The sequence below is a fragment of the Paenibacillus sp. J22R98 genome, assembly GCF_059383835.1.
Genome location: NZ_JBXENW010000009.1, coordinates 288,357 through 346,027 on the forward strand (window position 1 = coordinate 288,357; position 57,671 = coordinate 346,027).

46 protein-coding genes, 1 tRNA gene and 1 riboswitch (2 of these 48 cut by a window edge) are annotated in these 57,671 nt (G+C 52.5%); of the genes, 12 read left to right on the plus strand and 35 right to left on the minus strand.

Annotated features, from left to right (window positions below; all coding sequences use genetic code 11):
• The 3 genes from AC50Y3_RS23750 to AC50Y3_RS23760 form a co-directional block, all read right to left on the minus strand.
• Positions 1-263, minus strand: the 5' portion of a protein-coding gene (locus AC50Y3_RS23750; protein ID WP_494821197.1) for a hypothetical protein. The gene continues 154 nt to the left of window position 1, outside the view; 263 of the gene's 417 nt are visible here — the first part of the coding sequence; it begins with the start codon at positions 261-263; its stop codon lies beyond the left edge, outside the window.
• A 337-nt stretch (positions 264-600) separates the two neighbouring features.
• A tRNA-Thr gene (locus tag AC50Y3_RS23755) sits at positions 601-675 on the minus strand.
• 185 nt (positions 676-860) lie between these two features.
• Positions 861-2,375: a sensor histidine kinase gene (locus tag AC50Y3_RS23760; protein WP_494821198.1), complete on the minus strand. Its 1,515-nt coding sequence runs from the start codon at positions 2,373-2,375 to the stop codon at positions 861-863.
• Between the two features lie 245 nt (positions 2,376-2,620).
• On the opposite strand from AC50Y3_RS23760, the gene AC50Y3_RS23765 reads away from it, so the two are divergent.
• Positions 2,621-2,839 carry a hypothetical protein gene (locus AC50Y3_RS23765; RefSeq protein WP_091224188.1) on the plus strand — a complete coding sequence of 73 codons (219 nt, stop codon included), beginning with the start codon at positions 2,621-2,623 and terminating at the stop codon, positions 2,837-2,839.
• Between the two features lie 125 nt (positions 2,840-2,964).
• Here the strand turns inward: AC50Y3_RS23765 and AC50Y3_RS23770 are convergent, their stop codons facing one another.
• From AC50Y3_RS23770 to AC50Y3_RS23780, 3 genes are all read right to left on the minus strand, one after another.
• Complete coding sequence (locus AC50Y3_RS23770) at positions 2,965-4,323, minus strand: putative bifunctional diguanylate cyclase/phosphodiesterase (protein WP_494821199.1); 1,359 nt, start codon at positions 4,321-4,323, stop codon at positions 2,965-2,967.
• Between the two features lie 311 nt (positions 4,324-4,634).
• Positions 4,635-5,360, minus strand: a complete 726-nt coding sequence (locus AC50Y3_RS23775; RefSeq protein WP_494821200.1) for a response regulator transcription factor — start codon at positions 5,358-5,360, stop codon at positions 4,635-4,637.
• Between the two features lie 97 nt (positions 5,361-5,457).
• Positions 5,458-9,333, minus strand: coding sequence for a response regulator (locus AC50Y3_RS23780; protein WP_494821201.1), 3,876 nt, complete (start codon positions 9,331-9,333; stop codon positions 5,458-5,460).
• Between the two features lie 671 nt (positions 9,334-10,004).
• Between AC50Y3_RS23780 and AC50Y3_RS23785 the strand changes: the two genes are divergently transcribed.
• Positions 10,005-10,886 (plus strand): helix-turn-helix domain-containing protein, encoded by an 882-nt coding sequence (locus AC50Y3_RS23785; protein WP_494821202.1) that lies wholly within the window; start codon positions 10,005-10,007, stop codon positions 10,884-10,886.
• A 91-nt stretch (positions 10,887-10,977) separates the two neighbouring features.
• Here AC50Y3_RS23785 and AC50Y3_RS23790 read toward each other — a convergent pair whose 3' ends face one another.
• The 5 genes from AC50Y3_RS23790 to AC50Y3_RS23810 form a co-directional block, all read right to left on the minus strand.
• Positions 10,978-12,426, minus strand: coding sequence for an HD-GYP domain-containing protein (locus AC50Y3_RS23790; protein WP_494821203.1), 1,449 nt, complete (start codon positions 12,424-12,426; stop codon positions 10,978-10,980).
• 46 nt (positions 12,427-12,472) lie between these two features.
• Positions 12,473-13,363, minus strand: a complete 891-nt coding sequence (locus AC50Y3_RS23795) for a multicopper oxidase family protein (protein WP_494821204.1) — start codon at positions 13,361-13,363, stop codon at positions 12,473-12,475.
• 189 nt (positions 13,364-13,552) lie between these two features.
• Positions 13,553-14,506 carry a DUF4097 family beta strand repeat-containing protein gene (locus AC50Y3_RS23800; RefSeq protein ID WP_494821205.1) on the minus strand — a complete coding sequence of 318 codons (954 nt, stop codon included), beginning with the start codon at positions 14,504-14,506 and terminating at the stop codon, positions 13,553-13,555.
• On the minus strand, positions 14,503-15,060 hold the full coding sequence (locus AC50Y3_RS23805) for an HAAS signaling domain-containing protein (protein ID WP_494821206.1): 558 nt from the start codon (positions 15,058-15,060) through the stop codon (positions 14,503-14,505). The genes AC50Y3_RS23800 and AC50Y3_RS23805 overlap by 4 nt, the downstream gene beginning before the upstream one ends.
• Complete coding sequence (locus AC50Y3_RS23810) at positions 15,057-15,377, minus strand: PadR family transcriptional regulator (protein WP_091224208.1); 321 nt, start codon at positions 15,375-15,377, stop codon at positions 15,057-15,059. Before AC50Y3_RS23810 ends, AC50Y3_RS23805 begins: the two co-directional genes overlap by 4 nt.
• Positions 15,378-15,596: 219 nt before the next feature.
• Between AC50Y3_RS23810 and AC50Y3_RS23815 the strand changes: the two genes are divergently transcribed.
• Both AC50Y3_RS23815 and AC50Y3_RS23820 read left to right on the plus strand, forming a co-directional pair.
• Complete coding sequence (locus AC50Y3_RS23815; protein WP_494821207.1) at positions 15,597-16,475, plus strand: aldose epimerase family protein; 879 nt, start codon at positions 15,597-15,599, stop codon at positions 16,473-16,475.
• Between the two features lie 26 nt (positions 16,476-16,501).
• Complete coding sequence (locus tag AC50Y3_RS23820) at positions 16,502-17,482, plus strand: aldo/keto reductase (protein WP_494821208.1); 981 nt, start codon at positions 16,502-16,504, stop codon at positions 17,480-17,482.
• A gap of 832 nt (positions 17,483-18,314) precedes the next feature.
• On the opposite strand, the gene AC50Y3_RS23825 is transcribed toward AC50Y3_RS23820, so the two are convergent.
• Entirely contained in the window at positions 18,315-19,346 is a 1,032-nt protein-coding gene (locus AC50Y3_RS23825; protein ID WP_494821209.1) for a TRM11 family SAM-dependent methyltransferase, read from the minus strand.
• A 34-nt stretch (positions 19,347-19,380) separates the two neighbouring features.
• Entirely contained in the window at positions 19,381-20,292 is a 912-nt protein-coding gene (locus AC50Y3_RS23830; protein ID WP_494821210.1) for an ArsR/SmtB family transcription factor, read from the minus strand.
• Between the two features lie 179 nt (positions 20,293-20,471).
• Between AC50Y3_RS23830 and arfA the strand changes: the two genes are divergently transcribed.
• A complete protein-coding gene (arfA, locus tag AC50Y3_RS23835; protein WP_494821211.1) occupies positions 20,472-21,980 on the plus strand; it encodes an arabinosylfuranosidase ArfA in 1,509 nt (502 codons plus the stop codon).
• A 92-nt stretch (positions 21,981-22,072) separates the two neighbouring features.
• On the opposite strand, the gene AC50Y3_RS23840 is transcribed toward arfA, so the two are convergent.
• Complete coding sequence (locus AC50Y3_RS23840) at positions 22,073-23,197, minus strand: alpha/beta hydrolase family protein (protein WP_494821212.1); 1,125 nt, start codon at positions 23,195-23,197, stop codon at positions 22,073-22,075.
• A gap of 98 nt (positions 23,198-23,295) precedes the next feature.
• Here AC50Y3_RS23840 and AC50Y3_RS23845 point away from each other — a divergent pair, with 98 nt between their 5' ends.
• Genes AC50Y3_RS23845 through AC50Y3_RS23855 form a run of 3 tightly spaced genes read left to right on the plus strand, consistent with a single transcriptional unit; the run spans position 23,296 to position 26,791 of the window.
• Positions 23,296-24,636 (plus strand): spore germination protein, encoded by a 1,341-nt coding sequence (locus AC50Y3_RS23845; RefSeq protein WP_494821213.1) that lies wholly within the window; start codon positions 23,296-23,298, stop codon positions 24,634-24,636.
• Positions 24,636-25,727 carry a GerAB/ArcD/ProY family transporter gene (locus AC50Y3_RS23850; RefSeq protein WP_494821253.1) on the plus strand — a complete coding sequence of 364 codons (1,092 nt, stop codon included), beginning with the start codon at positions 24,636-24,638 and terminating at the stop codon, positions 25,725-25,727. Before AC50Y3_RS23845 ends, AC50Y3_RS23850 begins: the two co-directional genes overlap by 1 nt.
• A complete protein-coding gene (locus tag AC50Y3_RS23855) occupies positions 25,727-26,791 on the plus strand; it encodes a Ger(x)C family spore germination protein (protein ID WP_494821254.1) in 1,065 nt (354 codons plus the stop codon). Before AC50Y3_RS23850 ends, AC50Y3_RS23855 begins: the two co-directional genes overlap by 1 nt.
• A gap of 159 nt (positions 26,792-26,950) precedes the next feature.
• On the opposite strand, the gene glpK is transcribed toward AC50Y3_RS23855, so the two are convergent.
• The 7 genes from glpK to AC50Y3_RS23890 all read right to left on the minus strand — a co-directional run bounded on the left by glpK (position 26,951) and on the right by AC50Y3_RS23890 (position 37,240).
• Positions 26,951-28,453 (minus strand): glycerol kinase GlpK, encoded by a 1,503-nt coding sequence (gene glpK, locus AC50Y3_RS23860; protein ID WP_494821214.1) that lies wholly within the window; start codon positions 28,451-28,453, stop codon positions 26,951-26,953.
• 36 nt (positions 28,454-28,489) lie between these two features.
• Entirely contained in the window at positions 28,490-30,388 is a 1,899-nt protein-coding gene (locus AC50Y3_RS23865; protein WP_494821215.1) for a glycerol-3-phosphate dehydrogenase/oxidase, read from the minus strand.
• Between the two features lie 41 nt (positions 30,389-30,429).
• Positions 30,430-31,263: a carbohydrate ABC transporter permease gene (locus AC50Y3_RS23870; protein WP_494821216.1), complete on the minus strand. Its 834-nt coding sequence runs from the start codon at positions 31,261-31,263 to the stop codon at positions 30,430-30,432.
• Between the two features lie 16 nt (positions 31,264-31,279).
• Positions 31,280-32,161 carry a carbohydrate ABC transporter permease gene (locus AC50Y3_RS23875; RefSeq protein WP_494821217.1) on the minus strand — a complete coding sequence of 294 codons (882 nt, stop codon included), beginning with the start codon at positions 32,159-32,161 and terminating at the stop codon, positions 31,280-31,282.
• Between the two features lie 129 nt (positions 32,162-32,290).
• Entirely contained in the window at positions 32,291-33,628 is a 1,338-nt protein-coding gene (locus AC50Y3_RS23880) for an ABC transporter substrate-binding protein (protein WP_494821218.1), read from the minus strand.
• A gap of 98 nt (positions 33,629-33,726) precedes the next feature.
• Positions 33,727-35,382, minus strand: a complete 1,656-nt coding sequence (locus AC50Y3_RS23885) for a response regulator (protein WP_494821219.1) — start codon at positions 35,380-35,382, stop codon at positions 33,727-33,729.
• Positions 35,357-37,240, minus strand: coding sequence for a cache domain-containing sensor histidine kinase (locus tag AC50Y3_RS23890; protein ID WP_494821220.1), 1,884 nt, complete (start codon positions 37,238-37,240; stop codon positions 35,357-35,359). The genes AC50Y3_RS23885 and AC50Y3_RS23890 overlap by 26 nt, the downstream gene beginning before the upstream one ends.
• 96 nt (positions 37,241-37,336) lie before the next feature.
• A riboswitch (ZMP/ZTP riboswitch) is annotated at positions 37,337-37,422 on the plus strand.
• Between the two features lie 95 nt (positions 37,423-37,517).
• On the opposite strand from AC50Y3_RS23890, the gene AC50Y3_RS23895 reads away from it, so the two are divergent.
• Entirely contained in the window at positions 37,518-38,390 is an 873-nt protein-coding gene (locus tag AC50Y3_RS23895; protein WP_494821221.1) for a bifunctional 5,10-methylenetetrahydrofolate dehydrogenase/5,10-methenyltetrahydrofolate cyclohydrolase, read from the plus strand.
• Entirely contained in the window at positions 38,387-39,016 is a 630-nt protein-coding gene (locus AC50Y3_RS23900; RefSeq protein WP_494821222.1) for a cyclodeaminase/cyclohydrolase family protein, read from the plus strand. Before AC50Y3_RS23895 ends, AC50Y3_RS23900 begins: the two co-directional genes overlap by 4 nt.
• A 27-nt stretch (positions 39,017-39,043) precedes the next feature.
• Here AC50Y3_RS23900 and AC50Y3_RS23905 read toward each other — a convergent pair whose 3' ends face one another.
• The 9 genes from AC50Y3_RS23905 to AC50Y3_RS23945 all read right to left on the minus strand — a co-directional run bounded on the left by AC50Y3_RS23905 (position 39,044) and on the right by AC50Y3_RS23945 (position 50,078).
• Positions 39,044-40,567: a sensor histidine kinase gene (locus AC50Y3_RS23905; RefSeq protein WP_494821223.1), complete on the minus strand. Its 1,524-nt coding sequence runs from the start codon at positions 40,565-40,567 to the stop codon at positions 39,044-39,046.
• Positions 40,564-41,247: a response regulator transcription factor gene (locus AC50Y3_RS23910; RefSeq protein WP_494821255.1), complete on the minus strand. Its 684-nt coding sequence runs from the start codon at positions 41,245-41,247 to the stop codon at positions 40,564-40,566. The genes AC50Y3_RS23905 and AC50Y3_RS23910 overlap by 4 nt, the downstream gene beginning before the upstream one ends.
• A 181-nt stretch (positions 41,248-41,428) precedes the next feature.
• Positions 41,429-41,719 carry a small, acid-soluble spore protein, alpha/beta type gene (locus AC50Y3_RS23915; RefSeq protein ID WP_494821224.1) on the minus strand — a complete coding sequence of 97 codons (291 nt, stop codon included), beginning with the start codon at positions 41,717-41,719 and terminating at the stop codon, positions 41,429-41,431.
• A 60-nt stretch (positions 41,720-41,779) separates the two neighbouring features.
• The gene (gene corA, locus AC50Y3_RS23920; RefSeq protein ID WP_494821225.1) at positions 41,780-42,730 is read right to left on the minus strand and encodes a magnesium/cobalt transporter CorA; all 951 of its coding nucleotides are present in this window, start codon (positions 42,728-42,730) and stop codon (positions 41,780-41,782) included.
• A 42-nt stretch (positions 42,731-42,772) separates the two neighbouring features.
• A complete protein-coding gene (locus AC50Y3_RS23925) occupies positions 42,773-44,209 on the minus strand; it encodes an S-layer homology domain-containing protein (RefSeq protein ID WP_494821226.1) in 1,437 nt (478 codons plus the stop codon).
• Positions 44,210-45,696: 1,487 nt separating this feature from the next.
• Positions 45,697-47,109: an ABC transporter substrate-binding protein gene (locus tag AC50Y3_RS23930; RefSeq protein WP_494821227.1), complete on the minus strand. Its 1,413-nt coding sequence runs from the start codon at positions 47,107-47,109 to the stop codon at positions 45,697-45,699.
• 27 nt (positions 47,110-47,136) lie between these two features.
• Positions 47,137-48,273: an efflux RND transporter periplasmic adaptor subunit gene (locus AC50Y3_RS23935; RefSeq protein WP_494821228.1), complete on the minus strand. Its 1,137-nt coding sequence runs from the start codon at positions 48,271-48,273 to the stop codon at positions 47,137-47,139.
• A gap of 42 nt (positions 48,274-48,315) precedes the next feature.
• Positions 48,316-49,209, minus strand: coding sequence for a carbohydrate ABC transporter permease (locus tag AC50Y3_RS23940; RefSeq protein WP_494821229.1), 894 nt, complete (start codon positions 49,207-49,209; stop codon positions 48,316-48,318).
• Positions 49,206-50,078 (minus strand): carbohydrate ABC transporter permease, encoded by an 873-nt coding sequence (locus tag AC50Y3_RS23945; protein ID WP_494821230.1) that lies wholly within the window; start codon positions 50,076-50,078, stop codon positions 49,206-49,208. The genes AC50Y3_RS23940 and AC50Y3_RS23945 overlap by 4 nt, the downstream gene beginning before the upstream one ends.
• 178 nt (positions 50,079-50,256) lie before the next feature.
• Between AC50Y3_RS23945 and AC50Y3_RS23950 the strand changes: the two genes are divergently transcribed.
• Together AC50Y3_RS23950 and AC50Y3_RS23955 are read left to right on the plus strand one after the other, a co-directional pair.
• On the plus strand, positions 50,257-50,964 hold the full coding sequence (locus AC50Y3_RS23950) for a response regulator transcription factor (protein WP_494821231.1): 708 nt from the start codon (positions 50,257-50,259) through the stop codon (positions 50,962-50,964).
• Complete coding sequence (locus tag AC50Y3_RS23955; protein WP_494821232.1) at positions 50,961-52,766, plus strand: sensor histidine kinase; 1,806 nt, start codon at positions 50,961-50,963, stop codon at positions 52,764-52,766. Before AC50Y3_RS23950 ends, AC50Y3_RS23955 begins: the two co-directional genes overlap by 4 nt.
• A gap of 182 nt (positions 52,767-52,948) precedes the next feature.
• Here AC50Y3_RS23955 and AC50Y3_RS23960 read toward each other — a convergent pair whose 3' ends face one another.
• The 5 genes from AC50Y3_RS23960 to AC50Y3_RS23980 form a co-directional block, all read right to left on the minus strand.
• Positions 52,949-53,548 (minus strand): response regulator transcription factor, encoded by a 600-nt coding sequence (locus AC50Y3_RS23960; protein WP_494821233.1) that lies wholly within the window; start codon positions 53,546-53,548, stop codon positions 52,949-52,951.
• A gap of 3 nt (positions 53,549-53,551) precedes the next feature.
• Complete coding sequence (locus AC50Y3_RS23965) at positions 53,552-54,718, minus strand: ATP-binding protein (protein WP_494821234.1); 1,167 nt, start codon at positions 54,716-54,718, stop codon at positions 53,552-53,554.
• A gap of 4 nt (positions 54,719-54,722) precedes the next feature.
• Complete coding sequence (locus AC50Y3_RS23970) at positions 54,723-55,478, minus strand: ABC transporter permease (RefSeq protein WP_494821235.1); 756 nt, start codon at positions 55,476-55,478, stop codon at positions 54,723-54,725.
• 40 nt (positions 55,479-55,518) lie between these two features.
• Positions 55,519-56,421, minus strand: coding sequence for an ABC transporter ATP-binding protein (locus AC50Y3_RS23975; RefSeq protein WP_494821236.1), 903 nt, complete (start codon positions 56,419-56,421; stop codon positions 55,519-55,521).
• A 547-nt stretch (positions 56,422-56,968) separates the two neighbouring features.
• Positions 56,969-57,671, minus strand: the 3' portion of a protein-coding gene (locus tag AC50Y3_RS23980; RefSeq protein WP_494821237.1) for a DMT family transporter. It continues 212 nt past the right edge of the window; only the last 703 of its 915 coding nucleotides appear in the window; its start codon lies beyond the right edge, outside the window; the stop codon is at positions 56,969-56,971.

Sequence of the window (57,671 nt, forward strand, 5' to 3'; positions counted from 1 at the left end):
ATGACTTTACGGTTTCTGCAGCGAATGGCACGAACGAGCTTAGCTGCTACCTCCGGCGAACGAAGCTGACAGAACAATTCGGATAGATCATTTCCTGCCTCTTGGATACCTTCTACAGCGCCATCGCGTTGTTTACAACAATGGCTGCTGCTTCTGTGTCCCATGTTTCCCATCATCTGGTCATTGGAAACTTTTGCGCTGCGGGATTTCCGGGATCTGGTTGCCACCTTTTGAACACTCTTCACTTTCAATTTAATTGACACCTTATTTCCTCCTTTCGAGCGAACTACAATACACTATGAAAGGAGAGGTGTTCTAGTATAAGACAAGATTCCCGCGGCAACCGCATATCCTGTAAGCCGCTGTTTCTGCGTAGTCGATCGCCTTCCCCTCTATCAGCCTGCTTCTAATAGCCGATTTAGTGTCATGACGGTACAACAGCCGCTATTTTGCAATCTGATCGAGATTCAATCTGTCCAACACCTCATAGTTGCCAATAGGGTTATTCTTGAACTTCACCCCCTTCAGCTAAGACAGCGTGAACAGCAAAAAAACGCCGCTCCCGAACTCTCGGAAACGGCGCCTCTAGTTGAAATATGATGGTGCTGGTGAAGGGAATTGAACCCCCGGCCTACGCATTACGAGTGCGTTGCTCTGCCCCTGAGCTACACCAGCATGAGTCTGCTATTGCTGCATAGCACTGTAACTTTTTTTAATATACTGCAACCATTTCTCATCGTCAATCCTCTTTCTGGCATTCATCCTGCACCGCTGCGAGCCCCCTATTGAGCAAGAATCCCCCGTGATTCATCACGGGGGATTCGCCTAGATCTTCTTTACTGTAATGAACCATAGAACGTCTACTCCGACGCTACCGTCGGTACGCCATACGGCGCAACCGGAAGCCGCAGCGTAAACTTGCTCCCCTCGCCCTTGCGGCTCTCGAGCGACAACGTTCCGCCCAGCAGCCTGGCAAGCTGCAAACTGATCGACAGGCCAAGCCCGGTCCCGCCATAGTTGCGATTAATGGAGCCATCCTCCTGCTGGAACGCCTCGAAGATCAGCTGCTGCTTCTCTGCCTCAATACCGATGCCTGAATCGATGATGGAGAACAAAATTCGCTGAGGCGGCACCACTCGCACGGCCGGGCGGCCCCACGACACCGGATTCCAATTCCGCAGCGTCCGCTTCTTCAGCGCAGACGGCTCGATCGGCACGCCTCCCTCAACTTTGACAACGAGCTTAACCGAGCCTGTTTCCGTAAATTTGAACGCGTTCACCAGCAGATTTCGCAATATCTGATTGACCCGCAGCGCATCGGATTGCATAGCTTCCGGCACAGCCGGAGAAATTTCCGTTTCGAAGAGCAGCTTCTTCTGTCCTGCGACGGGCAGAAACTGCTGATGCAGCGTTTGGACAAGCTCTTCGATCGACAGCGGCTCGAAGTTGATGTCCATCTTCCCGGCTTCCACCTTGGAGAGATCGAGAATGTCATTGATCAGCTGCAGCAGATCGTTCCCTGCCCCATTTATCAGCTCCGCATAACGGACATCCTCGGCGCTATACCGATCCGTATCCTCTTCCTGCATGAGCTGAGACAGCAAAATAATGCTGTTTAGCGGTGTCTTCAGCTCATGCGACATGTTCGCCAGAAACTCGGATTTGTATTTACTCGCCAACATCAGTTCGCGAGCCTTTTCTTCGACCTCTCGCTTAGCCTCTCGAAGCTCACGCGTCTGTCTGCGAAGAAGCATATTCATGGTTCGAAGCTCGTCAACCCGCTGCTGCTCCTTCTGGAAATCGCGAATGATGAAGATCAGCAGCGCACATAACAAAAGCCGCAGCGGCAGCGCGTAAATGCCAAACTCCAGCCAATACGAACGAACATTCATGAGATCCAGATGAAGCAGTGTCAGGGTCACAATTAAGGCATACACTACATTTACTACAAGTAAGGTGGCTGTACTTTTCCAGACGAAACGCCATGGTTTCCATTTTAACCAATTGCTCAGCCAAGCGCTTACGAGACCGACGATGACCATGTTGAGGAACCCTGCAATTGCCGCATCATCGAAGTCGAGGAACAGCCGTCCGAAGCCGATTCCAACGCCGATCAGCGCGATAACGAATGGGGATGGAAAGACGAGCACCGCAATGATAAGCGGCGCAATGCGCAGATCGAGCAAGTGCAAATCACCCATTTGGGGGCCAAATGCCATCGCGAACCAACCGCCGATAATGAACATCGCTATAGTCAGACCATATTTGACACGATTCGATGCATATTGAAACAGGTATCTGTAGCCCAAATCAAACAAATACGCGAGGGCGATAAGCAAACTGATATTGGCGAACAATGCTTTTGCATTAGTCAAAACGTGATCCCCCTGCCTTCCGATTGTTGGTTATTACCCTATATTTGGTGGAATGACACACAGGTGGATTAATATTGTGCCTCTTCGCAAATAATACCATTACCCCCTGCACGAATTGCCGAAATTTGTTTGAATTTGTTAGAAAAGGTTAAGTAAATCAAACAAAAGTCTCATTTCGATTTTATAAGCGACTAAAAGATTTTGTTTACAATGAGGTTATTAAAGTAAACGGAGGCGCATTCCCAATGACAAAGGTCATTACCTTCAAAAATCGTTCCGTTCCAGTCCACTACCCATCCGAGCAACTGTCCTATATGGAACTCCTGCATAATAAATTGTTGGAAATGGAATATAACTTTGATTTCCGTAAGAAGTGGAAACGAATTAAGTCGGTCGAAATGATTCGTGACGTGGCTATTTTACAATACAGCGACGGTACAAAGCTATATCTGGAAGTGTGCTAACGACTCCCCCTCCGCAGCATACACCGTAACAAGAAGGGCAGTCCGCATGTTTGCGTACATTCGATCATGCATTCGAATGTGCGCTCGCGCAGACTGCCCTTTTATTTTCATCTATAGTGATCGCCTTACACCGGCTGCAGCTGCAGCAGATGTGCGCCGATAGCTTCTTCCTGCATCGGCACGCCGAGCAGATATCCTTGATAGAAGTCGCAGCCCCACTGCTTCAACAGATTCAACTGTCCCTCGTACTCCACGCCTTCCGCTACAACTTCAAGGCCCAGCTCATGCATAAGTGCTATCAACGCCTTTACGATTGCAGCATCGGCATGTTCTTCGCATATATGCCTGATATAAGAGGTTTCCAGCTTCAACGTATGCAGTGGCAGTGTCCGTAAATAAGTCAAAGAAGCATAACCGATCCCGAAATCATCCAGCGCAATGCGGATGCCCAAATCTCGCAGCTGCTTCAGAACCCCGCAGGCCCGTTCGCCGCTGTCGATCATGCTTCTCTCGGTAATTTCAATTTCCAAGCCTTCCGTCGACGTTGCTGTTTCCTCCAGAATACGCTGCAACGACTGAACGAAATCTGGCAAAACAAGCTGATTAGGGGATAGATTAACCGAGACAATTAGGTTCGTTAACCCTCTGGCTTTAGTCCTGTTCAGCATCCCGCAAGCTTCGCGGATGACCCACTCGCCGATCTCCACAATCTGGCCGCTCTGCTCAGCAAGCGGAACAAACTCATTAGGCAATAGAAGGCCGAGCTGTGGATGCTGCCAGCGCAGCAGCGCTTCAAAGCCTCTCAAACGCCCTTGCGCTTCGTATAGCGGTTGATAATAGAGCGACAGCTCATTGTTCTGCAGAACGCTGCGCAGCGCGATTCTGATCGCTTCCACGCGAAGCATCTGCGCGGCATCGTCCTCGGCATAGATGACAACCTGGTTGCCGCCTGCTGCCTTCGCTTGCTGAAGCGCAGTTTCAGCATGGCGCACAAGCCGCTCTGCCGTCTCACCGTCTGCAGGGTAGCTGCTTACGCCGATGCTGCAGAAAGGCTGCAGATTCTGACCCCGGACCTGCAGCCACTCCTCTGTCGTCTTCTTCAGCTCTTCGATGAGCTTGTCCGATTCTACAGGCGCATCGTCGATCTTGACGATCCGGAATAAGAGAAATGTATTGCCGCTGAACCGGAACACCGAGCCCGACCAATGGGTAAGCTCGCACAAGCGATTGGCCATCTGACGAAGCGCCTCGTCGCCGAATGCAGTCCCTCTGGTTTCATTGATGAGATAAAAGCGATCCATATCTACAAGCGCCGTAAGCACGCCTCTATTGCAGCTTCTTGCCAAGGAAACCGCTCTTGCGAGCATCGCAAATGCGGCCTTACGCCCCGGTAAGCCTGTTAGTGAATCATATACTTGATCAGCTGGCACATTCCCACGGCGCTGCTGACCAGCCCGCTGAGAGAATGGATCCCTGACTTCCATCGCAAATCACCCACCCTTCCGACCTATCTCCAACATTACTATACTAGGTAAATTATCACATAAATTCAGTAGGAATAAAGTAGGTATGTAAGGTTGCTGCATTAATTTTACCTAAAAATAAGCGTAAAAAAGCGCTCTGCCGCACGAGTTTCGTGCCCCGGCACAGAGCTTCTGTTATTTATGTCATAAATTGGTTGGATTCATAGAAAAAGCAGCGCGTTGTTGATGCGCTGCTTTTAATAGTAAATATTGCGATTGTGGCTTGGTTAACACAAATTGATTGGCATATACACGCAACTCAACATGAGTTGTTAATGAACCGATTCCACCTCGGTCACATACTTATACCCGACTCCCCATACGGTGCGGATATAGTGCGGTTCCTTCGGATTCTTCTCTACTTTGCGTCGTAGATTCACGATATGTACATCGATTGCTCGATCCGTAACAAAGGAGTCAAACCCTCGAATCGCATTAATTAAGTCTTCTCGGCTGAATACTTTACCCGGATGTGTAAGAAAGAGCTTCATCAGTTCAAACTCCGAGAAGGTCGTTTCGACAAGCGTACCGCGCACAAGCAGCAGCCGCCGCTCCGAATCCAGCCTGATCGTCGTCTCCGATTTCTCATTGTCCTCTCCCGCTTGAATGGCACCTTCAGCGACCGCCGTTTGCATCAGCTTCGCCCTGCGAATAAGCGCTTCTACGCGGGCACTCAGCTCGTGCATGGAGAAAGGTTTGCATAAGTAATCGTCTGCTCCTGCACGCAGTGCTTGGACGCGCTCCGACACTTCTGATTTCATAGAAACAATCATGATGGGAACCGAGGAATGCTGGCGTATTTGGAGGCACAGCTCTGTACCATCCCAGTCGGGAAGCATGAGATCCAATAAAACGACATCCGGCGCGAACTGTTCCAGCAGCATCAATCCTTGCCCGCCGGTAGCGGCCTGTTTAATTTCATAGCCCTCTTCAGACATGTACATGGACAGCATATCGCTCATCATCACATCATCTTCGATAACCAGTATTTTGTACATGCTTCTCACCTCATGAAGGGATTCATGAATCGACTAATCTTCTTACTACTAATATACAATAGGAAGATCAACCCAACAATAGATTGTTAGAAAATTGTTAGGATATATTGTCGAATTCTGTCAATTCTGACAAGTGAGCTACTAGCTCTTTTAGAATCTCATTCACTTCTGATGCGGTCTTGTACACGGTATCAATTTCCAGTAATTCTTCCGATACTTTGAGCAGCTGCTCCAGCTCCTGCGCGGCTTTAGCCAGCTTGACTGCCGACAAATTGCCGGCTACTCCTTTGAGCGTATGCGCCATCCTGCGGGCAAGCGTGAAATCTCCATTCGTCAATGCTTCGTGCAGCCGTTCATCAAAACTTACGTAATCCTTCACAAACAGCTTTAACATATGATTCAAAATATCCCGCTTCCCGTTTACCCGCTGCAGCGCTTCTTCCAGCTGCAGGCCGGGTATCCCCTTATGAAGCAATTCGTCATCAAGCGATTGCACCGGTACATAAACAGCACCTACGGCATCACGATCTCTGGACTTCGTCTTGGCCGGCTCGATGCGAAACTCCCCACCATATCGAATCCATTTCGATATGATCTGCAGCAGCGCATCCGGAGGAATCGGTTTCGTCAGTACATCGTTCATGCCCTGCTGCATATACCGGTCATGATCCTCCTGCATAATATTCGCAGTAAGCGCGACGATCGGCAGCCGATCATACTTCGAGTCAAGGCGAATAATACGCGCCGCCTCATCGCCGTCCATTTCCGGCATATGGATGTCCATCAGAATGAGGTCATAGCGTCTTGTGGTCAGCTTCCGAAGCACTTCGGTTCCGGTCTCCGCCACATCAACCGTAAAGCCCCATTCCTTCAGTTGTTCCACCGCAACCAGCTGATTGATATCGTTATCCTCAGCGAGCAGAATCGCTCCGCTCGGCCGTTTCGGCTTCTCTACGGCGGCAACTGCCACCTCGGCATTGGCCGCCATTACAGCCCGCTCTGTATGCTCAAACAACGTCAATAGCGATTGATAGAGACTCACTCGCGTAGCCGGCTTCACAAGAATCGTATCCGGACGTTTCTCCTCCGGCAGCTTGAGAAGCTCCTCACGTCCGTATGCCGTCGTCAGCGCAATCGTCTTCACTCCGGCATCCCTCGCCGTTTCGTGCATGTTATGCCATGTCTCTTCGCCATACATGTCTGGCATTTCAAAATCGAGCAGCAGCGCAAACGGCCGCACGCCTATACCTGAACGAAGCAGCCTCTCCTGGGCTGTTTTCCATGAAGTCAGCGCAATTGGCGTCAAGCCGCAATCTTCGAGACCCACGCAAAGCCGCTGGCTCAGCAGCTCGTAGTCCTCGACGACCCAGACGGAATATTCCTCGCCTTGCCCGAGCACGAATCGGCCCTGCTGCCGCTCCTCCGCTATAGGAAGCTCAATCATAAAGGTAAACTGACTGCCTTTGCCGATCTCGCTCTTTACCTGAATCGTGCCGCCCATCAGTTCAACCAAGCGCTTCACTATGACAAGGCCAAGGCCCGTACCGCCATATTTGCGATTCGTGGCAGCGTCCGCTTGGACAAACGGCTTAAACAGCTTGGAGAGCTGCTCTTCCGTCATGCCGATCCCGGTATCCTCCACGAGGAAGGCAAGTTTTACATTCTTCTCAAAGCGTCCGCGCGGAAGCAATTGGACCTGCAGCTTGACATGTCCGTGCTCCGTAAACTTGATCGCATTCACACATAAATTGAGCAGTACCTGCTCAATTCGCAGCCAATCCCCGATCAACTGCTCCGGTAAGTCATTAGGTGTATCAATAATAAATTGGAACCGTTCCTTGCCGCCTACAAACATGCTCAGCAGCTCCGTCAGCTTATGAATCATACTGTACGGGTCAAACGGCATCTCATTTAGCTCTATTTTGCCGGCCTCGACTTTAGCGAAGTCCAAAATATCATTAATAATCGAAAGCAGCGCTTCGGAGGAATCTCTTGTTTTATGAAGGTAATCCAGCTGCAGGGAAGTTAACTCCGTCTTCTGCAGCAGTCCGGTTAGCCCAATAATACCAGCCAGCGGCGTTCTGATCTCATGGCTGATTTGCGCTAAGAAGTGGCTCTTCGCCAGATTGGCGCTCTCCGCCTCGCGTCTTGCGTGCTCCAGCTCGAATTGCACCCGTTTATGCTCCGAGATGTCGCGTGCGATACAAGAATAGAAAGTTTCGCCGGTCTCATCGTCACGATGAACGACAAGGATCTTGGAAACCGGAATGAATTCGCCTTGAACCGTCCGCAGCAGCACCTCATCCTCTTGGTAGCCATAAGCTTGCGCGTCCTCAATTCCTTGCAGCAGCTCGCCTATGGTCCGCATCGGCATTTCATCATTGTCATTATAAAATTTATGTATGCCAAGGAGCGTGCGCCCCGCTGCATTAATATAGAGCAAACGGCCTTGATCATCGAACATCGCGATCAGGTCCTTCGCGGCCCCCATGACCTTGAACTGCCGATTCCGAGCCTTCTCTGCCTGCTTCTGCATCGTAATATCGCGGGCAATCGCGGCCACGCCGATAAATCGCCCTTCTCTGTCCCTCATCCCATTAGAGCTGTGGGCAACCGGGAAGCTGGTACCGTCTTTACGAAGATAGTTCCATTCCCGTTCATAGGAGAACCGCTCCGATCGAAGCATTTCGAAAACCGTTATATCAGCAGGGACCGGATAGCCATGCCGTATGGAAAGCCGCTCAGCCTCCCGCTCGATATCCGCCGGATCAATAAACAATAGACCCGTCGCTTTATTGATGACCTCTTCTGCCTTATAACCCAACATTAACTCTGCCGCCTTGCTGAAATAGGTAACCCGGTATTGATCATCCAGCACGATAAAGGCAAATTGATTCTGGTTAATCATGGCATCCATGCGTCCGAACATGCCGCTCAGCTGCACTTTCATTTCATTGACCGAATGCGACAGCTGCGAGATCTCATCGCCGCTGTCATCAAGCACGTTGTTCACGTCAAACCTGCCGGCAGCAGCCGCTTCCGTTACATTGATAATGCGTTTGATACGCCTGATAATATGATCCGAGAATAAGAAGAAGAGAATCGTCAGCATAGCCTCTGCAATGGCGATCGATAAGACAGAACGCCACTTAATCGCTTCCAGCGGCTGTTGAATCTCAGACAGGGATACGTTCAATCCAATATGCCAAGACGTCCCCTTCACAGCGGAGAAGAAAAGAATCGAGGAGCCGGATTGCCCATCCAGCTCAAAATAACCCTTATCATTCACGAGCATATCCAGCGCAGCCGGCTGGAAGGGCAGCTCTTCGGACAGAATCGATTTCGAAGACAAGTCCGGCAACCCGCTCTCCGTCGGTGCTTCAATGATTTCTGCCTTATCGTTATACATGAATAACCGATCCGTAGTCCCAACCCGAATATTTAAATGTTCGCTGTACATACGCTCTGCGAGCAAGGAGGCATAGATAATGCCAATAACCTCGTTGGTCGTGCCGTATACCGGAACTTGAATGACTATGATTTTGGCTTTCGTGCTGCCGTTTGTCATTGGATCTGTCACGACGACACGACCGCTCATGGCAATAGGGAAGGAGGCGTCATTAGCTAATTCGATTATTCTACCGTCGCTTAGCAGCGCTTTACCGCTTGGATCGGCGAACCCGATCGTCTCAAACGGTGAACCTGTTCTGCGCGTTTCATTCCAGAAGTAAGCTTCTCGCTCAAAATTAGCACCGAAGCGAACCTGATCCGTCCGGCTCATCACTTCTACCTCTGCCCGGCGGGTATCAATCCAAGAAGACAAATTGTTTGCTGTATTTTGAACCTTCGTATTCGCCTTCTCGATAAGCGCTTCCATAATGGTGTGCTGGGCTGCTGAGTAATTGCCATAACCGACAATTGTCAGAGCGCCAGAGGTCACAACGAGGATAAGGACAAGAACTTTGGTTCGCAATGAGAAACTTCCCAATCTAAGCCCTCCAGTAAGGAACAATGGTAGTAATTCCCCTATTATACCTTGAGTGGAAATAGCTTCATAGATCTATTGAAGGAGTTTCATGTTCGCTATGTACTAGGAATTTGTTTGCATTTGCAAAAGCTGCATACGATGAATGTAGTAATGTTTGGAGCAATACCCCTTACTAATCGACGATTTCTGGCACTTCACCCACTTGCACAGGGTTGGCTCTGCGGATTGACGGACCTTGGTGACGACCGGATCACCGTGTCTGCGCCAGCGCTGATGGTGCATGGAGCACATGTTCTTCGCCTTCACCGGTTTGTCACATTCATTAATGGTACAATTCTGCATACAAATTCGCCCTCTCGATGTAAATACAAAGATGCAACTCTATGTATTATTATGAGTGAAAATGCTTCATTTGGAAAGTTCGCAAAAATAGCAAATTTGCTGGTAAATGTAGCATTGTACGAACCACATGGATTATATTAGAAAGACCGAATAATAAAAATATTCATAAATAATCATAATTACTTATAAATAATCAGTTGATAATTCAGTTTTCCACTCTTATACTGTTCTATAAACGACAACTGGATTGCGCTTACAGCCATCAGATTGTATACGCACTCAACAGCCAAAGCCGATTGCGAGGGATAGCCAAAGTGACACTATTGACCGCTATATTTCATACCATACGAACGCCATTAGCTGTTGTTGTAGGACGGGGTGACGACATACGGTTTAACAGAGCAAACAAGGCCTTCTCCAATCTTGTAGGCTGCTCTGAAGCAGAACTGGCGGGCTTGCCGCCAAGCAGGTTATTCTCAGCCTGGAACAATAACAATCTGCTCAACTCTATTAGCTCCGAGACGGTCCTATTAGATCGGCCGAAACCCGAAGAGCCGCAGCGGCTGCTCCTCACCTGGGAAGCTGTCAGGGATACGGAAGAACCGGCTTACCTGATTACAGCCGAAGATATTACAGCCAAGACCTGGATCGACACGATAAGCAGCTCGAAGAAGGTGCTGTTCTCCGGCATTTTGAGCGATTCCTATGTCATTGAGCGATACTATCAGCATGATTCCGCACCGTTGTTCGACCGACTCTTTCGAATCGAGCGAGAGTCTCTCCATATGTTCTTCAATAACACTGACCGCGAACGTCTGGTCTATGCACTTGAGCAAGCAGCGCTTCACAATCGGATGGACCGTATCGTCGTTCAAACTAAGCTGGCAGCCAACACCGCCCAGCTGGAGCTGCATATCACCTTCCGTCCGTTCTATAGCGGCGATGGTGTCCTGAAGCATTTTGGTTTTATCGTGACAGATGTCCAGACGATTTCGGAGGCCGTGGACCCTTCGGTGACGTTAAAAGTGTTGATGGCGCGCAGTTATATGTCGGCTCAGCAGCTGTCTATTGAAACCGGCATATCGCTTCAGACGATTTCGAAGCTTCGCAACGGTAAGATCGGGAAGCCGCAGCGGCAGACTGCGATGCTCATTGCATCCAAACTGAATGTGACGCCTCAAGATATTTGGCCTTAAACAAGGTGAACCGGCTGCCCCCGTCCTCTTGGTGGCAGTCGCAACGTATGAACACAAAAAGCGGAGATCCTAGGATCTCCGCTTTTTTGTATTATTGCGCTGCTTTATGTATGAGCTTCAAGCTGCGGCTGTTCGCCGCAATCTCTTCGAAAAACTTCGCATCAGCAGCGGCCAAGCGCCGCCATGCTTTCACGCAAGCCGGGTCGAAGTGGGCTCCGCTGCCTTGAATGATAATGTTCATCGCTTCCTCATGCGACATCGCCTGACGGTAGGATCGCGATGAGGTCAGTGCATCGTATACGTCCGCGATGGCCGTAATCCGTGCCAGCAGCGGAATGCTCTCGCCGCTCAGCCGATCCGGATACCCCGTTCCATCCCATTTCTCATGATGGGAGCGGATCACCGACAGCTCGTCCTTCAGGAACCCGAGCCGCTTGCACATGTCATAACCGGAAACCGGATGCCGCTCGATGACAAGCCGTTCCTCCGGCGAAAGCTTCCCTGCCTTGTTCAAGATCGCATCAGGGACTCTCAGCTTCCCAACGTCGTGCACAACGCCGCCCTGCGCTATAGCTCGCAGCTGATGTTTATTGAGCTCCATCTCCTCGCCAAGTCGAAGGGCATACAGCGCTACGCGATTATTATGGCCGGCTGTATAGGCGTCTCGCGCCTCCGTAGCCATAATAAGCGCTTGAACGCTTGGCGTCTTGCAGGCTTCAAGCCAAGCACGCGGATCGGATTGGAACAATACTTTCAGTGAATTGCTGAAGGAACCTTGTGAGAAATACTGCTTGAGCAGTCCAACTAGCATGATGACCATAGAGACCAATAGCAATACGTGATAGAGCCACCAGCTTAAATGCCACGACGTGCCCATGACGATAATATATTGAGCCGCGATAATAAGTCCGACACTATAAACAATGGCGCGCTGCAGCGGGAATCCCGCACTTTGATAGGATTGCCAGTACCGATACATCGTCCACACGCAAGTAATACAGGTGATGGATGAGGCGATCCATTTGTAAGGATCTATGTTAAGCGGGATTTCATCTATCATATGCGGCTGCTGCAGCGCCAACAGGCAGATGAAGCCTAGCAGCACCAGCCATGCCGGTATGAGCCACGTTCGTATCTTCGACAGCTGCCTTATGATGAAGCGATCCGTTGATACGGATGACAAGAACAGCCACACCGAGGTAACCAGTACGCTAAGCTGAGCTAATACGCTCGGCAAGTGTCCGGCATGAATGATAAAGCCCGGCGTAGTCAGCCCATGCAAGACGAATATCCCGGCTAAGGATACATATGCAAGCGACATGAAGCCTACTTTAATATTCCGCAGACGATGTCCGGCAATACCAACTGCAATGGCAGCCACAATCGCCAGCGCTGCAACAAGCGTTACGATTTGAAAATGCCGCTCCGGCGCCTCAACAGAAATATCGAGCGTCTTAAAGGAGCGCAGCCCTTCAAAAAATAAAATCGGCAGTAAGACGCCCAGAATCGGTCCGATGGCGGATTTTTCTTTCATCTGCATGGGTTTAAGCTCCTTCTCATAGATCTGCCTCTTACATGCCGCTGCTTTAATTTCCGACTTGAATGGTCGTAAACATCCCGCCGGCCGCTAGTGTGAAATTATTCGAGGTATGATGCGGAATATGGCAATGAAACGGCCAGCGGCCCGGGTTCCATGCATCAAACTGAATATCGCGCGTCTCGCCCGGTGCTACGAATACGGTGCTTTTGCGAAGTTGGTTCCAAGGCGGTACTTCATTACCGTCATACGCGGTTTCGAGCATCTGCACCCCATGAAGATGCATGGGATGCCCTTGCATCCCTAAATTAGCTAATCGAATTCGAACACGGTCCCTCAGCCCCACATGAAGCGGCGACGTATTCGGGAAGCAGCGTCCATTCATCGTAAAGAAATTAAACCCGTCCGATAGTGGATCCACGTCATAAACGCCCGGATGGAGCTCGCCTTTGGGAATACCGTTCAAATGAAACTCCTGAAGCATATAAGCAAAGTCTCTGGTGACTTGCTTCTCTTGTCGATTCCGAATGATGAACAACCCGCCTAGCCCCATCATTTCTTGCCGTATGGATTCAAAATGACTGTGATACATATGTGTACCGGGCGGATTAATAATTCGAAAGCGGTAATCTAAGCCGTAGCCGGGCTGTATGAGCGGTGAAGGCTCAAACGGCGGTACACCATCCATCGCATTAGGCACATCAAGCCCATGCCAATGAACGCTTGTCGGCTCCGGCAAGTTGTTGATCACTCGAATTTGAACGAAATCCCCTGGCTCCACAATAATGGTTGGCCCCGGAATAGATCCGTTGTATCCATAGCCTTGCATAAATACTCCTGGCAGAATTTCCTGCTGAACTACACCGGCGAACAACTCAAAGCATTTTACCCCATTCATTACCCGATAGGGCAGCAGCGGCAAATCCGGCGATTCTACCATTCATATCTCCCCCTGTTCATAAACAACGAAGTTTATGCCGGGAAGTGCTAGAATATGACTTCTGCCTGATAGGTCTATTATCCTTCTTTCAGAATATCGGTTTTTCGACAATAAATTTGTAGTTCTGCGGACATAAAGAAAACAGGGCTCCGCTTGCTTCAATAAGCAAACGCAACCCTGTTCAGGCACTTACTTGGCGCCAACCGACAAATCGCCGGAGCCTGTATGAATATGCAGCGGAATGGATCCACTGCCGAAGAGCAGCACGTCGCGATCATCCTTGTCCGTCGATTGCTCCCCGCCATCCCAATCATTGTCGAGGCTGCCGGAGCCGTGACTAAACGTGATACGAGCCGATGCGGGCTGTTCGTCCGTCTGAATCGAAACATCACCGCTGCCGGTCTCCAGCTCAGCAGGCTGTTCGAGTGCTTTTAGAATTAAGTCTATGTCACCGCTGTTCGTTTCAATCTGAAGCTCTGCAACAGCATCCGTCAATTCGACATCGCCGCTGCCGACATCAACCGTGAACTTCTTTGCCTTAAGACCTTCAGTGGTGACATTGCCTGAGCCTGCATTTACCGCAATGAGAACTGTGGCCGTAACATCTGCGAAGCTGATGTCGCCGCTGCCGATCTTCGCTTCAATGGATTGCGCATTCAGTTGCTTGAGCGTCATATCGCCCGAACCGGAATCAAGCTTAATTTGATCCGCCTTGAGCTGCGCAATATCGATATCTCCACTGCCTGCATCCAGCATCAGCTTCCGATACTGCTGCTCCGGCAGCTCCAGCCGCAAATCCAGATTGCGAATGTTGATGCCAATCGTGAAACCGACGCGATCCTGCACCGAAACATGAAGCACATTGCCTTCTCTCTGAAGCTCAAGCTTCAGTTTATCCCGGTATTTCTTGCTGGCACGGCCTGTCAGCTCTGCCTTCACTTCATTATTCGAGCTAGGAACGACGGTGAGGTCCAGGCTGCCGGTATCGATCTCAATCTCTTCAATACCATCTCCCGCTACCGTCTGCTCTTGGGCCACCTTCTCCGTTCCGAAGGAGAGCGCTCCGTCTTTCCGGAATGTGCCGAAGGCGCCGATCAAACCGACAACGAGCAGTATCAACGCGACAACGATCCAATTTCTCATCCTTTTTTCACCCTTATCACTCTGGAATTAAATTTCAAATAACTTAAGGTCATCTTCGCAAAAGCTCTTGTCAACCAGTGCGCACCGGCACCGATCAGCATCCCGAGTGCAATTAGCACCATGGAGAGGAAGGTACCTTGCAGAAGCGTAATGCCGCCGCCATATGCGCCTTCATAGATTGCCATAACGGAGGAGAGTCCTACAGCAATGGCTGTCGCCCATATCGCTACAAGCACGCCAAGCAGTGCAACATAGGGACCTAGCACGAATACGAGGTTGAAGAAGCCTAAGCTGACAGCAGCGAGCACGGCCCGTGATACGAGGGTGATGCTTCCGCTCTTATTCGATGCTTGGTCGACGCGATAATTAAGCAGCATTTCCTTCGCAATTAATCGCGGATCGCCGAGCTCGTCGGCTGCCTCCGCTTCAGAGCGTCCATGCTCGGCTGCCATGCGAAAATGCTCCTCGTAATCGTACATCCACTCCCTGCGAAGCGGCTCCGGCACAGGCGACAGCAGCTCCCATAGCTGTCCCAAATACTGCTCTCTGATCATCGTTCGACACCTTCCTTAATCAATTCATCTACTGCGACGGAGAATGTCCGCCATTCACTGATCAGCCCCATGAGATGCGTATGTCCTTTTGGCGTGAGCTTGTAATACTTCCGAGGCGGACCTTCTGATGATTCTTTGAGATAGGTTGAAAAATAACCCTCCTGCGTCAAGCGGCTGAGCAGCGGATAAACACTGCCGACGGCGACCTCGAATTTCGCGGACATGGTGACCGCAAGCTCGTAGCCGTAACGGTCCTCCCAAGCGGTTAACGCAAGAACGCACAAATCGAGCACGCCTTTCTTAAACTGTACATTCATAGTCAACGCTCCTATACCATATCGTTAAGTATTCATTAATGTAGAATAGTGGGGCAAAAAAAATGTTCCTGCTGCTATAGTATATCGCTCACTATTCGTTTATGCAATATAGCGTCAGAAAAATAGTTATTCGCCCATGATGAGGCTCTGCGTTTTTAGTCCACTGCCGCAATATGGTATGCTTGTTCGCATAAAACCATACTTGGGAGGCTTTCAACCATGAGTCAGAACCGCTATGAAGTGAAATCACATCACGATGGAACCTATATGCTATACACGTTAACAGATTCGGTTACGAATTCCTCCGTTACGATCTGTCCTGAGCGAGGCGCTATTGCAACCAGCTGTATTCTGGGCGGTGAGGAGCTGTTCTATCTCGATCAAGCGACCTACCTTGATCCGGAGGCGAATATCCGCGGCGGCAATCCGATTCTTTTCCCAATTTGCGGTCAGCTCCCCGGTGGACAATATGAATGGAACGGTACGGTTTATTCCATGCGCAATCACGGCGTTGCGCGAAACCGCGCCTGGGAAGTTGTTGCCGACTCCGATGCAGGCGAAGCCGCTGTGACCGTGCGCTTGCGCAGCAGCGAAGGAACACTGGCCGAATATCCGTGGCAGTTCGAGCTGTTGTTTACTTATGCGCTGGTCGAAGGCGAGCTGCAAATTCGGCAAACGTACAGCAACCAATCGGATTCCGCTATGCCGTTCTACGCCGGCTTCCATCCGTACTTCCGCTCCGAGTCGAAGGATCTCGTATATGGAACGGATGCCACTTCCTATTTGGACTATAACGATAACGTTGTAAAATCGATCGATGGCGCTATCTTGCTTGATGGCTTAAAAGAATCCGTCGCTTTGCTGGACGCTAAAGCGCGTTCTATTACATTTCCTGGTCCTGATGGCCGCGGAACCATTTCATTGTCTTACAGTGATGCGTTCAAGTACGTGGTGCTGTGGCAGGTGAACGGCTCGCCATTCGTCTGTGTCGAGCCATGGATGGCGCTGAACGGCGAGCTTGTGAGCAAGGATGAACTGCCGATGCTTGAGGCTGGCGGGAAGATGGAGCTGCTGGTGAAGATTGGGTACAGCGGTTAAGGGAGCGAGATATGGAGGAGCAAACGATGCAACAGGTACAGCTTCGGCGATTGGGCAATTCAGACTTGATGCTATCGCCGCTCGGCCTTGGCTGCTGGCAGTTTAGCAAGGGCAGCGGCATGATCGGGAGATTTTGGCCTGTTCTGAGCGATGATGTCATTCAGGATATTGTGAGGACAAGTCTCGCCGGCGGCATCAATTGGTTCGATACGGCTGAAATTTACGGCGGCGGCAAGTCCGAGGAAGTGCTGGCACAAGCGCTGCTTGCCCTTGGCGATGAAGCCAAGGATGCCTATGTTGCGACCAAATGGTGGCCGATGATGCGAACGGCAGGCAGCATATCTCGGACCATTGATGAGCGGATGCGTCGGTTGAAGGGATGGCCGATCGCATTGCATCAGGTGCATCAGCCTTTCTCCTTCTCCTCGGCAGCGGCAGAGATGAAGGAAATGGCCGCACTCGTGAAGCAAGGCAAAATCCGCCATGTAGGCGTCAGCAATTTCTCCGCTGAGCGGATGCGCGAGGCAGACCGAGCCCTTCGCGAGCACGGGCTCCGACTTGCGTCCAACCAGGTCAAATACAGCCTGCTGGACCGCCGCGTCGAGCGAAACGGCATCATGGAAACCGCCAAGGAGCTTGGCGTCGCCATCATCGCCTATTCGCCGCTCGAGCAAGGGATTCTGAGCGGCAAGTTCCACGCCGATCCCGCGCTGGTCGCCGGCATTGGCGGGATGCGCAAGCTCTCCGGCGGCTTCAAACCCGCCGCGCTGGAACGCACGCGTCCTTTAATTGCCCGGCTGCAGGAGCTGGCCGATAAGTACGAGGCATCCCCGAGCCAGGTGGCTTTAAACTGGCTCATCCATGCCAATGGCGAAACCGTCTTCGCCATTCCCGGCGCCTCCAAGCCGCATCATGCGAAGGAAAACGTGCGCGCCATGACGTTCGCAATCAGCCGCGACGAGCAGCGCGAGCTATCCGAGCTCGCCGACCGCTGCGGCGCTCGTTAATGGTTTGAACCTCGAAGGGCCAGACATCTTGTGGATGTCTGGCCCTTCTTCTTATCTTTCTACCGGCTAACCGCCGGCCTGATCTTCGATGATCGGCCCCAAGCTGTTCGGTCGGGCAGATGAGCGGTACCAATTACCTCTCCTTAGGTGCAAACCTACTGTTTGATTGCCAAGAGCGGCACGACGTACCTCTCTTCGGCTGAATATCACCACCAATTGCTGCTCATGAACGGTAACTGTGGACCTCTGTCAAGAAAGTAGACAAAGCTATGCCGTTTTTCTCTTATCAAATTGTGCAGCAAAACGAACCGGAGATAGATACCCCAGAGCACCATGGATCCGTTAACTAACTATGCCCTACCTACTTCTTTCGTCGCTCCCCCACCAATGCGCTGAACTGAAAGCCACTATTTTAGTGGGGGAACTGCGAGATATTAGCTACTTGGGCTTCCATGTAGACCTCTGGATGTGCTTCAAGTACTTAGGAACAACTCTTGCCCCAATTTCACAATTTCCCCAACCAATGTGTTGCCCAGAGAGCTACACTTTCCCTAAACTAACCATTTCTCCACCAATGTATTGCCCAGAGAGCTACACTTCCCCTAAACTAACCAATTCTCCACCAATGTGTTGCCCAGAGAGCTACACTTTCGCAAAACTAACCATTTCTCCACCAATGTGTGTGTTGCCCTGGCAGCCACTCATTCTCTAAACTAGCTCGTTTCCAACCAATGTGTTGCCCAGGGAGCTACTCTTTAGCAAAACTAACCAGCGCTCCACCACCGAGCTCTCCACCACCGTGTTACCCGGAAGCTGCTCCTCACGCCCTAAGCTACTCCCCGCGGCAGGCAATCACCTGCCGCTCGAATTTGCCCTTGCGGACGATGCAGCGGTCGGTGATGGCAAAGCCGGCTTCAGCGATGTCAGCGTCGATTAGCTCAGTCGTGACGATGATGACGCGTTCTGCCAAACGTCCCGCGCTGCGAAGCATAGCCAGTCGCTCCGCCGATGGCAGCTTCGAGCAGAGATTGTAGGGCAAATCGATAATCGCCGAATCGAACACTCGCCGACCGTCCGACACTGCGCCGCCAGCCTCCGGCGAGACAAAATCCCGCGGTTCAAGCGTCGTCATATCCGCGAGCTTGACCACATCCGGCATGCCGAAGTGAGCCAGATTAACACGGGCTCCCTTCAGCGCCAGCGGGTTGTTGTCGAAGCCCACGATGGAGATCCCCATCGACAATGCCTCGATTATGACCGTGCCGATCCCGCAGCAAGGGTCGATGACCCGCTCCTCCGTCGTCGGCGCGGCGATATTCACAACCGCCCTGGCTACACGCGTGCTAAGCGCGGTGGAATACGGCTGCGGCTTATCGTTATACTTCAGCCACAGCGCTTCGCTTTTCTCATACTCCCCGAACAGGTAGCGCCCGTCTACGTAGGATACGCCAAATACCAGATCTGGCCGCCGCATTTCCGCTTTGCCAACGATCCGCCAGCCGATCGCTTTCTCAATCGCCCGCTGGCGGTCGAAATCGAACGACTCACGCTCATCGCCGCCCCCGACAAACATGACTTTGAACGTGCGTCCATCAAGCCGAACGGCATCCGCAACCTGTGCCGCAATACCGGCAGGGTCATCCGCTTCGAGCTGAATAGTCAGCTTTCCTCGGATAAACGGACTTCTGCTCGGATCTATATTTTTATCGCTTATCACACAACCATTATTTGGATTAAGATCGAATAACGAGCGCATTTCCATACCGCATAAGTCGAATTCATCCTCATGAGATGTGACTGGATAATAAAAACTACCAACAGCTCGAGCCTCGACCAGCTCTGAAGCATCTACCGCTTTTTGCACATTCCCACCCTCATCATCCAGCTGCATTTAAGCCTTAATGCCCCGAACTGCGGTAGGTTCGAAATACAATCGATTGATTGTAGTTGCCGAAGCCTTCACCGTAGATGGTCAATCCGCCGACATGCTCGGCACCTTCGGGTACGGCCAATCGGAGCAGCCAATCGTTGCGCGTCATCACGATATCCTGCAGCGACACATCCGACAAACGTTGACCATCGATGAATGTCCCACGGTCCGTAATCCGAATCACTTTAAGCCAGCCATATTGATTGACACTCCACCATGACGGGGTTAATCGGCCGCGCCCCTCGCCGGAATCGCCAGGACTGGTCCATACGCCAAGCAGCGTATCGTTTAAATAAAAATGGATGTCTGAGGGCCAATCCACTCGGACGCCAGGAGCTTCCGAGCCGATCTCGACGGAGAGTTCAATCTCCTCCAGCGCTTGTCCCTGCAGTACGTAATTGGGGATGCGATATTCCACATACCCTTTGCCGAACCACAAAATTTGCGCATGCATCCGTTCCGGCTCCATGAAATAACGCGGATCATCGAACTGACCAATGATATGCTCGGAAGTTGCAAGACCACAGGTGGGATGCACTTCAAAAGAGGTATAGTGGCCAACCGGAATCGACACCTCATGAAACTCGCGTTTCGGCTCCATAGTCTGCGGAATGGTAATCTCCACGTTGCCGGCAGCAAGGGAGCAAATTTTGTGTGTGCCGCCTCCTCGCCGAACAAGCTTCGTCTCAATTAGCCCGCCTTTCTCCAGTTTCTTAGCGTGCATCGTCAAGATCGCACTGCTTAAGCCAAGCGCAGCTGCGAGCTCCTTAATATTCATAGGCTGCACCGCAAGCAGCTCTAAGATGCGCAGTCTCACATCACTGGCAAGTGCTTCGTAGAGAGGGAGCCATTTGCGGTCCAAATTCGCTTTTATCATCATGCACGGTTCCTTCCGTCTCGCTTTAGTTAACAAATATATTAATTCAATTCCCGCAAAAAGAAAAGCTTGCACGTGCTGCCCGAATTGCGGTTTAATTAGCGGTAGATGGATCTATTATATATTAATCAATTAATTATTTCATTAATCCAAACTAATTCATTGAAGAGGTGAATCCCCGCATGTCACAGAAAGCGAAAATGATTGTCGAGAAGGATTTTACGATTGGCGAGGTGGATAAAAGAATCTACGGTTCGTTCATCGAGCATCTGGGACGCGCGGTGTATGGGGGAATATATGAGCCCGGCCATGCAACTGCGGATGAACAAGGCTTTCGCGGCGATGTGCTTGAGTTGATCAAAGGCATCGATGTGCCGGTTGTCCGTTACCCGGGAGGAAACTTTGTCTCCGGCTATAACTGGGAGGATGGCGTAGGCCCGATCGAGCTGCGACCAAGGCGCCTTGAACTCGCATGGCGGACCATTGAACCGAATTTGTTCGGACTCAATGAGTTTGTGGACTGGTGCCGCAAAGCGAACACTTCGCCAATGATGGCTGTGAATCTAGGAACCCGCGGTCCCGATGAAGCCCGCCAGCTCGTGGAATACGCCAATCATCCTTCCGGCTCTCAATTAAGTGACCTGCGTATTTCACATGGCTACAAACAGCCGCACGGCATCAAAACCTGGTGTTTGGGCAACGAGATGGACGGTCCTTGGCAAATCGGGGCCAAAACCGCGGTCGAATATGGCCGAATCGCCGCTGAAAGCGCGAAGGTCATGAAATGGGTGGACCCTTCCATTGAAGTGGTTGCCTGCGGCAGCTCCAACCTCGGTATGGCCACATTCCCAGAGTGGGAGCGCACCGTGCTGGACCTTTGCTACAATGAGGTCGATTATATCTCGTTGCATCAATACTATGGCAACAGGGACAAAGACACGTCGAACTTCCTGGCCCAATCCATGGGCATGGACTCCTTCATTAATACCGTCATCTCCACCTGCGACTATGTGCAAGCGACGAAACGAAGCAAGAAACGGATCAACCTCTCTTTCGACGAGTGGAATGTATGGTATCACTCCAATGAGGCCGATTCCCGGATCGAGCCGTGGTCCATTGCACCGCCGCAGCTTGAGGACGTGTACAACCACGAGGATGCGCTGCTTGTCGGAAGCATGCTGATCAGTATGTTAAAACGCGCCGACCGCGTCAAAATGGCCTGCCTCGCACAGCTCGTCAACGTGATCGCGCCAATTATGACGGCAAACGGCGGCGGCGCTTGGAAGCAGACCATCTATTATCCTTATATGCATGCAAGTATTTTCGGACGCGGTACTGTCCTTGTGCCGCTTACTTCTTCGCCCAAATATGATGCAAAAGATTACACCGACGTCCCATACCTCGATGCGGTTGCCGTACACAATACGGAAGCTGGCGAAGTAACGGTGTTCGCGGTTAACCGCCACTTGAGTGAATCGCTGCCGTTCGAAATCGATCTGCGCAGCTTCGGCGATGTCCGCATCCTTGAGCACATCGTACTGGAAAGCGACGACTTGAAAGCCGCTAATACACAAGACGCGCCAAACCGTGTCGCTCCTCACAACGGAGGCAACGCGGTAATTGATGGCAGCGGCGTTGCAGCCTCCCTCGGCAAAGCATCCTGGAATGTGATTCGTCTCAAGCTCGCGTAACACGCGACGACAACCCAAGACATAAGTAACAAACAAGAGCAGGCAGGTACTTCTCATTACGAAGTACCTGCCTGCTCTCTTTTTTTCCCCCTCTACAATCGACCGTCTGCAAAAGCTAAAATGTAAGTCCAATCCACCTCGGTCAAATCATGCTTGCCCGAGCGGATATGATAGCCGCAGCGCTCGGCATATAACGGTGTATCCAGCTCCGGAAACGGTTCTCCCGCCAGTCCGTCAGCACCAAACAGCCGGTACACAGGCTCCGCATGCTGCAAGGAAAGATATTCGGACGCCGGATCGGCCCACTCATCCTCCGCCGCACTGGAAACATAGAGCAGCCGCGGTGCAATAAGCGCCAGCAGCATATGCTGATCAACCGGCAGCTCTTCTTCACGCTCGTTATAGCGCTTGTAATTATCCGCGAACCAGTGCGGAAACGCGGTATTGATCTGATGAACCCGCTCCCCGACCTTCCCCCTCGAAATAGCCGCGCCGGTACAGCCCGACTCATTACTGACGACCATGGCGAAGCGCTCGTCGAGCGCGCCTGCCCAGAGTGCTGTTTTGCCTCCGCGGGAATGTCCGATGACGGCAACTCGGGCCGAATCGACGTCCAGATCTGTCTCCAAATAGTCCATGGCGCGGCTAAGCCCCCACGCCCATGCGGAGATGGTGCCCCATGCCTCCCCGGCGCGAGGCTGATCCTTCGGATCAAACAACCCGTGCACCCCGTTGCGGAAGCCGTCATGCTCGTCGGGATCGATGTCCTCGGCGGCAATCATCGCCGTGCCATACCCGCTGTCGATAATTTGCTCCACCGGCCAGAAAGACGTGGAAGGTGATTCCCCTTCCCGCACCGCTGACAGCCTGCCGTGATCGAGAAGCAGAAACACGGGCCACCGCTTCTTCTCAGCCCCACCGGTATCGGCGGGAACATACAAGGTTAAGCGAATGCGACCTTGTCCACCGCTTTCTCCTTCGCCATCTCCTACAAAATGAATATCGATGTTCTTGCGGACGGCCTTGCCATCTAAGCACGGCTCTTGCGAAGCAACCGCGAAGATCATCCATTGCGGCCGATTCACCGGCTGCCTGCCGTAAACATGCTCAGCGAATAGCTCAAGCAGTTCAGGCCTGCGCCGCTCCCTCCATCCTCCTGCCGAATCGATTTCATTTCCAACAAGACTGACCAGAAGCTGCGGTATCGAACGTTCCACGGGTTGTTCCTCCTTTGATAGCTGCATATGCCGTAATACATTCGACCCGGTGCATATTTTTCCTCCACTTGGAAAAAAATACTTCAAGAGGTGTAGCAATGGAAGCCTATATCGAAACGCTGCAAAAGCAAACAAAAACCCAGCACGACTTAAAAATCGATCAGCTCCAAGTGGGATCGATCACACTGTGGATGGCGGGCTACGAATCCCTTGTGAGCTGGGAGGAAACCATTGCGTTTATCTCGAACTGCGGCATCGGCGCGGAGTCCGGCTTCGAGGAAATCTGCGCGCGCTTAGTAGGGCAAGCTTGGACACCGACCGTTACGGATCTTTTGCTGCAGGGGAAGGTCGTCATGATCGACGCGACGGCAAATCGGGCATTCAGTTTTCAAGGCAAGCCCAAGCAGCTCGATCGTGCCATCGAGAAAGCGGAAAACGAGTTCCTCCCCTTCGCATCCGCGATTGCCTTCATGGAACCCTTAGCCACCAACATGGGCATTCTGCGCAGAACGATCGATTCGACTGAGCTCCAGATCGAGATTCTTCACTTCCAAGGCGTGGCTCAGAAGCAAGCTGCCTTGGTGTATCTATCGGAGGACGTGGATCGGGATTTGCTCGAAACCGTCAAGAACGCCTTGAAGAAGGCTTCGAAGCAAGACGTCCGCAACGGACAGGACCTCATCCGCATCTTCGGCCAAAGCCGCTATCATTTGTTATCTCCTTATCATAAAACGGAGCTGCCCGGACAAGCCGTCGCGTCCATGATGCAGGGCAGAGTCCTTCTGCTGATCGACGGCGAGCCGACCGCGTACGTTCTTCCCCTGATATTCAGTGATTTCATTGCCTTGGAATGGGACAGGCAATTCCCTATACCCATCATGCTGCTCCTGCGCGGCTTACGCTTGCTCAGCATTCTGATCGCGCTGCTGATACCAGGGCTGTATGTGGCTCTTGTATCCGTTAATCCCGAGACGCTGCGGATCGAGCTCGCCCTTTCCATCGCCGAGAGCCGGATCGGCATACCGCTGCCGACGTTTCTGGAGATGCTGCTGCTTCTAATAATCAGCGAAATCATCATCGAAGCGACGCAGCGTCTGCCCAAAACCATCGCAGCGACGAACTGCTTGATCGGCGGCATTATCCTCGGCCAGGCCATCGTCGACGCAAAGCTCGTCAGCAACCTCGTTATCATCGTGCTTGCAGCTTCGGTGACGGCTCATTTTGCTTTTCCCAATTACTTAAATACGCTGATCGTGCGGATGCTGCGGTCAGGCGTCGTTATCCTTTCGGGCGTATTCGGGATCTTCGGCTTATTCGTCGCTTTTATCGCCATCTGCTACTACGCGTGCAGCCTGCAGCGGTTCGGCGTTCCGTTCATGGATTTTCTCTCCGCGAAAGAAGCGAGAACAATGACTCTAAGAAAGAAGTGTCGCAATTGATGCATCGATGGGTCGCCACTATGACTGCTCCTATATTCTTTATAGCTGCCCACTGCGGCATCCTGTTTGCCGCCTTTACGCGTTCGATGCTGGAAACGACCGAATACGGCCATTGGGAGCCCGTATGCTTGAGCATGGGGATCGAACTGTTTCTGCTTCTGCTGCTTCTGCTGGGGCTCCGCAAAGCAGGGAACAAAGATTACGCCGATCTGTTTCTGCCCCTTGGCAAATGGATCAGCGCCGCACTGATCGTGCCGCTGGCAGGGTTCATCTTGCTTATTCCGATTTTGGCGCTGCGTTATTTTGCCGAACTGATGATTATCGTTTTTATCGCGAGCTCACCGCTTCACGTTATCTTGGTCGTGCTCTGCCTGCTTATGTTCTTTGGGGCTTCCATCGGACCGCAGGGCATTATGAGAGCCAGCACCCTACTCACGTTAATTAACTTTCCTGTGCTGTTATTCGCCATATTCGCCTGCTTTCAAAATGCCAAATTCGTGCGTGTTTACCCACTTATCAATCCAAGTATGGACTTTTTGGCCAACAGCACCTTTTTAATAACGCTGTTCTCGATTTGTCCGTTCCTGCTTCTAGGCATGCTGCCTCCCGTATGCAAGGTGAAGATAAGGCCGATCTTAATCAGCTTTGTCTTAATTTCGTTGCTGCACGTTGTCGTCCTGTATATCCCAATCGTCATTTATGGCCTCAATGCGGCGAAGATTATGAATTTCCCGCTCATGACCAGCTTCGACTCCGTTAATATTACATGGACGGTGTTCAACCGGATTTCGCTGTTTTACGCCGTTGCGCTGCTTGCATTCGTCATGACGCTCAGCTCGTTCTCTATGTGGTCTTCTACGCTCCTGATTCGCAAGATTATTCCGGCTTGGCGCGAGAGCTACATCCGGATTTGTCTTAGCCTCATTGTCTTCTTAATCAGCTTCATCATTCCAAGCTGGAACGATTACATCCGGATCTTTGCCGCGGATACGTGGTTTCGCCTGTTGATTTACGCGGTCATTCCGATCGCAGTCTTCTTACGGGGAAGATCAATTGCCGCTCAGGAGGGAAAGCGGGTTTTGACTGAATGATGCGCCGGGCACGTACAGCTGTTTTGTTGCTCCTTTGCACGCTCTCCTTAACCGCCTGCTGGGACATCAAGGATGTAAACCATCGCATGCTTCCTATCGTTATGGGCATCTCTTACGGGGAGGCAAAGAAATATCGGGTTTTTATTCAAGTTCCGCTTCCGTATGGCCGAAAGCTCATTTCCAGGGTGCATTATGAAGAGGCCGACACAATCAGCAAGGCGCTGACCGAAATCGATACCAACATCGAAGCCGGGATCGACTTCATGCATCTGCAGCTGGTTTTGTTCGACCGCAAAGTCGCCATAGACGGCATTAAGGACGAAATGGCTTATATGATGCGAAGCCAGCATATGCCGACGAAAGCGCTTGTGGCCATCACCTCGCAAAATATAGAGCAATTTCTCAATCATACCGGCAAATCCATCCAGACTGACGGAAGCGCTTTAATGAATTTTTTCAATAAGAACGCCGGCTGGAGCCCCGAAATTAATCTTGCCTATCTCTGGGAAACCTTCGGCGCCATCCACTCAGATACGCAGGATGTCACGATTCCGATTCTGCAGTCGGGCAAATCGACCATGCTGGAATTCGTTGGTTCGGCCATCATGTCGAAGGAGAAAATGGTGGGCGAAATTTCGCAGGAGCAATCGCTGCTGGTGAACTTATACGACGAGCTGTTCCAAGGCTCCGTAGTCGAAACCGCCCATCAAGCCAGCGTATCCATCGTCAATTGCGATAACCGTCTTCGCACGTCCTGGAGGGACGGAAAGCCAGTGCTGAACATGCGCTTGAAGCTGTCGCTGCATCTGCTTGAGAACAACGGCAACATGACTGAGCAGCAAATCGAAAGCGCATTATCGGAGGCTATGGAGAAACGGTACAAGCAATTATTCAAGAAGCTGCAAGCCAGCAAATCGGACCCGCTGGGGACGGGCGAATATTTCCGGAACAAGTTGGCCTTCTCCAAGCTCAAGCTATGGCGCGAAACGTATTACCCCCAGCTTATACCGGAAATCAACGTGAAATGTATCATTACGAATACGGGCGACATTCAGGGAAATTAGCTGCTTTAAATCGGCTCGCTTAAGAACAAAAGAAAGACGGCACTAATCTCTGCGCCGTCTTTTTTTTTGATTTGGATATCTTTCTTGATACTACTTCGCTGCTTTCCCGCCAATGTGCGGTAACTGGTACGAAGCAACCGAGCTGCAGCTGAGGCAAGCCTACAGCTGGTAGCCCACGGCTTTCTTCCAGCCTCCGTACACTTCACCGCGCCACGCTTCATCCAGCTCCGGCTCGAAGGTGCGATCGAGCGCCCATAATTCGCGCAGCTCATCAATACCGCTCCAGAACCCAACGCCGAGACCGGCCAAATACGCAGCGCCAAGCGCAGTCGTTTCAAGCAGCACCGGCCGAATCACAGATACGCCGAGCAGATCGGCTTGGAACTGCATAAGCAGGCCGTTCGCGACCGCTCCGCCGTCCACTCGCAGCTCGCGCAGCGGCAGTCCGGACTCCTCGGTCATCGTGTTCAGCACGTCCGCCGTCTGATACGCGATCGACTCCAGCGCCGCGCGCACCAGATGAGCCGAAGTTGCGCCGCGGGTAAGGCCCGTAATCATGCCGCGCGCATCCGCGTTCCAATACGGCGTGCCAAGTCCGGTAAACGCCGGCACGAAGTAGACGCCAAGCGTATCCGCTACCGAAGCGGCCAGCGCTTCGCTGTCTGATGCATGCGCAATCAGACCAAGCCCGTCGCGCAGCCACTGCATCACGGACCCTGCCGTGAACACGCTGCCTTCGAGCGCGTAGGTAGTCCGGCCATCGATCTGCCACGCGATCGTCGTGAGCAGTCCTTTCGCCGATGCTACCGGCGCTTCGCCGGTGTTCTTGAGCAGGAAGCAGCCCGTCCCGTACGTATTCTTCGCCATACCGGTATCGAAGCAGCCCTGCCCAAACAGCGCCGCCTGCTGGTCGCCCGCCACGCCCGCAATCGGAATCCCCGCCGCTTGCGAGCCTGCCGCACCATCGACGGCTGCATCGCCAAGCAAACGCGTATACCCGAATATGCCGCTGGATGGCTTCACCTCGGGCAGCATTGCAGCGGGAATGCCGAGCTTCGCCAAGATGTCGGCATCCCATTCCAGCGTATGAATGTTATACAGCATCGTGCGCGACGCATTTGAAACATCCGTAGCATGCACGGCTCCTTCAGTCAGCTTCCAGATCAGCCAGCTGTCTATCGTTCCCGCCAGCGCGCGTCCCTGCTCCCCTTGCTCGCGAAGCCCCGGCACCGCATCGAGCAGCCACTTCAGCTTCGTGCCAGAGAAATACGGATCGAGCAGCAAGCCGGTTCGAGCGCGCACCTCGTCCTCCCAGCCATCGGCCTTCAGCGCTTCGCACAGCGCGCTCGTCCGGCGGCACTGCCACACGATCGCGGGATGAAGCGGCTCGCCGGTTTGCGCGTCCCAGACCACGAGCGTTTCACGCTGATTCGTAATCCCGATCGCTTGAATCTGCTCCATAGCAACGCCGGCTGCCGCATCGCGCATCACTTGCAGCTGCTTCTGCCAAATCTCACTCGCATCCTGCTCCACCCAACCAGCCTGGGGGAATACGGAGGCAAACTCATGCTGCGCCGAACCGGCAGCCCTACCTTGCTCATCGAACAGGATTGCCCGGCAGGAGGTCGTTCCCTCGTCCAAAGCTAATATATAGCGCTCCATTGTCTTCGCTCCCCGTTACAAGCCTTAACCTTCCACCTATTCCTGCACCATTTCGGGAAATTCCGTCACTGCTTTAAGCTCCGCCTGTACGCGGGCCAATTCTGCCTTACACTGTGAATCATTCCAGCCAAAGCGCTGTCCCATCAAACGAAGGACAGGCTGTACCAGCGTTTCCGCCCGTTTCCGGTCAAATAAAATCATGCTCGTTCGCCGCAGCAAGAAATCGACCGCGCTGCAGGTCATTTCTTCCTCAATCGCGTAATCGAGCTCCGCCCGCAAGGTGCGATCCCGACCGGAAGCAGCAGATGTAGCTCCAAGCGCGGAAGCAGCCTGACCCTGACTCGCACCTGCACCTGAACCCGCGCAACCGGTGCCAACCGATACAGTAATACGTCCAGACACTGCTTTTGCAGATGGACCTTTTGCCGTTGAACCGGCTCCTACTCCAGCGCCGGCTGCTCCGGATCCCGGCAGTCCCGCAGTCGCCACCCCACCGGCGGCACCCGCAGCAACGCCGGAATCACCGATGTCAGCTTCCCTAAGCGCGGCATAACGCGCCAATAAATGCGAGGTATTGCTGCCATACCTCGCAATCCAGATCTTCAAATCCGCCTGCGGCACACCCAGCTTCAAGCCCTGGCCCAGCAGTTCCTTCTGCAGCTCGTCGAACGAAGGATACCCGCCATAATCGCCGCCGGAGAGCATTTCGTCTCCGGTCGTGCAGCGGCCAAACTTGCGGCCGGTGCCGCGCTTAATCTCATCTGCGACGAGATCCACGACCTTCTCGGCCATTTTGCGGAAGCCTGTCAGCTTGCCGCCTGCGATCGTAATAAGCCCTTTCTCCGAAATGAACATTTCATCCTTCCGGGAAATTTCCGAGGGGCTCTTTCCATCTTCGTGAATGAGCGGCCGAAATCCTGCCCAGCATGATTCCACATCCGCTTGCGTAAGCTTCGCTGTAGGGAAAGCGGCATTCGCCGCATGCAGCAAATAATCGCGGTCCGCGCGCGTGGTGACAACTGAACCGGGATCGCCGTGATAGAACGTATCCGTCGTCCCGATATAGGTTTTGCCGTCCCGCGGGATGATGAAGATCATCCGCCCGTCCGGTACATCAATATAAACCGCCTGCTGTACCGGCAGTCGCTCCCCATCTACAACCAAATGAACGCCTTTTGTAAGCAGCAGCCTTTTGCCCGTCACTTCGCCGTCCAGCTTGCGCACATGGTCAACCCAAGGTCCTGTGGCATTCACGATCTTCCGCGCATAAACATCATAACGTTTGCCGCTGCGCACATCCGCAATTCGAGCGCCGCACACCACGCCGTCCCGATACAGCATCTCTTCGACTTTGGCATAATTCACAATCTCCGCGCCATGCCGATGCGCCGTCTTCATCACCTCAAGCGTCAGCCGCGCATCGTCGGTCCGATACTCATAATAGTAGCCCGAACCCCGCAAGCCATCCCGCTTCAGCAGCGGCTCCAGTGCTTCCGTCTGCTCGCGCCGATACATTTTACGCCGCTCCGCACGTTTGACGCCTGCAAGCCTGTCATAAATATATAACCCAATGGCCGATGCCAGATATCCGTAGGTGCCGCCCTTGTAGACCGGCATCAGCATCGGCGTCGGCGTCACGACATGAGGAGCATGCTTGTGCAGCAAAGCCCGTTCGCGACCGACCTCGGCTACCAATTTGACCTCGCCTTGCTTCAAATATCGCAGACCGCCATGCACCAGCTTGGTCGAGCGGCTGCTCGTACCTTGCGCAAAATCGCCCATTTCCACAAGACCTGTCCGAAGACCGCGCCGCGACGCATCCCATGCAATGCCGGCCCCCGTTATGCCGCCCCCGATGATAAGCACATCGAGCAGCTCCGATGACATTCGCTCTAGACGCGCTGCCCGGTGCTCCACCGAGAAAGATTCGCCCATGCCGTTCATTCCTCCTTTAGCGTACATCCAAAATGGAACCGTTACCCCTTAACCGCCGAACCGACCGTTAGCGCATTTTCCACTTGCTCACTAAAGAGCATATACATCAGCAATGTCGGTAAGCTGGCAATCGTCATCGCCGCACCCATCGCACCCCAGTCCGTGGTGAATTGACCTTGGAAGAAGAGTAAGCCAAGCGGCAATGTTTTCAAAGACTCTTTAGTTATCAGTATAAGCGCGATAGGAAATTCATTCCACGCCGCAAGAAATACGAATATAATCATCGTCGCAACAGCAGGCCGTATAATCGGCACCATGATGCTGAAGAACGCCCGGTAGATCGATGCGCCGTCAATGCATGCCGACTCTTCGAGCTCAACCGGTATACTGCGGAAGAAGCCGTAGAACACCAAGGTGGCAAAAGAAAGATTGAACGCGATATACGGCACAATCAGCGTGGCATAGGAATTGGCCAGATGAAAGTCGCGCATCAGAATCGCGAGCGGAATCATGATGACCTGTACCGGCACAAACATGCCGATGGTCATGTAGACTCTGGCTGCGCCGCTAAGCCGCCACTTCATGCGAGCTACCGCATAAGCGAACAATACGGCGAGCGATAGACTTCCGACGACCGTCGCTATAGATACAATAACGCTGTTCGTAAAGTACTGCGGTACATTGAAGCTTTTCCAAGCCGTCACATAATTCTCGAAGCGGAAATGCGTCGGAAACCCAAACGGATTGGTGACGAAGATTTCATTGTTGTCTTTGAGCGAATACGCGATCATCCAGAATAAAGGATAAATAGAGAGCAAGGCATACAGCCATATCATCAAATTAGACACGGGGTGCTTTAGTTTGAACATTCTCATAGGTGATCTCTCCTTCCTAGTATACGATGGGATCGCGCGCGATAAGCCGATTAATCAGCATCGTGATGACCAAACATTCAATGACGAGAAACGCCGCCGAAGCGCTTCCGTAGCCAAACTCGCCAACTCGGAATGCCGAGCGATACATCATATATGTGAGCGTATACGTCGTCGTTCCCGGGCCGCCGCCGGTCATAATGAACATGTTTGCGAAAGCATTCAAGCCGCCCGTGAGCGCCAGCACCAAACAGAATTTATAGGTTTCGGAGAGCAGCGGTATCGTTATGCGGGCATGCGCCTGCAGCTTGTTGGCCCCATCGATCCGCGCCGCTTCCATGTAGTGTTCAGGAACTGATTTAACCGCCGCCAACAGCAGCGCAAAGTGATACCCCATGTACTGCCAAGCATTTACGGCTGCCAACGCAAAAATCGCGGTCTTCTCATTGGTCAGCCAATCCTGCCGATAGGAAATTCCCATTGCCTCGAACAGCTTGTTCAGCAAGCCATACTCGCCGTTGTACATCGCAAGCCACAGCTGACAAACTACCGTGATCGACAATACGACCGGAATGAACACGCTGATCCGCACGAATTTACGTCCGCGCATCGCAATTTCAGCAACGGCGAAGGCAAGCAGCGTGCCGATAATAATTTGCACGACCGCAATGACTACCGCGAACATCGCACCGTTATACACGGAAGTTCTGAAGATGCGGTCATGGAACAATCGCTTATAGTTGTCGAGGAAGATGAACTTCCCTTGCGTCAAACCGTCCCAGTCCATCAAGCTTCGGTAGAAGACCTGTACGACAGGGTAGAACACAACAATGGTATATAGTAAAAGGGCCGGTAAAATGAACAGTAGAATTGCCGTCTTGTTGCCCAGGTATTTTCGCATGCCGCCACTTCCTTTGTTATGAAATCATGCTTGCAGAGAAGAAAAACCCATACCGGGAAGCCGGCATGGGTTTTTCCGGTTAAGCTTACGCGCCGTTATCGGACGGCGATTCATGCTGCTTGCGACTTCTTATTTGGATGCCTCAATTGCACTGTCTACATCTTGCACGAACTGCTCTGCCGTATAGTTGCCCGTCATTAGATTTTGCGATGCATCCTCAATGGCTGCTTTAAACTTCGGATTGCTTAGTCCCCATGCAAACGTGGTTGTTTTCATGCTTGGAATATCTTTGGCCAGCTGCTCCATCGTTGGCGGGAATTTATTGACGATCGCTTTATCGACCTTCGTTGCCACGATCGGCGTACCGCGCTCGGTGTATTTGTACTCCGCATACTTCTCTGCGATGAACGCCGCTACCTTCGCTGCAAGCTCAGGATCCTTCGTTGCCGAGCTAACTGCGTAGCCGCCGGGACCGCCGCCGCCGCTGAAGTTCAGCTTCGCGCTTTCATATGCCGCTGCATCTGCTGCAGGGATGTACATGTAAGCCAGCTTGTCGCCAAGCGCCTTGGTCGAAGCATCGATTTCCCACTGGCCGTTGACGAACATCGCTGCTTTCCCTTCATGGAACAGCGCTGCCGCTTGGTCGTAGTTGAGGTTCGTTGCGCCTTTCGGCAGCAGGCCTGCACGTACCAGCGTTACGATTTGCTCCGCCGCTTGCTTGAAAGCCGGATCGCTTGCTTTCGCCTCGCCTTTGTCCAGCTTCGTAATGCCTGCCGGCTCCGTGCGAGTCGCGAACATATCGAACAGGGCTACTGTCGGCCATTTCTCTTTCGCGAATAGAGAGAGCGGCGTGATACCTTTCTCATTGAACGCTTTAACCGCCGTCATCAGCTCATCGTAGGTAGTAGGAACCTTCACGTTGTTTTTCTCGAAGAGCTCCTTGTTGTAGAACATCAGCGCCAGCTCATTACCTGCATAAGGGAACGCGTAGATATGGCCGTCTTCCGTGACGAGCGTATTCATAGCGCTCGGCTGCATTTTGTCCTTGAAACCGAACTTGTCGGCATATTGGTCAAGCTCCAGAATGTTGCCTGATTTCTTCAATGTATTGATAATGTCTAGACCCGCTTGGAAGATATCCGGCAAATTGCCCGTTGCCGCATAGGTTTTGAGCTTCTGTCCATCATCTTGCGCCTGCACGTCGAGCTCCAGCTCAATATTAGGCATTTCCTTCTTCAGCTCCGCGACTGCATAATCGTAAGGCTTCTTCGTATCGTCGTCCGCATATTGCGCGTAAATCCGCAGCTTCACCGGCTCCGTATTCTCTGCCGGAGCGTTCGTACCTTCTTCGGCCGGCTTGTTGTTGCTGCCCGTATTCGCGTTCTTCTCTGTGTCGTTATTCGAGCCGCATGCCGCCAAACTTGTTACCATCACAGCTGAAATAAGCATTAGTGTCCATTTTTTCATCTTTAATACCCTCCCCTATTACTGTGCGCTTCCCTTACGTTTCTCATTATAAAATGCCGTTTCTCCCCCGATAATGGAAAAAACGATGGCGTTTTGTATTATCCGCGCATCGTTTCGTTCCCTTTTATCCGATTCTCGTATTCGCTTGGCGACCAGCCGAAGAACTTCTTGAAGCTTTTGCTAAAATAGCTGCCATCGCTGTATCCGATACTCTCCGCGATATCCGACAGCTTACGGTTGCCTGCTCCGAGCAGCTCCTTCGCTTTATTCATCCGGACATGCGTGATGTAATCCGTGACGGTCATCCCGTTCTCTTTCTTAAACACGGCGCGCAGATAGCTGGCGTTGATGAACACATGCTGGGCTACCTTCTCTACGCCAAGCTCGGGATCGCCATACTGCTCTTCGATGAAAGCTTTGGCCGCTTGCGCAATAATGGATGATCGTGTCTTCTTATAGCGCCTCGTATAGTGAACGGCCTTGGTGAACAGCTCCTTCATCCACCGCTCCGCTTCGTCTATGGAAGCTAGCTCTCGGATCTCGTGATACGGGAAGAAATGCTCACCGAAGCAGTCCTCTATTGGCTGACCCGCTTCGCTGACATAACCGAGACAAACCGATACGAGGCTCATGCAAATCACATACGTATAGTCGATCGACAGCTTCTGCTCCCGGATGAGCCGGAATAGCTCGCTTAGCTTCGCCTCAATTCGCTCATCATCTTGCGCGCGCAGCAGCAACTGGAGCTCATCGCCAAGCTCCGGCGGATATTGCACGCCCGTTCCTTCCTTGGAGATATGCTGCCCGAAGGCGATGACGCGATCATTGCCGAGCACAAACTTGTTCTGCAGCGCCGTGAGCGCTTCTTCGTACGAGCAGCGTATACCGCTAATCCCGTCGTAGATTTGGCCGACGCCGATTGTAATCGTTAATTTCAAGTAGCGCTTGATCAGCATGCACAGCTTCTCGAACGGCTCCAGCTTCGGAAGCTCGGCCGTGGCTTGCGAGGAGCCTGCGGCTGTGGCTGTGGCTGTGGCTGAAACGCCATGCGGTAAGCCATATAGGCAGATGATGCGGCCTTCCGGTCCATTGAAGATAACAGGCTTCCCTCCGGAATCCTCCATCGCTTCGGCAAGAATATTGGTCACGGCATATTTCCACAGCAGCCGTTCGCTTACCTCGCCCCACTTGCGATCAATCTCATCGATTTCGATACAAGCGACGGCATAAGCCTTGGCATCCAGCTTCAGCTGATAGGAGCCGAGCTGTTGCAGAAGCACGTCTTCATGCTCGGCTAATTCTCCGCTGACCAGCCGATTCAGCACGCTCTCCTTCATGAGCTGCAAATTTTTCAAATGCGTCGACTGCTCTTCCTTCTGTTTGCGGTGATGCTCCTGCAACTTCAGCAGCGTAAGCGTCAGCTCATCCTTGGAGAATGGTTTTAAGATGTAGTCTTCGACACCGAGTTTCAATGCTCGCCTTGCATAGTCAAATTCATTGTGCCCCGTGATCAGCACAATGCTAATGCTGGGATAGTCTTCTTTCAGCCGCTGTGCCAGCTCCAGCCCGTCCATGAATGGCATCGTAATATCGACAAGCGCAATATCCGGCGTTGTCTGCTGTGCAATCTCGAGCGCTTCAAGCCCATTCTTCGCTTCTCCAATGATCCGGTAGCCATATAGCTCCCAGTCCAGCACCGTGCGTAAATACTCGCGAAATATGGACTCATCATCCGCGATCAGTAAATTCAACATGCCTGCCGCCTCCTGTCTCCTCATGCTGCTCCATTGGCAACCGAACTTGAATCTCCGTTCCCGCGCCCGGCTCACTGATGAGCGTCAGTCCGTACCCTTCTCCAAAATACAGCTTAATTCGGCTGTCCACGCTGCGCATCCCGAAGGAACTCCCGGTATTGCCGGCAGCAGATAGCGTTGCGACAGGCAGTGTGTTCGTTATATCCGGGCTTGGCTGAAGCAGTGTTTCGAGTCGCTGCTGCGGAATACCGACACCGTCGTCCTTAACGGTGAGCAGCAAATCCTGTCCTTCGATGCTGCCTGTCACGATGAGATGGCCGAACTCTCCCTTTGTCTTCAGCCCATGATAGATGGCATTCTCCACGAGCGGCTGCAGCGTAAGCTTTAATACCGTACAAGAGAGCACTTCCGGCTGTACATCGATTTGGTAATCGAACACGTCGGCGTATCGAATCCGCTGAATGGCCAAATAGTCGCGCAGCCCCTGCAGCTCATCCTGAAGAGGGATCGCCTCCTTGCCTTGGCTCAAGACGATCCGGTAATAGTCGGCAAGCGATTTGGTTGTGCGCTGCACATCCTTGACCCGCCCAATCTCCGAGAGCGTATAAATCACGTCGAGCGTATTGTACAAGAAATGAGGCTTGATTTGGGATTGAATTAGGGCAAGCTCGTACTCCCGCTTCTTCTTCTGCTCGAATCTCACGTTATCGAGAAGCAGATTAATACGAGTAAGCATCGTATTAAAGCCGGATGCGAGCAGTCCAAGCTCGTCATTCGATTTGACCGGCAGTTGGATGGTCAGATTCCCTTCTTTCACCAGCTTCATATACTTGGTCAGCAGCACGATGGGCCTGGCAATGAGGCCATTAAGAATGCCGGCACCCATCAGCGCGAACAAGAAGCAGAAGAAGCCGATGGTCATAATGAGCGCCGTAATTTTGCGGTTATCCGCCGTCAACGCATTAAAGGGCTCCATGGAAATCAGCTTCCAGCCAAACTTGGGCATCTCCGAGCTGATCACGAGCAGCTTGTCCCCTTGGAACCGATCAATTGTCGAGCCGCTGTTCGTTTGATTGATCCACTGCCGCAGCGCCTTGTCTTCAACGGGCTTCAGCAACTGCTCCTTATCCGTCGAGGAGACGATGGTGCCGGCTTGATCGGTCAGCATATAGCTGCCGCTTTGGTCCGTACCGATTTTATTGTAAATCGCCGAGAGCGACTGTTCCTTCACATTAAGCACCAGCAGCCCAAGCTCCTGGCCGGTATAGATGTTGTTGATTTTCTTGCCCACCGTAAGGACCGGCTCGTCCGCTCCGAGTGTAAGAAAGTTTCTTTTGTCCATCGGAAACCAAATGTTCTGACCGGTCGTTTCACCGATCCGCTTCAGCATCGCGGTTTGTAGAATGGTCTCCGGCTGCGGCTCGCCTGCGTTCTCGATCGCAGCGGAAGTCCCGTAGATCGTGCCATAGGTATCAATGAATGCAGCGCTCTCCACGTCAGGAAAGACGAGCAGCGCAAAGCTAAGCTGATTGGTAATCAGTGTCGACAGCAGCAGCGACCGCTCCCGGCCGATTTCCCCTTTGTTGTGGTCTTGAATGACCCGGTTTAAGTTGATGGTCAAAATGTTGGCGCAGCTTTCCGCATTCGTGAGAATACCGTTCATGCGCGTAATGATCAGCGAGGAGTTGTCGCTCACATTGCTAATCGTCTTGTCTACAATCGCATTCGTATAGATGGTATTGGACGCAAAGCCCAGCACAAGCAGCGGCACAATGATTAGCGGAATATAAATAGCGATGATTTTGTTGCGAATGACTTGATTCCGCAGCCAATTGGGATAGAGCCAGTTTGTCAGCACAAGCGCTTTGCCCCTTTCACTTTTTTTCCAAGATCCAGCAACATTATAGCACAGCCCTGTTCAAAGGCACCTCCCCATGCTACACTCTAGGAAAATAACGCTGCATGCAACTGGCGAAATCAGTGGAATGAACCACGAGGGAGCATGCGGATCGAAATTCACCGTTCGCCTGGGGAGAAGTATTTGCGGCTGGCTATGTCTGAGGACTAGCTTGCCTGCGAATGCTTTTTTTCGTTTCTGATCGACCGTACATTCAAGGTGAGGGAGAGGATCTCTAATGGCCATTGTACTGAAAGCAAAGGAAGCAGCGGAGCTCGTGTATGCGGAAATAACGGCCCGCGTAGAGGAATGGAAGAAGAATGGAAAACAGCCGTCTCTGGCGACACTACTAGTTGAGGGTGACCCTGCCTCCGCCTACTATGCCCGTTCCAAGCAAAAGATTGCCGAGAAGCTAGGCATCTCGTTCCAGCTCCATACTTTTGCGAATGATGTCTCTGAAGAGGAATTGAAGCGTGTTATCACCGCGCTTAATGAGGATGAAGACGTTTATGGCATCATGCTTGAGCTGCCATTACCCGCGCATCTATCGGCACCTGCAGTGGAAGCCTGCATCGCCCCTGCCAAAGATATCGACGGCGTCACTCCCTCCAATAAACTGGCGGTTTACACCGGCAATGACACAGGGCTATATCCCGCAACGCCGCAAGCCTGCATCGGGTTACTCAAGCATTACGGCTACAAATTAGAAGGACGTAACGTGACTTTAGTAGGCAGAGGACAGACAGTCGGACTTCCGCTGTTTCATCTCCTTCAGCGCGAGCACGCTACCGTGACCGTATGCCATTCCAGAACGCATGATCTGTCCGCTCATCTGGAACATGCGGAAATCGCCATCGTAGCGGTTGGCAAACCGAATACGATTACGAAGGAAATGGTACATTCCGGCTTAACCGTCATCGACGCGGGCATTAACGAGCTGGCAGATGGCTCGATCACCGGAGATGCCTCCTCGGATCTAATCAATGTGGCGGCGGCTGTCTCGCCGGTTCCGGGGGGAGTCGGTACGTTGACGACCGCAATCTTATTTCGCAATCTGATGAAATCGATCGATATCCAAATGTCGCAGAAGGGAGATGTGAGGTCGCGATGACAACTGTTACGTGGGATGATTCTATTCGTCGTTTCTTAGAGAAGGCAGCTAGTGCCGACCCGACACCGGGCGGCGGAAGTGCCGCCGCTCTTGCCGCAGCGCTCGGCACGGCCATGACCGCCATGGCCGCCCATCTCTCGCAAGGCGAGAAGTACGCCGATGCTCAGCTTCAAGTTAACGCTGCATTGAACGAGATGCAGCGCCTTTCTATCGCGTGCGAATCATTGCTCGCCGATGACATTTCGGCTTTTGACGGTTATATGCATGCACTGAAGCTGCCCAAACAGAATGAGTCTGAGAAGGCTGTTCGCCAAGAGGCGCTGCATAATGCGACCATTGCCGCCATTGAAGCTCCGCTTCGGCTGATGGAGGTATGCAGAGCGGCGCTGCAGTCGATGCTGAGCATCGCTTCCTGCACGAATGCGCATGTCATCTCTGACCTCGGTATCGGCGCTTTGCTCCTTGAAGCTGCTGCGCAATCTGCGCTCTTAACGGTGGAGATCAATCTAGCCTCACTAAAGGATGAGGGAATTACAGCTCATTATGCGGCGAAACGCACCGCTCTAATCGCTGAAATCGAACAACTCAAAAACCGGACATTAGCTGTCGTTCGCGACAGAATCTAATGTCCGGCTCCTTATCCCTTTATAGCTTCACGCCGCTCTCTGCACCCTTACGCTGAAGCGAACTCCTTCCGCCGTATTGGCGATGCTATATTCCGCGCCGTGAGCATCAAGTACTTTACTAACGATATAGAGACCAAGTCCGCTGCCGCCGGTTGAGCGGCTGCGCGACTGCTCCGCCCGGTAGAACGGCTCGAACAATCGAGGCAGCTTCGATTCCTCCACCTGCACGCCGGTATTCAGCACTTCCAGCCTATACCACGAACGATGATCGCGTCGCTCATTGGCAGCAGGCTCTTCCTCCGATAATCGAATAACAACCCGCTCCGCATCGCCGGAATATTGAACGGCATTCGTAATGATGTTCGCTACCGCCTTCGACATGAGCCGTTCATCGGCGGTGATCATCGCTTCCTCCGGAAGCTCGACCTCCAGCTTCATATGTTTGACATCTGCTAAATAGCTCATATTGTTCATCGATTCCCGCACCAATTCCGTCAGATCCACCTTGCACATCAGCGGTCGAAAATCCCGGCTCTCCAGCTTCGACAGCTCCAGGATTTCATGCACAAGCTTATCCATATCCTGCATGATCGTATACGATTGGCGCAAATATCTGTCCCGATCGCGATAGGAGCCTACATTGGCGATCATCGCTTCCAACTGACCGCCGACCGCCGTAATCGGTGTCTTGAGCTCATGGGAAATCGTCGCCACGAACTCCCGTCGCTTCGCTTCCTGCTCACGTTCCTGCTCAATATCGCTCTTAAGCTGCGCATTCGCATCCTGCAGCTCACCCATCGTCAGCTGCAAATTGACCGCCAATTTGCTGAGACTAAACGACAGCTCACCAAGCTCGTCCTTCGTGTTCAGCGCAGGCTTCGTTACGGAGAAATCCAGCTTAGCGAGCCGCCTTGCCACTTGATTAAGCGATAGAAGCGGGCGCGCGATTAATCGCGAATAGATGAGCGCACCGCAGACCGCTATCAATAGAATCGGGATCAGCATATAAGGCAAGAACAACAAGATCACTTCTGCTGCTTCCCCAATCGGTTGCAGCGGAGCGTCTACATAAAGCGTGTACGTATCATTGCTCTCGGCGAACCGAATGGACTTCTCTACGCTAAGAATATGGACCGGACCCTTGCCGTCATTGCCGCCGATAGGCCCTTTAAAGTCTCGGCTATCCGTCACCCGGCCTGCTTCAATCTGCTTACGCATATTCAAGTAGTTCGCATTTCTGGACAGCCAGCTGTTCATCCCGCGAAAATTCGGAGGGATATAATAACCCTGCCCGTCCTTATCGCGAATCATGATCGCTGCATTATGGCTCTGTCCAAATTCAGCCATCAATGGAATTGCCGTTTCGGCACTTTTCCCATCGATCGTCTTAACCAGCTCACTGACTCCATTCTCAAGCCGGGATTGCTTGATGTTCTTGTAATAACCCGGCAGCATGAAGTAGAGGGTCAAATAGATGAGTAGAGCGGATACGACAAGCAGCGCCGCCGTAACCATGAAGATCTTAAACCGTATTCCCTTGCGCCGGATCATCCTTCCACCAACGCCAGCTCAGATTCCAGCGAGTAGCCGACCCCTTTTACCGTACGAATGACGGAGATCCCCAGCTTCTTGCGGATATTCTTAATATGAGCATCCACGATACGGGAATCGCCGTAGTAGTCGTAGCCCCATACTTTGTCCAGCAGCATGTCGCGTGTCATAATCCGTCCGGCGTTATGTACGAGCGTATGCAGGATATCGAATTCCTTCGTCGTCGTATCAATAAGCTTACCATCGACGTAGATTTTGTAAGCATCGGCATCCAGACGCAGCCTGCCATCGAACAGCTGCTCTCCGGACAGCCCGCTGCGCGTGCGCCGAAGGACCGCTTCTACCCGCTTCATCAACACGTGAAAAGAGAACGGCTTCGTCACATAATCATCCGCTTCCTCCTCGAACGCGCGCAGCTGATCCTTCTCCTCGCTCAGTGCCGTCAGTACGATAACCGGCGTATCGGAACGCTCGCGAATGCGGCGGCATATCTCGTAGCCGTGCATGGAAGGCAGCATCAAATCTAATATAACGAGGTCATACGACGATTGCTGAAATTTCTCCCAGCCTTCCAATCCGTCCCCCGCTACATCAACCTCATATTGTTGTGCCCTTAGAAACTCAGCAATGAGCTCTTGTATATAATAATCGTCCTCGATCACCAATATTGCGGCAGGCATCGTCCAATCCCCCATCCCACTCAGCATGTTATCTCCAGCATAACCGACGAAGATGAAAACAGTATGAATCGTTTCTGAAAAAATACTGAAAAACTTGCTCCTCCCGATCTGCGTGCAAACAAAAAACCACCAGTAACCTACTGATGGTTTAGTTAAGCGCATATATAATTGATGGCCTTCATTAATGCTCCGAGTGCTGGCGAGCCAGCTTCTCCTGCGCCATGCGCACAAGCTCTTTGACCATCGCGCCGCCGATCTGGCCGCCGATTTGACCTGCTGACTCCGTCGACAATTCGCCGTTGTATCCATGCTCCAGCGGAATGCCGAGCGACTTGGCTACTTCATATTTGACATCATCCGGCCTGCTCGGATTTACGACAAATCCTTCCCGGCGCATCACTTCCGCTTTAAATGCACTCATTTGCGCATCAGCGCCCGGTACGAGATGTTTTCTTCGACTTCTTCTTGCCATTCTTCTGCCGCCTCCTTAGGGGTGAGTCGTATAACTTACCGTTCCCTAAGGTTCCTGCCTCTATTCAAACCAACCCTTGAGCTTAAACCATGCAAACATGCCGATGCCCAGCAGCACCATAAACGCAAGCACCATATAATAACCCGCATGCCATCCGAGCTCCGGCATATTGGAGAAATTCATGCCATAAATGCCGGCAATAAAAGTCAGCGGCATGAAGATCACCGTAATGACCGTCAATGTTTTCATAATGGCGTTCATTCGATTGGCGTTGAGCGACATATAGTGGTCCCGGAGATCCGAGGTCATATCGCGATTCGAATCGACCATCTCCGACAGCTTCAGCAGATGATCGTAGATATCGGTGAAGAACATATGATAATGCTTTAAAGCCTCGATCTTCTGGCTATTCAGGATACGATACAGCAGGTCCCGCATAGGGACAATTGTTTTGCGCAGCCGCAGCAGCTTGTTTCGAATTTTGAACACATGGCTGAGGTCCGTCCGAAATCCATCGGATTCGTCCGTTTCAAATTCCAGCAGCTGATCCTCGATTGCCTGCAGCGCCGGAAAATATTGATCCACCAGCTCATCGATTACCATATAGGCGGCATGCAGATTGCCATGCGCTTCCGTATGCGGTTTACGGATGATTTTCTCCCAAGCACGGTCGACCTCATGGAGCGGCAATTGATGGTAGGTTACCAAGAAATTCGGACCGATGAACAGATCCACTTCTGATGCCTCCAGCGTCTGCTCGTGAATCGCGTGAAGCACGAAGAAATGGACATCCTCGTAATGGTCCATTTTGGGACGCTGTAAGTAAAGTAAGCAATCCTCGATCGCGAGCGGGTGGAAATGAAAATAATCATCCAGCAGCTTCGCTTCTTCTCCTGTCGGTTCGCAGAAATCGACCCAGTACCATTTTAGATGAGCGATGGTGTTCAAGTCTTCCAGCTTGTTCAACCGCTTAATATGGTGATCATTCGTAAGGGCAAGAATTCGAATCATGGTTCATGAGGCTCCGTCCGTATTTTTGTCCTAATTGTAGCATTAACGATACTTAAACTTGAAGCTCACAACGCCGCTGTTATCCATCGTGTAGGAATAGGATGCGATAATTTCACTATAATTCTTCAGCAGTGCTTCCCAGCCGCCTGTCCCTTGTTCATCCTTATACGTACGTTTAATGGTAATGGAAGCTGCACGCGCTTCGATTGCCGTGCTAATTCTCGCTTCGAACTCCGCTTGATTGTTCACGGTGAGGCCGTTCATCACATAATAGTTGAACGTATTCGCCGCAGCTTCCGGAAGTGTGTCCTTCCATGCATGATCTTCGCGAAGCGTTGCATCTGTCACATTAAAATACCCATAGTTCAATCTCCCCGCCACATCCGGAACAGGATCGTCCCACGTCACATCGAGATTGTAATACGCCCCGTCAATCTTCACTTTGTTCCATGCATGGCTGCCGCCGTTCGCTGTACCGATCACGATGTGGGATTCAATGCCCGCCATACTAAGCAGCAGATCAGCCGTACCGGCATAGCCCTGGCAGACGGCGACGCCATTCATCAGCACGCCATACACAGAGTACGATTCCGCCGGGACGGTATCGTTCACGTAATTCTCATAATCATAAGCGGTATGCTGCAAAATATAGTCATGAATCGCGAGCTCGCGTTCATATTCGGTCATTCCCGGTCGGATGATCTCCGCCAGCACCGCCCTTGCCCGTGCGTCGATTTCCGCCATCTGCTCGTTCCGAATGACAACGGGAAGCGCTTGTTTGGCCGCCTCCAGCAGATCTTCCTCATCATTCACAAAATAAGTACCGAACCGCGAGAAAATCCGGTACACCAGCACGATTGCCTGCTCCCGCGTCGTCGTCACGCGCGGCTGAAACCGCAGCTGATTGCCGCTCACATTGCCTTTCATGATGCCGTTGCCGGCCAGCATGCCGATCGCATCGCGCGACCACTGGGCGAGCTGCTTGTCATCCGCGAATTTCGGCGGCGTTTCTTTCCCCTCTTGGAGCTTCGTTAGGAAGCCGGCTTTGTCCAGCGTGTTATAGAGCATAAGCGCGAGCTGCTCGCGAGTCACATTTGCTTTAGGCGAGAAAGTATTGGGGCTCGTTCCTTTAATGATGCCCAGCTCATAGGCTTGTCCAATGCGAGAGTTGGTCGTATCCCGAAACGGATTCTGCTTCGGGTCCGCCGGTTTCGTGCCGGTCAGCACTTCATAGAGCTGAACGGCCATTTCGCAAAACTCCTGCCGCGTCAGTGCCAATCGATAGCTATTCGTTAATCCATATGGGATGAGTCCGCTCGTAATCGCGTCTTGGATTTCTTGCTTCGCCCACTCGCTTGGTGACCCGGTAACTGCTGCTGCTGCTGCATTCGCTTGTTTCGGCGCCGTTCCCAGCTGATTTGCTGTCATGCCGATGGCAGCGACGATGAGTGCGACTTTGATCCACTTCTTCGTTCTCATGCTTCTCGTGATCCCCCTGCTACTCGCAAATCTATCAATTTCGATCTTTTTAGCTTAGCACAAAATATGTCTATCATTTACAATTATTTGGATATTGGACGTTTTTACTATATTTATAACCTTCGAGGGAGAGTTGCGAAACTGGGAGGGGGCGTCTGAGAGTTCTGGTGTGGGACTCTCAAGTGGGCGGGGCGGGCGCTTTCCCGTGTTTGGAGGTGCTGAGAGTTCGATTTTGGGATTCTCAGCTGCTTTTTCGCGCAGATTTGATGCTGAGAGTTCGATTTTTGAACTCTCAGGGAGCGGGGCGGGCGCTTTCCCGCGTTGGGGGATGCTGAGAGTTCCATTTTGGGACTCTCAGCTTCTTTTTCATGCGGTTTTGTTGCTGAGAGTTTGATTTAGGGACTCTCAGTGGGCGGGGCGGGCGTTTTCCCGCGTTTGGTGAGAGTCGGCTTTTCCGTCTCTCAGGCACTGTCGGAGGCACTTTCCCGCACTTTGGAGAGCTGAGAGTCGGTTTTTCCGTCTCTCAGCTTCTTTTTTACGCGGTTCTGCCGCTGAGAGTCGCATTTCCCGACTCTCAGGCTTTGGTGCAGGCACTCCCCCAACTTTGGGGTGCTGAGAGTTGATTTTCCCAACTCGCAGCTACGCGGATATTCCGCTTATCGAGCCAGTTATAAAGTCGAAATGAGCTCATCCGGCGATTTCCCCCGACTTTAAGCGGATATGCCGCTTAAAGCATCAAAACTAGCTAGTTGGAGGCAGCTTTAGCGGATATTCCGCTTATCGAGCCAGTTAGGAGGTCGAATTGAGCTCATCCGGCGATTTCCCCGACTTTAAGCGGATATGCCGCTTAAAGCATAAAAACTAGCTAGTTGGAGGCAGCTTTAGCGGATATTCCGCTAATCGTGCTGGTTCGAGGTCGAATTGAGCTCATCCGGCGATTTCCCCCGACTTTAAGCGGATATTCCACTTAAAACTTAAAACTAGCTAGTTGGAGGCAGCTTTAGCGGATATTCCGCTAATCGTGCTGGTTCGGGGTCGAATTGAGCTCATCCGGCGATATCCCCCACTTTAAGCGGATATGCCGCTTTGAAGCATAAAAAACTAGCTAGTTGAAGGCACTGAAACGGATAATTCGCTTATCATCGTCCCAACCCTAGAAAACCTCCTTCCGATAAGGGGGGGAAGGGGGTTTCAATCAAATTACTCTGTTACTGTGATCTCACCTTGCATACTAGGGGTGAGTGGAGTGATTCCATGCCGACGGATTTACCCCATCCCTCTCATTTAGTATCACCTCCACACAAGAAAGGAAGCACTTCAGCTCCCTTTCCTAGTACACCTATTAGTGCCCCATACCTTCATGCCTCACATGCTTTTTGCACCAGCAGCCATCCCCTACATGCCTTCCATACCTTCCATACCGCCTTGACTAGCAGCAACCGCCGGTTTTCCCAATGGACGCTGAAGCTGTATATCCTCGATTCCAGTTACTCGTTCAAATAAATCGTTGCCCGGTTCTGCAGCTTCTTGGCTGCATCCTCTGCGGATTGGCGTCCTTCCAAGAATTCCTCTGCCTCTTCCTTCACCATTGTCAAAAGGGGACCATCTACCTCGACGAACCGCTTGATCCGAGGAATTGTGTTTACAATTGTCTTGATATCCTCATCCGTAATCGCAGGAGGCGTGATTTCGCCATCCGGGCCGGCAAGCTTGATATTACCGCTCTCGAACATTTTCTTCGACTCTTCGACCTGCTTAGCCGTCATATCCTTACGCACCGAGAAACCCATCATGCCCGGCGTTCCCTGCATCTCAGCAGAGAGCAAGTATTTCATGAATTCCCACGCCTCCCGCTTCGCGCCTGACTTCGCGTTCAGTCCAAGCATCAGCTCGCTTCCGTACGTCATCCCCTTAGCTTCGCCGCCTGAAGGCGTTTGGAACACGTCGCCTTTCCCTTGGAACATCATCTCCGGGAGCATGATCATGTCCATGGGCATCATAAGATCCATGTGGCCAAACATTTGTTGACCCGGCCCCGGTCTTCCCTCGCTAACCAAACCATCTTCATACAAGCCTTTCAAATTCTCCAGCAGCGCTTCAAAATCCCCCGTATCAAACGCAGCCTTCTTCCCTGCCGCATCGACAAAATGTTCATAGCTCGACTCTACCATCAGCTTGAGCAGCTGCTCTTTCGGCATACCTGACAAAGTGTAGCGGTCCGGCTTGCCGTCGCCGTCCTCATCTTTGGCAAGCTTATGGGCGATGTCTATGAACTCCTTCCATGTCCACTTGCTGTCATCGAATTTTATGCCGGCCGCAGTAAGCTCACCCGCATTGCCCAACATCACATCGAGCGAAAATTTCACCGGTAAAGCAGCCTGCTTCCCGCCGATTGTGACCGCGTCCATCAGCCCTTCATAATAATCCTGGCTGTTATACGCCTTATCTTCCTTCATCAGTAGACGCAGATCCGCGAGCAGCCCTTTCTCTGCATATTTGTTGAAAGGCAGATCCTGTACCGCGATAAGGTCTGCGCCTTTGCCTGACATAAGCTCCGTATTAATGGTGCTAACGAATTTCTCCTTATCCGCCGAATCCTCCTCTGCCCCCATCTTCTTCGTGACCATTCCACCCGTATCCGGTGTGGCGACCAACGCGTTCACCTGGATATCGATATCCGGGTGCGCCTTCTCAAACTGCTTCTCCGCCGTTTGGAGAAATCGGTCATTCTCCAGGACAGACACCTTTACGATGGTCTTGCCATCTTTGGTTTTGGCAGCGGTAGGCTGATTCGTCTCGCCATTCCCGCTGTCGCCGCTCGAACACGCTGCAAGTGCCGTCACCATTAAGAGACTGACACAGCCGGTTTGGATCGTTCTTAGCTTCTTCGTCGACCTCATTGTTAACACTCCTAAAGATTAATAGTATTAGTGCACGCGAACGCGCTGGCCCTCATTAAGCGGCTCGCTCGTTTCTTCTACGACTTGCTCCTCCGGCCCCAAGCCGTCCGTAATCTCGGTATTCGTTTCATCCGAGTCCCCGATGGTGACCGCAGCTTTCTCCGCCGTGTACACACTCCCAAGCGGCCCTTTCTTCTCCTTCACGATCCATACAAAATAACCGTCGCTTCCTCGCTGCACCGTATCGGTCGCAAGGATTATACCGCCAATCCGGCCGGTCTTCTTCACCGATAGCTTCACTTGCGTGCCCAGCTGCAGCTCCTGCCCGGTAAGCTTAATCGTGATCTCTTTACGTTCCTCCGAGTCGCTTGCGCTGCCGGGTGAACTGCCGCTATCGACGTCTTCAACAGCCTCAACCGTCCCTTTCACCACGCTCCGCTTCTCACCGATATAGGCGGATAAGGACACCGTTTCCCCAATCCGCAGCTTATCGGCATCGTCGGCAGCGTCCGTGAACTTAAATAACAGCCCGCTGCTCACATCAGCAAGAACCGCGACAGCCTGTCCCCGCGATGAAGGCAGCCCTTCCGTTGCCTGCAGCTTCGTAATGATCCCGCTGAACGGCGCCAGAACGTCACCTGCTTTCTTTAGCGAATCACGCATTGTTTCCAGCTTGCGCCGCTGGATGTCCAGATCATATTCCGCAATTTGCAGGTCACGCTTCAGATCGCGAACCCCTGCTTCATTGTCTTGCCGCAGCGCGTCGATGATCTGCTCTTTCTGTTTCTCCATGCGCAGCCTCGCCTGGGCATACCGCGTTTCTTCATCCTCCAGATTGCGCTTGGCCTCCGTCGTATCGTAAGCAATCAGCCGCTGTCCTTTCTTCACGGCATCTCCTTCTTCAACAAGAATCTCGGTCACATTGCCGTCGCCCTCGGCGAAGAGCTCCTCGCTCTTCTCCGCTTCCAGCTCACCTTCGCCGGATATGGTACGTTCCAGTTGACCGAAAGTCGGCTCGATCACGGCCACCTTCGGCAGCGCAAGCCCGGCAATCGTATTGGAGAAGAACGTAAGCAGGGCCAGTCCGCCGAAGAAGAGAAGCAGCACGATTCCCATCAGCCTTTTGCGCTGCTTCAAACGGTTATCGTCCAGCATCGTGGACATCCTCTTCACTCCTACAAGTTTGTATTATGAATAATCGTGCCGTTAGCCCTTCAGCCCGGAGAGCTGGATACCGGCAATCAGATCGTTCTCGCCATAGAGAAAAATAAACAGCATAGGCGCCATATAGAGCGTGGAAGCGGCAAACGCAATGCCCTGCTCCCCCTCCCGAACCCGGGACAGATACACCGAAAGCGGCTGTTTAACCGCATCGGTCAGCATAATGAGCGGCTGCTCGACCATGTTCCAATTGTCGATGAAGAGCAGAATAACCAGCGCCGCAAGCCCGGGTCTGCACATCGGCAGCACGATGCGGAAGAACAGCTGCGCATGGCCCGCACCGTCCATTTTGCCTGCTTCCACATAAGCGGTCGGAATTTGCAGCATAAATTGCCTGAGCAGAAATACGCCAAACGCCGCGAATATACCGGGCCAAATAATAGCGCCAAAGCTTCCCAGCAACCCAAGCCGGTCTGCAACGATATAATTCGGCACGAGCGTCACTTGAAACGGCATGAGCATCGTAATGAGATAGAGGAAGAACAGCTTGTCCCGTCCCGCGAACTGCAGCTTGCCAAGCGCATAAGCCGCCAGTGCCGCAACGATGGTCTGCCCCGCAATAATCGGTACAGTCATCACGACCGCATTCCAGAACATGGACAGAAACTGCGGCTTTCGGAAGAGAGCTTCCTTGTACTGCTCGATCGTCACCCGGTCCGGAATCAGCTTGAGCACAGCGAATTGATCCGCCTTCGAACCCGACGAGCCTGATTCGCTGTCCGCGCTTGGCAGCAGAATGCCGTAAACGCCGGTGATTTCATCCTCCGACATGAAGGAGCTGCTGATCGTAAACACAAGCGGGAACAGCATGCATGCGGCTATCAGGGCGAGTGCGAGCGTTAGTATAATTTTGGCGAGGACACGCGGTTGTTTCCTCATTCCATCCGCCTCCTCATCGCCCGCTCCAGCCGGAATATAACCGCCACAAACACCGTGATCGCAAGTGCCATCATGTAAGCAGCCGAAGTCAGCTTCTGGTAATCCAGCGATAAGAACATGTTGTTCATGTAATGCTGCAGCATGTAGATGCTGTCATTCGGATATTCTCCTGCAATCAGATACGTCTCGCGGAACACTTTGAACGAGCCGATGACCGACATGATGAAGACGAAGAATGCCGTCGGCGTTAAGTATACAAGCGTAATATTGCGCAGCTTCCACCACCGTCCCGCGCCTTCCACCGATGCGGCTTCGTAGAAATCCTCGGGAATGTTTTGCAAACCAGCTAGGTAAAGTACCATGTTGTACCCCGTGTTCTTCCACAGATAAACCAGCAATACAACGGCTCTCGCAGTTCCCGAGCCCATCCAGTCCTTCGTGGCCAGCCCATGATCGTGCAAATACGCATTCAGGAATCCGTTACTGTCGAACAGAATTTGCCAAAGCATGACGATGGACGCGACCGGAACGACAAGCGGCATCACATAGAACGTCCGCAGCCAGTTTCGGGCATACGCGTCTCGCATGAGCAGCAGCGCCAATAGAAGCGACAACACCATCAGCAGCGGAACGCTCACGGCCGTGAATAACGCGGTATTGGACGCCGCCTTGCGGAACGAACTGCTCTCCAGCAGCTCCGCATAATTGGAGAGGCCGACGAAGCTGCCGTTCACCGGACTGTCTACCAGCGAATAGTAGCATCCTGCCGCGAACGGAATCAGGAAGAATAGCCCGAAGCCGATCAGGCTCGGCGCGAGGAACACGACCGCCGCGCTGCTGTCTCGCTGCAGCAAGCGATTGAATTTCATAACAACCTCCTATACGATAGTGGGAGCGAATGCAATTGATTAAGGCGAGCAGAAAATCGATTTCGGGATCCTTTTCTGCTCGTTTTAAGATAAAGAACGGCGGGAACCGTTTCTTCACACTTGTAACTGTAAAAGCGCGATGTGACAGCTGTGTGACAATGAAGGAGGAAACGGTATTGTGAGCGGAAATGTACTATTGGTCGAGGACGAGCCCCTTATGAGGCAGCTCATTGTCGATTATTTGCATGGGGAAAACATTACGGTTATCGAGGCAGCCAATGGCGAGGAAGCGCTGCTTCGGTTCGCCGCGGAGCCGGTCTCTCTCGTCATCTTGGATATTATGATGCCGAAGCTGGACGGCTACAGCGTCTGCCGCTCCATTCGAGAACGGTCGAATGTGATGATTGTGATGCTGACGGCGCGGTCAGCCGAAGACGACAAGCTTCTTGGCTACGATCTTGGCGCGGATGATTACATGACGAAGCCGTTCAGCCCGAAGGAACTGACCGCGAAGGTCAAAGCGCTGCTGAAACGGGCTGAACTCTTAGCCGCGGCTTCTGTATCGGGGGCCGGGGATGGGATCGATGCCGATCTGATTACGCTGGATGGGCTGACAATCAAAGAGGCTTCGCACGAAGTGAAGGTTGATGGCGAAGAGCTTACGCTCTCGCCGAAGGAATACGATCTATTGCTATATATGTATCGCAACCGTAACATCGTACTCACGCGGGATATGCTGCTTAATTATGTATGGGGCTTCGATTATTTTGGCGATGCGCGCACCGTCGACACCCATATTAAGCGTCTGCGGCAGAAGCTCGGCAGCAAGGCGGAGCTGATCTGTACCGTGCGCGGCAACGGCTATCAGTTCAAGGTGAAACGATGAAGCGCGGGCGGAGTGTTGCGTTTAAGCTGTTTACCGTCACGACGATTGTGTTTATCGCGTTCATCACGCTCATTATGGTGCTGCAGCTCTTCTTCTTCGAGAGCTATTACGAGCGGCAGAAAATGAAGGCGATTAAGCGTGAATTCACGGAACTGAGGGACAAGTATGTCGTGGTGGGAGATAAGCCGCCCACTGGAACCGGCGCGGACAATCCGGGGGCGAATAGAGCGGTGCCGGGGCCTGAATCGGAGACTGGCTCCGCGTCAGATTCAACGTCAATGACAGCCCCGGCCGAAGGCGGTAATGGAGCGACTTTCGAGAAGTTCATTGGGGATTTCCGGATGCCGTTACCGGCAGGAATTTCGGGAGAAATGACCTCCGGGGGGACCGGATTGCCGTTGTATTTCTCCCCCTTCGAGAACCGCTACTTCGCGTTGACGGCAAAGTTTGAGTTTGACGACGAGGGCATCAAGGCGATTGCAATCGGTGCCGGCCAGCAGCAAAGACGATTATTTATTAGCATTGATCAGCTAAACGGCGACGTGATGCGGATGATTCAAAATCCGGTTTCGCAAGAGCACGTAGACAATTTGATGACTGGCGTCGTCCAATGGCTGCAAGATCCGGACAAAGTGAGCCAAGTGTTCGACAGAGGCGAAACCGTCGTTTATCGCAGTCAAGGATTTGGCCCGATGAACATCGGCAATAACCAGCTCATTGCAGCAGCTGCACTGCCACCGGTTGACGGCGCTCGCCAAGTGCTGTTTGCGGTCTCTTCGCTGCAGCCGGTTAGCGATGCCGGGGCGGTTATCAAAGAATTTTATCTGTATTTCTACGGGCTCGCCATCGTGCTCATCCTGCTGCTGTCCTTCCTCTACTCCGGCATGATTACGAAGCCCCTTCGCAAGCTGAATCAGGTTGCGCTTCGACTCTCGAAGCTGGATTTCTCAGTGAAAAGCAGCATCAAACGCAATGATGAGATCGGCAGCCTGTCGCAGACGTTTGATTTTCTCTCGGATAATTTGCAGCATGCACTCGGTGAGCTCCAAGCAGCGAATGTTCAGCTCAAGGAAGAGTTCGAGAAGGAAAAGCAGCTGGAAGCAATGCGGCGCGAATTCGTTGCAGGTGTTTCCCACGAGCTCAAGACGCCGATCAGCCTCATCAGCGGTTACGCTGAGGGCTTGCGCGATGGGATCGGTGGCGCCGAGAAACGCGAGCAGTATCTCGGCGTCATTATGGACGAGACCAGCCGGATGTCCGGTCTCGTCAACGATATGCTGGATTTGGCGCAGCTGGAATCCGGTAAGTACCGGCTCGTAAGCGGCAGCTTCGAACTGCGAGCATGCGCGAATGCGTTCCTTCAGCGACACGCGGAGCCGCTCGAACGCAAGGCGATCGCGTTGAACGCGCTGCTGCCGGAGGAGCCGGCTGAGCTGCCGGCCTACGGGGATCGGTTCAGACTGGAGCAGGTGCTGGCAAACCTCATGAGCAACGCTATCCGCCACACCGTGCAAGGCGGTACGATCGAGCTGCGAATTGTCGAGGAGCCGGATCGCTGGCTGCTCTCGCTCTGGAATGAAGGCGAAGCGATACCGGAAGCCGAGCTAAAGCGCATATGGGAGCAATTTTACCGCACCGATCACTCGCGCAGCCGCGAGCTGGGCGGAACCGGCATCGGGCTTGCCATCGTGAAGCATATTTTGCTGCTGCACGGCAGCACGTTCGGCGTGCGCAACCATGACAGCGGCGTGGAATTCTACTTCACCGTGGCAAAGACGGAGGATGACACAGGCGAGGCCTAGAAAGACCAGAGTAACGATTCACAGTTGATTTTGCTGAGGGGTTGTTTCTGTCATCGTTAAGATGATGGAGGCAGCCTTTTTTCTATTGGAGGCCTCTCGCAGAGTGGTATTGGATACCTCTCTTAGACGTGCAATGGGGGTTATTGGACAATGTGAGGTACTAGGTACCGCTCAGCGCAAAACTAGATCCACCCATTCTTCTCCGCAATCCCAATCGCATCGATGCGGTTCTTCGCCTCCAGCTTCTGAATCGCTTCGGACAAATAGTTGCGAACCGTGCCTGCGGAGAGGAACAGCTGCCCCGCGATGTCGCCGGCGGTCAGCCCCGCTGCCGCAAGACGCAGCACCTCCTGCTCCCGTTCCGTGAGCGGATTCTCCGTCTCCCAGAACGAAAGCGCAAGCTCCGGACTAACCGCGCGGCCGCCTTGCGACACGGTGCGAAGCGCTGCGCCAAGCTCGTCGATCGGGGAATCCTTGAGCAGAAACCCGCGCGCCCCCGCCTTCATCGCCCGCTGGAAATACCCCGAGCGGGAGAAGGTAGTCAGGATGACCACCCGGCACGGATGGCCCAGCTCCTTCAGCTTCTCCGCTACATCAAGGCCGCTCATCTCCGGCATCTCAATGTCCATGACGCATAGGTCGGGAGACAGCTCGCGGATCATATCCAGCGCTTGTTTGCCGTTCTCCGCCTGACCGATGACCTCGAAGTCATCCTCCAAATCCAGCAATGCACTCAGCGCACCGCGAAGCATTCCTTGGTCTTCAGCCACTACGATCTTCACCGCTTATCTTCCTCCTTCTTTCGCCCGTGACTTCTCCACCAGCGGAACCGTAAATGTCAGCGTCGTGCCTCTCCCGACCGATTCTAAGGCAAGATCGCCATCGATTAGTTTTAGACGCTCCCGCATCCCTCTCAAACCATTCCCGCCAACGCCGCCACCCATTTCAAGCGGACGCGGGCCTGCAGCTTCACTGCTTCTGCTAACTCCGATTCCATCATCCGCGACAATCAGCCTCAGCTTGCCCGGCTCCCATTCCAGCCGAACGGTACAAACCCGTGCACGACTGTGCTTAACGATGTTGGTCACCGACTCCCGCAGGCACATGCCCAGAATGTTATCGAGCAGCGGCGAAGGCAGCTCCCGATCAAAGTCACTCCCGCCTCGCTCCATCACGATACCCGCAGCGGCCAGGATCCGTTTCGCCTCATCGACCTCGTCACGCAGCTTCACGGCGTTCATCCCCGACACCAGCTCTCTCACCTGACGAAGCGCCGCGCGCGAGGTCGCCTGAATATCCCGCACCTCCTGCACCGCCCGCTCAGGCTGCTTAAGGATCAACTTCTCTGCGAGCTCACTCTTCAGCGTAATCAGCGAAAGGGTATGCCCTAGCGTATCATGCAAGTCCCGCGAAATACGCTGCCGTTCCTCATTCTTGGACAGCCGCGAGATTTCTTCGTTCGCAAGGTTCAGCTTCTTCCGCAGCTCCTTCGACCTCCGGCCAAACACCAAAGCGAATGGAATCACGAGAATCACGATCATCGCCGGAAGAAACTGCAGCAGAGCATCGGTGTCGTTATACAGCTTCCAGTACCACATCGTAGAGGCAAACAAGGCTAGAAGCCCGCCAATCGCAACGGCCAGCTGCTTGCGGCTTGTCAGCATGCCGATCACCGGTGCTGGATAGAACGCCATGTATAGCGAGCCTTCATCGCTGAAACAGAACAGACCTACGATAAAGAGCATCCCTAATATGCACAAGAGACGCCCCCGCTCGTAACAGTAGCTGTAGATGTAAATAGCAATAAATATAACAACGACCGTCAATCCCAGCGCGACCTTGGCCGGCGACTGATTGAATAAATGGAATAGCGGAAACACAAGATAAACTAACCATATCATAGCAAACAAGACAGGCGGACCTGCTTGGGGCCGCCTCATCAATTTGGACATGCAGTTACACCGCTTCCTGCTTTTTCATTATCCACGATGATATCACCATCAGAACGACTACGTAAATCGCCAGAATGCCGATTCCCGTCCAATCCAAGCCTTGGCCGCCGATAATGTTCCAAGCCCCTTGCCCGAGCCGGTAGGTTGGCGTAACTTCAGCTACCTTCTGCATCGTGGAGGACATCGTTTCAAACGGCATCCACAGACCGCCAACTACGGATAAACCCATATAAGCAACCGTGCTCAACACCTGTACGGCATCCGGATTGCGCATCGTGCCAAACAACGTGCCAAGCGTCATGAACGACAGCCCGCCAAGCCAAATCCATGCACCGCTGGCGATCCAGGTCGCAGCAGGCAGGTCGATTCCCTTAGCAACCCCGCCAATCAAGAACATCATAACAACGATGAAGAGATTAATAATGGCTTGCGATGCGATTTTCGAAACGATATAGGCCCACGACGGGAGCGGCGTAATGCGCAGCATGCGAATCCATCCCTGCGAGCGTTCACGCGCCAGGCGGATGCTGTAGGTCGAGAAGCTGGCCCCGATAATGCCGTAACAGGTCATCGACATGAGGTAATAAGCGGACCAGTCCACGCCTCCGACAACTTTATTGTCGCCAACGATGTTGGAGAACAGGAAGTAGAAGATAATCGGCATGACGATGGAGAAAATAAAAAATCGTTTGTTGCGGACCGTACGCAGCAGCTCCGCCTTACACTGGGCGAAGGTTGCCTTAACCATAATTCCATTCATTGTTATTCACTCCCACTAGTTTATCCTGATTGCTCAGGCGTTATTTGGTTATTTCGACTGACTGCTGCACGAGCGCTTGGAACGCATCCTCGAGCCCGCCGCTTTGAATTTCGATGTCGCGCATATCAAAACGTTTCTCAACCAACGCTATAATCAGCCGGTCCGTGTCGGAGCTGTACAGCTTCACTTTGCGACCGCTCCACTCCACATCCGTTACATCCGGAAGCGCAAGCAACGCTTCGGTTGTGACACTGTCACCTGCGATGAACGAAATCACGCGACCTGTCGTCTCGGCTTTAATCTCGCTTGGCGTTCCATCGGCGATCAGCTTACCGTTATTAATCACGATAATGCGGTCGGCAACGCTGTCGGCTTCGTCCAGATAATGCGTCGTCAATACAATGGTCTTTCCCTTCCCTGCCATCGCTTTGACCGTATCCCAGAACAGCTGGCGCGAAGTGACATCCATCCCTACCGTCGGTTCATCGAGAAAAATAACATCCGGATCGCCGGCAAGCGCAAGCGCAAATCCAAGCCTTCTTTGCTGCCCGCCTGACAATGCGGTTGCAAACTTGTTTTTCTCTTCTTGCAGGTTGGATACCTTCAATAAGTAATCGAGCGGCAGCGGCTTCTTATAATAGCTGCGGAACAATTCAATGCTCTCGCCCACCTTTAGCCCATCGATCACGCTGACATCCTGCAGCATGGCACCAATTCGGTCCCGCACTTGCTGATCGCGGGGATCGCCGCCAAGCAGCTTCACCGTGCCTTTCGTCGGCTTGTGCATGCCAAGTATCATCGATACGGTTGTTGTTTTGCCCGCGCCGTTCGGACCGAGCAATGCCACGACGGTTCCCTCCGCGATAGATAACGTCAAATCGCTCACGGCCGTTTTGTCTTTGTACACCTTACTTACACCGGTTAGCTGTATTGCAGCTTTCATGATCGTTCACTCCTCATATCGCTTTCTCTGATGTCTTTAGTTTAACTAATCGGGTGCATCTCCGACATACATGAATGTAATCTGTTTCGCATGACAAATGTCATATCGCTGCAGTTTCCAAAGAAAAGAAATGAATGGGACTTGATTTCCATTTGGGTTGTGTGTATAATCAGGAGTTGTATCAAGTGTAACCTCTGGTTTTTTCCTCGTATTCGTTGTGATTACCCTTCAAATCACCACACATTCAAATTCCTTTTATTCACGGCTGCTTTAAGGAACACGGATTCACACTGGCGCGGTCGAGGAACCGCAAGGACGTTAGAGAGGTTAGGGCTTTCGTTGCTTTCGTGCAAGTTTTTTAATTGAAAGTAGGAAGACATTAGCGGTTACGCTTATCATATTTTGCGGCGCAAGTTACGACGCCTGCACATAGTGAAATACACAGAAGGAACGAATGACGCCGCATTCGGCGCGTTGTACGTCTCTTCAACCAAAAAGACCCTCGCTTCTATAATGAAGCGGGGGTCGTCCAATTTCTAAGGCTATTTTAACGAATCGGGACCGGGTTCCCTTTCCTCTCCAAGCTAATCCACACAAGCCCCGCAACCATAAACACCGTACCGCCAAGCTGCAAGCCGCTAATTTGCTCACTGAAGAAGAAATAACCTGCCGCAACCGCCGACGCCGGCACGACATAACGGAAGAAATTCGCACGTGTTGCGCCGATCTTGAACATGCTTGCATTCCACACAACGAACGAGAATACCGTACAAATCAGTACATTATATGCAATTGCTACATACGAGCTTGACGTTAACGAGCTCCAATCCACCTTGCCCCACGAGCCTAGCGTGAACGGGAACATGAACAGCATACCGAAGGTGATGTACCAGGTGCTGACGCGCAGCGCCGAATACGTCTTCATCAGCGGCATACATGCGAGGTTAAACAATGCACCGATGACGCTTACGCCAAGTGCCAGCATATTGCCGACCATTTTATCCGAGGAGAGGTCGAAGCCCTCCGAGCCGCCCAGAATAACTAAGCAAACCCCCGCCATAGCCGCCACACCGCCAACAATCAAACGAGCCGACATCCGCTCCCGCATAAACAACGGTCCAAGCAACGCTGCAAAAATCGGCCATGGTGCCACATTCAGCAGCGATGCGTTAGCGAGCGTGGTTAATTTGATCGAGTACATAACCGCAATCTCCAGTGCGGTCACGCCGACCAAGCCGATTGCTGCCAGC

Coding starts and splice junctions, on each gene's coding strand:
- AC50Y3_RS23800 (WP_494821205.1), bottom strand. CDS start 14,506: ATGAGAAATTGGATCGTTGTCGCGTTGATACTGCTCGTTGTCGGTTTG.
- AC50Y3_RS23850 (WP_494821253.1), top strand. CDS start 24,636: ATGCATCGATGGGTCGCCACTATGACTGCTCCTATATTCTTTATAGCT.
- AC50Y3_RS23795 (WP_494821204.1), bottom strand. CDS start 13,363: ATGGTAGAATCGCCGGATTTGCCGCTGCTGCCCTATCGGGTAATGAAT.
- AC50Y3_RS23770 (WP_494821199.1), bottom strand. CDS start 4,323: ATGGAAGTCAGGGATCCATTCTCTCAGCGGGCTGGTCAGCAGCGCCGT.
- AC50Y3_RS23765 (WP_091224188.1), top strand. CDS start 2,621: ATGACAAAGGTCATTACCTTCAAAAATCGTTCCGTTCCAGTCCACTAC.
- AC50Y3_RS23930 (WP_494821227.1), bottom strand. CDS start 47,109: ATGAGGTCGACGAAGAAGCTAAGAACGATCCAAACCGGCTGTGTCAGT.
- glpK (WP_494821214.1), bottom strand. CDS start 28,453: ATGGAGCGCTATATATTAGCTTTGGACGAGGGAACGACCTCCTGCCGG.
- AC50Y3_RS23790 (WP_494821203.1), bottom strand. CDS start 12,426: ATGCAGATGAAAGAAAAATCCGCCATCGGACCGATTCTGGGCGTCTTA.
- AC50Y3_RS23900 (WP_494821222.1), top strand. CDS start 38,387: ATGACAACTGTTACGTGGGATGATTCTATTCGTCGTTTCTTAGAGAAG.
- AC50Y3_RS23965 (WP_494821234.1), bottom strand. CDS start 54,718: ATGTCCAAATTGATGAGGCGGCCCCAAGCAGGTCCGCCTGTCTTGTTT.
- AC50Y3_RS23820 (WP_494821208.1), top strand. CDS start 16,502: ATGCAACAGGTACAGCTTCGGCGATTGGGCAATTCAGACTTGATGCTA.
- AC50Y3_RS23975 (WP_494821236.1), bottom strand. CDS start 56,421: ATGAAAGCTGCAATACAGCTAACCGGTGTAAGTAAGGTGTACAAAGAC.
- AC50Y3_RS23830 (WP_494821210.1), bottom strand. CDS start 20,292: ATGATGATAAAAGCGAATTTGGACCGCAAATGGCTCCCTCTCTACGAA.
- AC50Y3_RS23895 (WP_494821221.1), top strand. CDS start 37,518: ATGGCCATTGTACTGAAAGCAAAGGAAGCAGCGGAGCTCGTGTATGCG.
- AC50Y3_RS23915 (WP_494821224.1), bottom strand. CDS start 41,719: ATGGCAAGAAGAAGTCGAAGAAAACATCTCGTACCGGGCGCTGATGCG.
- AC50Y3_RS23940 (WP_494821229.1), bottom strand. CDS start 49,209: ATGAGGAAACAACCGCGTGTCCTCGCCAAAATTATACTAACGCTCGCA.
- AC50Y3_RS23875 (WP_494821217.1), bottom strand. CDS start 32,161: ATGCGAAAATACCTGGGCAACAAGACGGCAATTCTACTGTTCATTTTA.
- AC50Y3_RS23945 (WP_494821230.1), bottom strand. CDS start 50,078: ATGAAATTCAATCGCTTGCTGCAGCGAGACAGCAGCGCGGCGGTCGTG.
- corA (WP_494821225.1), bottom strand. CDS start 42,730: ATGATTCGAATTCTTGCCCTTACGAATGATCACCATATTAAGCGGTTG.
- AC50Y3_RS23845 (WP_494821213.1), top strand. CDS start 23,296: ATGGAAGCCTATATCGAAACGCTGCAAAAGCAAACAAAAACCCAGCAC.
- AC50Y3_RS23885 (WP_494821219.1), bottom strand. CDS start 35,382: ATGTTGAATTTACTGATCGCGGATGATGAGTCCATATTTCGCGAGTAT.
- AC50Y3_RS23905 (WP_494821223.1), bottom strand. CDS start 40,567: ATGATCCGGCGCAAGGGAATACGGTTTAAGATCTTCATGGTTACGGCG.
- AC50Y3_RS23880 (WP_494821218.1), bottom strand. CDS start 33,628: ATGAAAAAATGGACACTAATGCTTATTTCAGCTGTGATGGTAACAAGT.
- AC50Y3_RS23935 (WP_494821228.1), bottom strand. CDS start 48,273: ATGTCCACGATGCTGGACGATAACCGTTTGAAGCAGCGCAAAAGGCTG.
- AC50Y3_RS23775 (WP_494821200.1), bottom strand. CDS start 5,360: ATGTACAAAATACTGGTTATCGAAGATGATGTGATGATGAGCGATATG.
- AC50Y3_RS23815 (WP_494821207.1), top strand. CDS start 15,597: ATGAGTCAGAACCGCTATGAAGTGAAATCACATCACGATGGAACCTAT.
- AC50Y3_RS23855 (WP_494821254.1), top strand. CDS start 25,727: ATGCGCCGGGCACGTACAGCTGTTTTGTTGCTCCTTTGCACGCTCTCC.
- AC50Y3_RS23805 (WP_494821206.1), bottom strand. CDS start 15,060: ATGATCAGAGAGCAGTATTTGGGACAGCTATGGGAGCTGCTGTCGCCT.
- AC50Y3_RS23970 (WP_494821235.1), bottom strand. CDS start 55,478: ATGAATGGAATTATGGTTAAGGCAACCTTCGCCCAGTGTAAGGCGGAG.
- AC50Y3_RS23925 (WP_494821226.1), bottom strand. CDS start 44,209: ATGAGAACGAAGAAGTGGATCAAAGTCGCACTCATCGTCGCTGCCATC.
- AC50Y3_RS23810 (WP_091224208.1), bottom strand. CDS start 15,377: ATGAATGTACAGTTTAAGAAAGGCGTGCTCGATTTGTGCGTTCTTGCG.
- AC50Y3_RS23910 (WP_494821255.1), bottom strand. CDS start 41,247: ATGCCTGCCGCAATATTGGTGATCGAGGACGATTATTATATACAAGAG.
- AC50Y3_RS23865 (WP_494821215.1), bottom strand. CDS start 30,388: ATGGGCGAATCTTTCTCGGTGGAGCACCGGGCAGCGCGTCTAGAGCGA.
- arfA (WP_494821211.1), top strand. CDS start 20,472: ATGTCACAGAAAGCGAAAATGATTGTCGAGAAGGATTTTACGATTGGC.
- AC50Y3_RS23870 (WP_494821216.1), bottom strand. CDS start 31,263: ATGAGAATGTTCAAACTAAAGCACCCCGTGTCTAATTTGATGATATGG.
- AC50Y3_RS23955 (WP_494821232.1), top strand. CDS start 50,961: ATGAAGCGCGGGCGGAGTGTTGCGTTTAAGCTGTTTACCGTCACGACG.